Below are 57,671 nucleotides of genomic sequence, written 5' to 3'. Positions count from 1 at the left end.
GCCCTTGGCCGTAGAGTTGATATTTGCCGAGCAGAGCTCGCATGGTCTCATGCAGCTCCGGGTCTGCTAGGGTTGGAATGGTTCCCTCCGAATGATCGGAAATCGGGAGCACCAGGTTGTAGCCTAAGCCCCGAATCGTCCTGATCTCCAGCCCGTGGATAGGCTTTAGCTTCTTGCGAAGCCGATAGATATGGTCGTCCACCGTACGCTCGACCGGGTATTCCAGCGGCCACACCTTGTCCAGCAACTGTTCTCGGCTGAATGTCCGACCGGCGTTGCGGTGCAAGAACTGAAACAGCGCGAACTCCTTCGGCAACAACTCAACCGTAAGGCCCTCTGCGGTAACTTTGTATCGTTCGCTGTTGATTTCCATATGCATCGGTGTTCCTTCCTTCCTTCCCCGCAAATGTTCCCCATATTATAACATCTACGCGCAAAAAAAGACTCCGGACAAACGCCAGGCATCGCTGCCTGGCACCCGTCTGGAGTAATTTCCTCGCTTTTCGTTTCTGTTAAGCCAACTCCGCTTCGATCCGCCGCACGGTACCGTTGCGGATCTCTTCGGCCAGCAAACCCTCGATAGCGGAGCCGTCGACGACTTGCTCCGTCCCATCCTGCTTCTGCACCGCCAACCGACGGATTACCGCCGCATCAGAACCGAAGGTGTCTTTCTTCTGCGGATTCCGATATACGACCTCCGTCGTACCCAAGAAGCGGAATGACACTTCACCCCGCTCGTCAAAGAGCCATCCCGGCAGGAGGGGTTGGAGCGTAAGCCGAAGCTTGCCTTCGTGCATGCGGAAGACTCGTTTCCCGGCCATCATCATCATCCACATGCTGAGGAACTCGGCGGTGGATCCGCTGAGCCGAGCGACATAACCGCGACCATGGGTATCCGGATCCGGGTTCACGCTCGTGGCGATAAAGGACGAGTTCTCCAATGTACTGCGGCCATATACGGCCGGATCGAGGAACGGAATCAACGAGGCGCGAAGCTCCGCGAAGAACTCCTCCGTCAAGCCGCTCTTGAGCAGCGCCAGCAAATACTTGTAGCTCATATGCAGGAAGACTGATTCCCGCTCCAGCCACCCCGCTGTAAAGGCGCGAATCCGTCCGATTTCATGGGTTTCCGCATCCAGACTAACCGAGGTTTTGTACATTTGAAGCCGGGTGTCGAACAGGTCGCTGCGGCGGATTTGCTCGTACGTCCGCTTAGCTTCGCCCTGATCCTCTACTGTCTTCAACCAACGGGCTGGACCTTCCAGGAAATGCGGCAGCGGCCGAACGGTAAATTTCTTCACCACCGCCTTGGGCAGGCCGTAACTGCTGATGACCGGCGCGCCTTGAGCATCCGTCACCGGCTCAAATTCCACCGCTTCGAAGGCGAAATACGTTGGCGTCACGCCATCGCCCAGCCGGATGGCTTCCTGAATGCCGCGCTCGATTTGCTCCAACATCCGAGACGCCAGGCTTCCGATCGCACTTAACGGTAGACGGACTTCCGTCCCGCTGATCCCGAAACGAATGGCTTCCCGGTACTTCTCGCGGGCAGCGGCCACCCGGTCCCAATAACCAAATGGCTCCAAACTCCCCGCCAAACGGACTTCCAGCAGGTCGCTCACTTCACCAAGCAAAGCGGCGAGCTCTTCCGGCACAGACACTTCATGGCCATCGTCGCCAGCTTCGGCACAAGCCTCCTGAACGAACCGCAGAAGCCGCTTCAACTCGAACGTCTCACTCATTCCCGAGCCAAACAGTCCAGGCAGTCCATTCATTGCATCGTTCCAGCCTGGTTTATTCGCCTCCATCTCTACGCCCATTCCGAAGGGATCCAGCGTGGCGAACTTGATCAATCCCAGAGACAACAGCTTTACGAACAAGGTGGTGCGATAAATTTCTCCGTTGCCATACCCCGTTTTGAGCCAGTTGGTGCTCTTCAGCGTCAGCCCTTGCTTCGCCATCTTCTCTTCATCATGGACCAACGAGCCGTATTGGCGAACGTGACCGCCGCTCAGTACGTACTTCTCACTGCGCGGCAATACCCGGGCCGGACTGTCGAAGAACGTGTATTCCTGCTCCCCGAACAACAACCGCTCTTTACGATCCGGGAAAATATTCAGATAACTGTCGATCAGGTCCATATTGTAGGTCCAGTGATCCGACCAATAACCTTCGCCGAAGGAAGCTTCGATTTGCTGCTCGGCGAGAGATAACACGCCGGTCAACAGCTCATTTTCCCCAACAAGAAGCTGAGCACCGCGGTTGATGATCAGCGAGATCACCTTTCCCGGGGTAAAAGAACCCAGACAAAGCGCCGCGAGTTCATCCCGGTGATCAACTACCGCCTTCTGCAGGAAGGCAGACAGCTCGTTGGCCCGCTCCGCAGGGACCCGGAACGTCGTCCCTTCAACGCCAAGCGGATTGTAACCATCGGCTTGAATCAGGCTGAAAAACGTGCGGATATTAAACGTCCCCACCCGCGGATTGAAATAGACATCGCTTCGCCGGTTTTGGTTGGCGTCACGGAAGTTGCCGTTGCCCTGTGAATAATATTCCGGGGCGATGGAGAAGAAATTGTAGTCCCGCTCCAGATCTCCGTGTTTACGGGAATACAGATGAACCACAAACCCTTCCCGGCCGTTCTCGAAGATAAACGGATATCCGCCGCGCAGGAAATTGTCCAGATAGCTTTGTCGGCAATAAGCGTCAAACAGCGGCAGGGCTGTCTTCGTAGCGATGTCAGCGGTGAGCTCGTCGGTCAGTTGACCGGCTTCCGCATTTTTACGGGCGATGTAGTCTGGGCTGGCGATGTCAGCGGCTTTGGTATTCAGCCGTTCGACGCTGTCGATATGCCCGATCAAGGTATAGATGTGCCGGCTTTCTCCTGGGGCCAACTCGGCGGTCAAGGCCGAAAAACCACAAGGGACCTTGTTGGTGCAATACTGCGGCTCTGCGGTTAACGTGGACAGCGGCTGCTCGGCAAAGCGGTCCGGATAAGCCAGCGAAGTATTGTCGCCAAAAATGACGGCAAAGTCGGCGATCGTCTTCAGCAGTTTGCCGTCCTCGCCGAAGGTCAAGCAAAAATGGCCGCTTTGTACCTCGCTCACTTCAGCCTCATCATGCGTGCTGGATCGGACCCGGTAAAACGGAATCCCCTTCTCCAGATTGTCGACCTCCATCCAGCTGCGCAGAAGATTGCCGATCTCCTTATAACCGGCGTTCTCTACCCCGTACGGCAGAATCTCCGGCATGCCATCCAACATTTCCAGTTGCAGCGGTGCCCCGGAAATATTCGTGATCTCCACTTGGCGCACCAAGGCTGCATAATCGTCGTTAGGCATTTGAAAATATCGAACCTTCACCCGAAGCCCCTGTGCTTCGTTGGTTTCCTCAATCGTCAACTCATTCGCTAGAATATGCATGCGGCGAACGGCGGAAGGGTCGGGGAAGGCGCTTTGGAAGGGCTCGTAGATCCCCGTTTTTCCAGCGGCCTTGATGAACGTCCGGAAGCCCTTCATCGCTACCGATTGGTACGTAATGCTCGCCGGGGAGAATTCCATGATCGGGCTGTTTTTATCCCGGATCCCGAAACTGCAAACCGCCTGTCCCCGGTTGACGTAAAATGTCCACATCGGAATCCCCTTCAGGCCGGCAAGTCCGGGGAGGAAGCTCGAGAACGGCTTCGCCCGGTCAAATTGTTCAATGACGAACGCATTTTCCTCAAAAGCATATTTAGGCATAGGGCGTATCCCTCCGTTAAGTAAAATTAGGTTTAAGCTTGGATGATGTACGTTGCGATCGAATGGGCCGGCAGCGTTTCGCTGGCGGCTTCGCCGCCCAGTTCTAAAGCAAACGGCTGCGCTTCATCGCTTTCGTTCTGCACAACCACCGCGAAGCTGCCGTCCGGATTGCGGAACGCCGTAGCCAGCAGGGATGGAATTTCAGTATCCATTCCGATGCGAACAGCCCCAGGTTGGATATATTTACTGAAATGGCCAATGTAGTAATAAGAACTGTTGTAATGAACCGTATCGGCCTTCGTATCGGCGATAATCGGCGCGTCGCATAGGTTGCCCACATGGTTCGGGCCTCCCGTTTCGTCAAGCACTAGGTTCCAATCCAGGAAGCCTTCGTTCCAATTGTTTAGGTCACCGATGATATTGCGGCCATAACGTTCGCCGGTAAACCATGCGCCAAGCTTCACGCCGCCTTCCTGACAGCCTTCCGTAAACAGGAGGTGCTTGTCGGGGAACAGTTCATGCACTTTGCCAACGTTCTCGAACGCTTCGCTGACATACCAGTGAAAGCCGGTTCCCCAAACGTATTGGGCCGCCTCGGGATCGCTCAGGACGGCGGAGGCGCGCTCGATCATAATATCCCGGTTGTGGTCCCAGATCAGGATGTTGACGTCTGCCAGCCCTTCCTGATGCATCGTCGGCCCCAGGTGATCGCGAACGAAATCGCGCTCTTCCTCGCCGCTGTAAATACAGGAATCCCAGGTTTGCACCGCCGCCGGTTCATTCTGTACCGAGATCCCCCAGATGGGAATTCCCGCTTCGCGGTAAGCTTTAATGAACTTCGTATAGTATTTCGACCAAGCCTCGCGGTATTCCGGCTTTAGCTGGCCGCCGTGGTTCATGTCCCCGTTCGTCTTCATCCAGGCCGGCGGGCTCCAAGGAGAGGCTAGCATGGTGATGTCCTTCCCAGCCGTTTTCGCCGCATCATGAATCAGCGGAATCACCCACTTGTGATCACGGGAGATATCGAACGTCTTCAGCTCAACATCGCCGTCTTCGATGTACGTGTAGTTTTCGAGTGCGAAGTCGCAGCTATGGATGTGCACGCGACCTAAGGTATACCCCAGCCCCTCTTGCGGATCGAAATACCGGCGGATGACTTCATCTCGTTTCTGCGGACTGATCCGGGATAACGTATAAGCGGTCGCTTCCGTAAAAGCTCCGCCGAAACCCATCACCGTTTGGAAGGTTTGCTCCGGCAGGACCTTCAACCTCTGCCCCGCTCCGACACCCGCACCGGATTGAACCTCCAGTTCCCCTTGGGGCTGCAGACGGTCAGCAGAATCGCGTGAAGTGAGTACCTTTAACCATTTTGCCATCGTGAATCCTCTCCTTGAGTTTCAAAATTAGCGTCCCTGAAATCGATTACATTTCATAAAGGAACAGTGTCGGCGGAATGAGCTGAGCCATCAACTTTCGAAGTATGACGGGCATCGAAACCGGTTTCGATATCTTGTAAAAAAATAGAGGCAAGCCAGCTACAGCGATCGGCAAGACTCTCGAACGACCAGCTCCACCGGGATAACGCCCTTTTGCACGTCTTCCCCGCCTTCTATCGAATAGATTAACATGTCAGCCGCCCTGCTGCCAAGTACATATGTATTTTGTCGTACCGTCGTTAAGGCCGGCGTTAAAAATTTCGCCATTTCAATGTCGTCGAAGCCGACCAACGAGATGTCCTCAGGAACGCGTAGTCCATGCCGTTTCATCGCCATCATGGCCCCGACCGCTAAATTATCGCCGGCCGCAAATACAGCCGTTGGCCGTTCGTCCGCTTTCAAGAGTTCTTCCATCGCTCTGCTGCCGCTCTCTATGGTGTAATCGTAGCTCCCTTGCACGACATGCTGCGGGTTGATCGTGAGTCCTAGCTCCTCCATCGCCTGTATATAGCCGTTTAACCGCTGTTCTCCGGCGAACGTTGGACCGCCGCCGATATGTGCGATTTTCCGGTGGCCGATGGAATGCAAATAGGATACAGCCTTCCGCACACCTTCCGCATTATCCGAGTACACGGTACTCTTGACGGTAGACTTCTGATCTAGCAGTACGCATGGGATTTTAGACTCCAGCAGCTCTTGGAAATAGGGATCGGATGCATCCGGCAAGACCACCACCACACCGTCGATGCCACGGATCTTGCAATGCTCCAGATAGCCACTTCGCTTGCCGCCGATATCCTTGGAAATAAACATCAAGTCATAACCCTTGGAGGTGGCAACTTGCTTGAAGCCCTCGATGACGCCGCCGAAATAGGGATGCAGGATACCCGCGCCGGAAGGCTCGATAAACAGCACGCCAATCATCCAAGACCGTTTGGTTGTCAGCGAACGCGCGTGAGCATTCGGCACATAACCAAGTTCATCGGCTGCGTCCAGGATTTTACGGCGCGTCTTCTCACTGACGTCGGAGTATCCGTTAAACACCTTGGATACCGTGGTCGGCGAAAAGCCGGTAAATTGCGCGATATCGTAGATCGTAATCAACATCTCATCTCCTCTGCCCCGGTCCAAGCAAGCGGCTCGTACCAGGATTCACAGGCCATTGTAGCCGCTGGTTTACCGGAAGTCAACCGGATTCTGCAAAGCGCTTGAATAACCGACCCGATGCTTGCGTCAAAAAAATCGCAAGGCCCGGGTGATTTCCCTGAACCTTGCGATTGGAGGTTGCGTTTACAGTGTGCCAACAATCAACTGAACATTTTTATCTTCGCTAAAGGGATACGGATCCAACCCATCGGCCGGAGGATAAACCCAGCTTAACCCGATCTCATACGTTCCAGGTTCGGCTGCATAGGGCTCCCATGCCAGCGTTAAATCACTGCCCGCTGCCAACAGTGCGGCTAAAACGCCTGCTTCACCTGTCAGGTAAGCCGTTCCATTCCCGTCAACGATCCCCGAGGCAACCGGCGCACCGTTATGATAAAGTGTGACCGGTACGTCAGCATACGGAGCTTCACCGTATATGGTAGCCTTCAACGCCAGTCGATACGATGGTTGGATATTCTCACCTTTGGCGCTAAACGCATAAGTCAGTTGTTCCTCTGGAGCCAGATTTACCGATGACTCTCCGCCCGTAAAGCCGATCGTCGGCTTTTCGGACACCTTAAACTGGAACGATTGTTTGCCTAATGAAACCAGAGTATCCCCCTCACTTTGGAAAGCCTCTGCGGTAACGGTATAATTGCCGATTTGCCCCCAGTTAGCCGATATAACGGCCGGCCAACCGTCGCCTAAGGCTCCAATGCCGTAACCCGCATCCTCCTCGGAAGGAAGCCACGCCTCTCCACAGCTCGCCGCCGTCGACGTTCCGCATGCCTCTAGGTTCAGCTCGGTCGGCGGCAACGAATCATATTCGAAGTCGTAACCGATCGCGGCATATACCGCCTCCGGCACATTCGAGCTAAGCGTTACTTTGACCTTAAGCTTGTCCGACTTCGGCTCCACTCCCTCTTTTAGCGTCAGGCCGAAAGCCAAGGTGTGCTGTACACCCAACGGTACGGACGTTTCATCGGCGTACCGCCAGTTCAAAGTAAACGATGCCGGGGGTTCCGGATTTGGATTTGGATTCGGATTTGGATTTGGATTCGATGGCGCTGAAGTCCCGCCGCTCGGCGCCGTCGGTACTGCAGGCGCCGGAGACGGAGGAGTGGAACCCCCTCGCTGGATCTTTTCTTGCTCCAGCTTCCGCTTATCGGCCAAGAATTGTTCCCGATCCTGCGGTGGGAGTTGATTCGTGAATTGCTCCTGTGCCCTGGCACGGGCTTCCTCTTGTGCCTTCCGGTTCTCCTCCTGCAGCTTTGCTTGTTGCTCTAGAATGCGTTGAATCAGTGCCTGGTGCGCATTCTTTAGCTCCAGTTGCTGTCGATTCAATTCCTCCTGCTTTTCCTTGAGCAGTTGTTCCATTTTCGCGAGTTCTGGATTTACCCCAGCCGTTGGATCCAGCGGTTGAACCTTGTCCAAATCGATTTTCCCGTTCCCTCCCAGGGAGCGGTTGGCCTCGTCAATCAACTGCTGCACTTGCCCGGAAGACAGCTTTTGTTGTTTTACGGCTTCTTGCGCCAGGTTCCCGACCAGGTTGGACAAATTCTGGCTTATCTTGTTGAGATCAGCTAACTGCTGCGCGAGATTCGGGTTTGCAGGCTGCTTAGGCGTATTCGCCTGTTCTTCAAAACTCTTTTTCGTTTGCTCGTTTTCCTGCTGAATTTTCTCAGCGTTTTTGAGCAGGCTTTCGATGACTCCGGGCGGCGCGTTTTGGATCAGGCGGGTCGGATCGACCACACTGGGTCCGCCGGGTTCACTGCCCCCAAGATAGATTTGCTGCGCTGGATAGATGATGATTGGAGGCTGCTGGTTAAGAGATCCCCCAGAAGCAGGTCTTGAACTACCTGTGCTCACCGCCCCCGCAACCACGCTTAAGCTGCTCGCTCCCGTGACCGGGTCCGTTACAACCAGAAAGTGAGTTCCTTTTACGTCCAAGGTATGATTCCCGTTCACCACCTGGAACGTATCCGGCTTCCCGTGCAAGTCGGTCACGGCAAAATAGGCCATACCGGAAAGCATCGTCAGCTTTGTTGTTTTCCCCTGCGGTCCGCCGGCCAGGCGGCTGATGTCCAGCAAGCTATACTCCCCAAGATTCACTTCATCTCCGGTATCTTTGATCCGCAGCTGCGCGCCGCCTTGACCGACGATGAGCCGATCCCCTTGCTGCAGGGTCATCCCCTCAAACGCATCATACTGTAAGCTTGATCCAGCGGGCTGAACCTTGGCCTCCCCCTGTAAGGCTACAATGACGGCGGTTCGCACGCTGATCTCTGACGCTGCAACCATAGCTGATTGGCCAATGGCCATCCAGATCAGTAACGCAGCGATCCCCCCGCATAGGTTTCTTATCCATTTGTTCATGTCCTTCACCTCCTATTTATCCCTCATGATGGCCAGTCGAGCTTCCGACAGCCAAGTGATTTCCTTATTCAACAAGGCACCGGCATCCCGCAATGGGATATACACTTTGCCGCCGCTGACATAAGGAGCGGCAGCCAAAGTGAACTGTGATACCTCTCCCGTCGAGCTGTCGGTAACCGTCACTTCAGAATTTCCGGTACTTAAAGATAAGGATCGCCCCTCTCCTTGGATGACAATGCCCCCCGCTGAATTTAAGGCGATAGTGTAACCTGCGGCCTCCGCGAGAAGACGAAGGGGAACATCCAATCGACCTTGCTTGAGAATGAGTTGCTCCTCCCTTGCCAACCAGCGTTGCTCGAACAATAATGCCGGTCCCTTAAAGTCCACAGCTGAATCTGGTAACCGATAGGGATGCAGCATACGGACTTGCCGATTCATCGCGTCAGCTACCCAAACTTCACCGGTATCCCCATCAACCACAACATCCACCGGCAATGAAAGGTGCGCGTTAGCCTCCGTATGCCCCGTGTTGCCCGGCGCTCCATCCCGGTTGCCGACCAGCGTCGAGACTGTCTGATGTTGAAGCAACCGGATCGCATGATTCAAGGAGTCGGCGATCAGCAACCCTTCTTTCGTCCAGGCGAGACCGGCTGGCCCATTAAACCGCGCTGCCGCCGCATCGCCATCCTGATAACCACCAGCTGCCAGCAGAGCCTGCTCCGATGCCGAATTCATTGATTCGGGCACTTTACCGGCCACCGTCGTTACCGTCTTCGTTGTAAAATCGATATAGCGAATGAGATGATTCCCGCGATCGCTGACATACAGATTCCCTTGATCATCTAGGGCCAATCCGGACGGTTCGTTAAACCGTGCCTGCGTCAAACGGCCGTCAAGGTAATCCCCTGCAAGAACGACGAGTCCCGGATACACCTCGACGACGCGTTCCGAAGTTGCGTTCAGCGTGGTGACCTCACCGTCCGGGGTGATTCTGCGTATGGCATGATTCAGCGTATCCGCCACGTAAACCGTCCCGTCTCCGGTGACCGCGATATCCTGAGGCGAGTGAAACCGGGCTTTATCCCCTTTGCCGTCTCGAAACCCTAAGATACCGTCACCGACCAGGGTATGCACCTGCCCGTCCGAGGTGATCTTTCGAATGGCATGATTGCCCGCATCTGCAACATAGATATTCCCGGATGCGTCCATTGCCAGCCCTGATGGAGCCCGGAACGCAGATTCCCCTAATGGACCGTCAAGGAATCCGCCGATCGGTTCATTCCATTCATCCAGCTTTGCCGGGAAAGGAAGACCCGCAAAAGTGCTCACGACCCCGTCTTTGATTTGCCGGATCACCTGATTGGCCGTATCGGCCACCAATAAACTTCCGTCAGGTAATCGCAGAAGACCTCCGGGAGTTCGAAAATCAGCCTCCCCCAATGCTCCTTCCGTCCACCCTGCTTGTCCTGTCCCGGCATAAACGTCCACCTGCAGCAAAGGTCTGCCGGCATCGTTGACAAGTCCGCCGGACCAAGCCGCCGAAGCTGGCGTTTGTACAGCGACAACACCACTCAACCCGAGAAGGGCTGCCAGCAGCAACCTCCCTTTAAGTTTCATGTACCTTTTATTTTGCAATCGACTCTCCCCTTATCCTTTAGTTCCTGAACAGCCCGACAAATTCTCCAACAACCAACTATGATATTTATCACACAGTTATAATATCGGAAATTTCTTCCTCTGTATAATCTTTTTCAGTCGAATTCCGAGGTTTTTTTTGGGGCACACTTTTGGAGATTCGCAATTTCCAGGAAAGGAGACCGTTCGTCATGGACGTATTAGATGACAGAACCTCTGCCGACTTCGAATATGAGCGGTACGAGCTGCTTAAGGAGTATCGCCCCGAGAACGACATCCCCAGCGATGATCTGCTGCCTCACGATACACGGGTCGCTCAAGGAATCAGTGAGGAAGAGACCGCGGCAGTAGGACAAGAGGCTCCGCTTCCCGATGTGCCGGATGCGGACGCGATCCAGAAAGACAGCCCCATTGATCCTGTCGCTCCCGATCCGGATGTCATGCACGGTACCGATTTGCTCAACGGTTTTGACGGTGACGAAACCGAATAGATCCTTACGAAAAAAAGAAGCCTCCCGCGCCCGATTGCGCGGAAGGCTTTTCAAATTGAAAACCATTAGTCCTTATACACTTTAAACTTACCAACCAGGGTTTGCAGTTGCTCAGCCAGCCGGCTTAAATCGGCCGAGGACGAAGCGATCTCTTCCACGGAAGCAAGCTGTTCCTCCGCTGCGGCCGATATCGTTTGCGTGTTGCCGGCCGTCTCCTCGGAGAGCTGGCGAATTCGTTCGATCGCCTCTCGTGCCGTTCCGGTTTCTTCCGTCACTTCCTGCATGGTCCCGGCAGCCGTTTCAATCGCACCCGCCGCTTCCACGACCGAACGGCTAATGGCAACAAACGATTGACCGGATAAATCAACGGCCTCCCTACCTTCCGACACTTTGGACTGAACGTCTTCCATCGTGGTCGCCGCCCGATTCATTTCTCCCCGGATCTGAGCGATTAAATCGCGGATTTGGTCTGCGGATTGCCCAGAGCCCTCGGCCAGCTTCCGAATCTCGCCGGCAACTACCGCGAATCCGCGCCCTTCCTCGCCGGCTCGGGACGCCTCGATCGCCGCGTTCAACGACAACATGTTCGTCTTCTGAGCGACCCCTGCCATCAATGCGGCAATGCCGCCGATTTGCTCTGCACGCTGATGCAGCGAACGGATCACGGATGCCAACTCCGCAACCGTCTCTTCGACACCGCGGATCTTCTCTTCAGCGCCAGCCACCAGCTCTGTACCTTGCTGGGCGGAGTCCGCCGTCCCCGACATCGTCCGGGTAATGAGCTGCATGTTGCCGGAAACGTATTCCACTTGCCGGGCCATCGCATCCACGCTGGCTGCACCGCTTTCCACACTGTTCAGCTGCTGCTCGCTACCGACAGCAACATCCTGGATGGCCACCGTCACGTGTTCGATCGCTTTCGTCGTCTGTTCGGATCCGGCGGATAGCTGCTCGGCCGATGCCGAGACATTCTCGGTCATTTCTCGAACCCCTTCGATCATCACTCGCAAATTATCGACCATCAGCTGGAAATTAGCGGCCAGTTCGCCGATTTCATCGCGCTTGAAGCCATCCAGCTTCTCCGTTAGATCGCCTTGACCGAGGATCGCGGTAGCTCGCTTTAATCTGCGGATCGGAACGAGGATCGAACGGATATTAAAGATGATTAGAATGGCTCCTCCAGCTATCGACAGCAATACAACAAAGATCGCGGTATTGCGGATTTTCACCGTTTCGCGCGACACCTCGCTTTGACTCATCGTCCCACCGATCCGCCAACCGGTTAATTCATTCTTGTGGATCGCCATCTTATATTTCTGGCCGTTCATGTCGTAGTCAAACGTTCCTCCGTCCTCCGCAAACATCTGGGACACGTAACTGTCTTTCGCCTCTTCGCCGACGCCGCCTGCCGGATTTACGACCGTCTTCTTGGTATTGTCGAGAATCAGGATATATCCCTCTTCTCCCACTTTCATGTTCGTCATTTTCGAAATGCCGGATAAGTTCAAGTCGAGGGCAATGACTCCCTTTCCATCCTTAAGTATCTTAGAAATGGAAACGACCGGACTTCCGTCAACGGACAAATAAACCGGGGAAACGACCGCATTGGGGGTCTTCAGCGCCTGCACATACCAATCCCGTACTCTCGGGTCGAAGTCAGGCGGCAGTTCCTGGTCCACCCCAAGCAATGTTCCCCCTTTACTTGTGCCGACATAAATATTTAACACATCCTTATGTAAGGCCAGGTATTGATTCAGTCGGTTTTTCACCGCCGTTCCCCCCGACGCTAACTCCGCATCGACTGTAGGCGTGTCCAATTGGCCGGCAAAATAATCCAGATCGGACGTCATGTTCTCAAAATTGCTTGTAATCACCGTATCTGCGGTGTCCACACTCTCTTGCGCACTGGACATCAGTTCCGCTTCAATCCCGTTGCTCGCCGTCAAATAGGTCGTACCGGCGATAATCAGGCTGGGAATCAGCAAAACAGCGGCAAACGAAAAAATAAGCTTTTGACGAATGGAAAATGAAAATTTACGAAGCATGATAGTCCTCCCCAATAATGTTTACCCTCACGGAAAACGGTAGATGCCTTTTTGAATCGTCTCTTCATAAAACAGGTCTGCGGCACGATACACTCGGTTTCGGCCCGCTTCCTTCGCTTGATAGAGCGCCTGATCCGCCTTGACGATCAGCTCCTCCTCATGTTCGTTGGGGTACGTCGCACTCCCCGCCGAAATGGTCAGCCTAAGCTCGCCTCCATCCGGTAGAAGGAAAACGTGGTTCTCCACGTTACTGCGCAAGCGCTCGGCAATCATCTTGATCTGTTCGGCATCGCAACGATCGACCAGGATCACGAACTCCTCTCCGCCCTTACGAGCAATGTGATCGCCTGGCCGGAACGTTTCCCTCATGACATCGGCGATCTGCAGCAGGACCGCGTCACCTGCCAGGTGGCCGTACCTATCGTTAACCTGCTTGAAATGGTCGATGTCGACGAAGAGCAAAGTGAACGGAATTTTGTCGCGCTGAGCGGCGGCGATCTTATGCTCCATTTTCACTTCGAACGCGCGAGAATTGTATAGACTGGTCAAAAAATCGCGGTTCGCCGCTTCCCTCATCATGCGTATGGAATCGTCCTTATTGCGCAAATAACGAAGCATGGAAAACGTAAACATCCCAGCAAGTATGAACAGAGGAAAATAGAGCCCAATCGCCTTGAATGGAAGTCCATTGCTTAGAATCGAAATTACGATCACGGTACTCGAAGCGCTTAGAGCTAAAGTGAGGATCAGGCGCTCCATCGTCGTTTTCCGCCCGCGCAGGAACATGAGTCCGATCAGAAACGTCACGGGCGCATTGATCGCGGCAATCACGGAATGCATCCCGAAACCATACAGGAACAGCAAACGGTAGATCGCGATAAATAAGGTGGTGATGACGCCCGAAATCCCCCCTCCCATGTAGACAGAAATCAAGATTGGCAGTTGTCTGAAATCGGCCACGGCATGCCCGGAGATAGGGAAGTTGTAATACATCAGCACCACGCCCAGCAATCCCAGCGAGCTGCCCAGAAGAATTCGAATACACAGCGCCGTCTCCAGGCGGTCGGGCATTTTGTTCTTGATCATATATCCAAAAAAGATCACCGTCGTTAGCAGCGTAAAATTGTTGAATAAGCTTTGCAGCATCGAATGTCCCTCTCTGATGTATGGTGCAATGGTAAGTAGTGCTAGCATAACATATTAGAAGGGCAAAAATAAGATATTTTTGCTAATTTTCGATTATATTCGACATATTGTGACATCTTATGTCGAACGTCCTGTCGAATCGATTTCTCTACCCTTCCCAACGTGATATAATGGCGTCAGATTCATGAAAGGGTGACGGTGATGGACAGCGCGGCTGCGTTCCAAGGAGAGGAGCCTGTACGGGTATGCCTATTGGCGGGAAAAATCATGCTGCAAAGCGGTGCGGAAACGTACCGTGTGGAAGATACGATGACCCGAATGGCCGATGCGCTGGGGCTCTCCGGCTCGCATAGTTATGTGACGCCGACGGGGATCGTCTTTCAATCGGGCGAGGCGGAATCAGCCAAGTTGATCCGTATCGTGGAGCGGACAACCGATCTGCAGAAGGTATCCGCGGTGAACGATATTTCCCGGAAGCTGGGCAGCGGAAATTTGACGACCGCCGAGGCGTATGCCTTGCTGCTCGGGATCGAGACGGTGAAGCACGCTTATCCGATGCCGCTGCAAATCGCGGCTGCAGCCTTGTCGAGCGGCTGCTTCACGCTGATGTTCCGCGGGTCATTAACCGATTTTTTGCCCGGCTTGATGTGCGGCGGCTTGGGGTTTGCCGCATACTTGCTTTTCCACCGGCTGGTGAAGGTGAAATTCTTCGCTGAATTTACTGCGGCGCTGCTGATCGGGCTGCTCGCTTTAGGTTTCGTGCAAATCAGCTTGGGCCGGGAGCTGGATAAGATCATTATCGGTTCCGTGATGCCCCTGGTGCCGGGTCTTCTGATTACGAATGCGGTCAGGGACTTGATGGCAGGTCATCTCGTATCCGGGTTGTCGCGCGGGGCGGAAGCCTTTCTCACCGCCTTTGCCATCGGAGCCGGGATCGCCGTCGTATTTACCGTGATATAACTAGAGCCAGAAGGAGACGAAGCGATCCCATGTATCTATTCGTTCATCTGCTTGCCAGCTTCATTGCTTCAGGAGCCTTTGGCATCCTCTTTAATGCCCCGAAACGTACGTTGCTTCAATGCGGCCTGTCCGGTATGGTCGGCTGGATGGTCTACATCCTGCTGGAGTCGCAGATGGGAGGCGTATTTGCGACCGTTGCTGCGACTTTTCTGGTTGGTGCCCTAAGCCAGCTGTTTGCCCGGATCTACAAGAAACCCGTCATTATCTTTAGTGTGGCCGGCATCATTCCATTGGTCCCCGGCGGTCTGGCGTATGACGCCATGCGTCGATTCGTGGAGAACCAATACGACTTAGCTGTCGAGCTCGCCGCTAAAGCTTTTCTTCTATCCGGTTCGATCGCAATCGGTCTCGTTTTGTCCGAAGTGCTGGGCCAGCTCCTGATTCGTCGTGTTCCGCGGCGGCGTCTACGCAGGCGGGCGGACAAATAAGAAATCGGCGCCGACCGCTTAATGCGGCAGCGCCGATTTCATCCAGAACGAGTTCATATATACAAGCTCAAATCCGCATTTCAACATGTTCCCATGGCTGGCCGTAGCAAACTCGACATCGGTATAAACCCGATTCAGTCCTCGTTCCGACGCCATTCGCAGCCGGTGATGGATCAATGCCGTTTGCACGCCTCTGCTCCGATGATCCGGGAAGGTAAAGTCGTTGACTAAATACCCGGTATCGCCGCGAATAAATAAAGATCCCATCCCTGCAGGCTCTCCGCCGACGCAGGCGACGAAATTCTGAAAATCGTCTCGGTAAAAATAGCGACTTTTCGACTGTACCCTTACCTCATCCAGCTCGGTACCATCACCGCCACGCGACAGCTCAATCAATCGGATAAAAGAAACAGCCTCGTGCTCGTCAGAGACGCGGGAGATTTCGATTTCTGCGCGGGAGGGCGGCCTTCCCGTTTGACCTACCTCCAAGTCTTCCCCAAAGCGTTCATGCTTGAGAAAAGCGAGCTGCAGCCTCGGTATGAACCCCTGCATTGCCAAAGCCTCCGCCACCTCGCTGGTTTGCCGGTCCGGGCTCATATCAAAGCATGGGTCGATGCCTGCTGCCGCATAATGTTCGAGGATTGCGGATAGCCGCTCCAAATCCGACGGTCCAAAGCCGATCACCCGATTATAATAGCTCGACTGCGGGGACAGCTCGTCCGTCAGCAGCGTCGTCTCACCGGTTTGTGTTACCGTCAGGCGGGATTCCGCCAAATACAAGGAACGCTCATGATTGAATTGAGTCAGTTCCCTCTCCAGGTTAATCATCCGCTCCACATCCCCAAGGACGAGATGATCTTGCTTTGAGGTTTTTTTCATGGCTTTCGCTCCTTTTCTGTACTTCATTCAATGATTGTATCTTCACGAGTCTCGCTTCATCCTGTTATGCATTGTAACACACCTGGTTGCTTCGGCATTTTGCGTCTTCAATGCTTCGGCGGACGTGATATAATAACAAGCGACTGCCTGCCTGCGGGTATCCATATATGCGAATGAGAAAGAAGTGAACAACAAGAGATGATCGGCGATATTATTTTGGACGTCGTTTTGCCCATTTTTGTTTTGATTGGACTAGGCGCACTCATGCAGCGCGCCTTTAAGCTTGATTTGTACACACTGGCCAAGATCAATTTCTACTTCGTGACGCCCGCGGTCGTATTCGTCAGCATGTACGAATCGGAAATGTCGGCGGAACTGCTGGGCAGCGTTACGGGATTTTACGTTTTGTACGTCCTGCTGCTCTATGGGGTCAGCTTGTTCGTCAGCCGGCGCCTGAAGTTTGGACCGGGCATGCGGGCCGCCTTCACCAACAGTCTGATCCTCGACAACTCCGGCAATTATGGACTGCCGATCAATCAATTAGCCTTTAAGGGAGATCCGTTGGCCGCCTCGGTTCAAGCGCTGGTCATGACCTTTCAGAGCTTAGTCACGTTCACTTACGGAGTGATGTCCGTTTCGCGGGCTAAATCCGGCGGCACGCTGAAAGCTGCCCTGATCGGATTTCTGAAGATGCCCGTGCCTTACGCCTTGGTGTTAGGGATGGCGCTGCACATGCTCAAGTGGCCGCTTCCTTATTTCGTAGCAAAACCGCTAGGTTATATCGCCGACTCGATGGTCGCCATCGCTTTGCTGACGCTAGGCGCTCAAATCATCAAATATCCACTGCGTCTCGACCGAATCGATGTTTACGTCAGCGTAGCCCTGCGCCTGCTGATCGGACCGGCCATCGGGTTCGCGTTGGTCTGGGCGCTTGGCCTTAAGGGAATCCCAGCTCAAGCCCTGCTGATCGCTTCCGGCATGCCTACCGGCGTGAACAGCACGATTCTTGCTGAAGAATACGACAATGAACCGGATTTCGCCTCGCAAACCGTACTGATCTCCACGCTGCTAAACATTATCACGATGACAGCCCTGATCTCCATATCCCAATACGTTGGATAACACCAAAGAACCTTCCGCGAAATGAAGCGGAAGGTTCTTGTTTTGCGACGCGATTAATCGCCTTGCTGCAGCGCGGCTTCGTGCTCTTTCACGAATTGTTCCGGTGTCACCGCTTTGCCGAACAGGGCCTGAATCATGTTCAGGTGTGTTTGCGCCGCGTTCCATTTCATTTGCACGTCGGCAAACAGCGTCAGGTTGCTGGCGTGGTTCAACTCATCCAGTAAATCGATGTAGAGCTGCGGCAAGTCCGAGGACGACGTGTCCACCTTCGTCGCCGGAATAACCCCTGCCGTGCTAACCGACTCGGCACCCCACTTGCTGATGAAATACTCCACGAATTGCTTCGCTTCGTCTTTGACTTTAGAGTTTTCTGCGACGAATAGGCCAACGCCAGGCCCGCCTACCCAGCTATTAATGTCGCCTTTGCCGCCAGCGAAGGTCGGGAATTTAAAGAAGCCGACTTTGTCTTTGAACTCCTGGGGCACGTCCGGGTTGCTCGTGAAGTTAGGAACCTCCCAAGTGCCCGCCAGGAACATGGCCGCTTGTTCACGCATAAACACGGATTTGCCTTCTTCATTGGACAAACCGTTAAAACCTTTGTTAAACGCGTTCATATCCACCAGCCTTTGAATTTCGGCAGCCGCTTGAATCAACGCCGGATCCTCGAAGGTGCCGGAACGGTCGATCGCTTTCTTCAACGTTTCCGGTCCGCCGAGGCGGTCAGCCAGGTACATATACCAAATCGATCCCGTCCAGCGGTCTCTGTTCCCCAGTGCGACGGGGGTTACTCCTTTGCTGTTCAGCGTACGGACCACGTTCAAAAATTGATCGTAGGTTTGCGGCACTTCCAAATGGTATTCTTTAAAAATGGCTTTATTATAATATATCGGCGAAATGTTCAGCTCGATCGGCAAGCCGTAGGTTCTCCCTTGTACAGCGTAAGCGTCGGTTGCGCCCGGAACGAATTGATCCTTTAAACCACGGTCCAGCAAATCGTCCAGCGGAGCGAACAGGTCGCCTTTCACGTAAGGATCCATGAAGCCGGCAGCCCAAGTGACACCTACGTCGGGAAGCTCGTTCGCGGCGGACAAAATTTTCAATTTATTCTTATATTGCTCGTTCTCCATCACTTCCTGTTGAATCGTTACATTCGGATGTTCGGAATGATACTGGTCGATGATTTCATTCACCAGCTTATTTTGCTGCGGAGAAGCGCCCACTGGCCACAGATGCATAAATTGAATCGTCACCTGCTCGCCCGCTGCCGATGCCGCTTGGCCTTCCGTCGTGCCGCCGCCCGCTGTCTTATCCCCTGTGCAGCCTGCGAGTCCTAACAGCAGGAGCAGCGAAATCAACACAATGGACGTAGTTTTATGATTGGACATGCCTTTATCCCCCTAGATATCACGGTTCTTCTTGTAACCGTTTCATCCTAAGTTTATCACGTTGATGATTCCGCTTCCATCTCCCGTGGATGGCGGGAACCCGTTCACGGCAGACCTGGTCGAAACCGCCCTACGCGTTCTCCTCCGTCTCTTTCGTCTGGCTGCGGTATTTACTGGGACTCATCCCTTCGTAGCCTTTGAATACCTTGATGAAGTATTTATCGCTCTGATAGCCCACGCGTTCCGCGATCTCCCCAACGGACAGCGTGGTCCGCAGCAGCAGTTCTTTGGCGCGGAGCACCCGCAGTCGGCTGATATATTCGCTGAAGGTCAGTTCCGTCTGCTCTTTGAACAACACGCTGAAGTAGCTGGGATTCAAATGCAGCCGATCGGCAACTTGCCGCATCGTGATGGGCTCATGCAAATGTTCGTCCAGGAAGCTAAGCGCCTCACGCACCTGCGGTGTGTACTGGGTATCCGTCTCTTTCGTCTCCAACAGCCGAGGATCGACCAGCTTCTCCATCGTTTCGATCCGGTGTCGGTCGTCCTCCACTAGAAGCGCCTGCTCCACGGCTTGGACCAGCTTATGCTTGTCCACCGGCTTCAGCAAATAATTGACGACTCCCAGTTGCATCGCCTTTTGCGCATATTCGAACTCCGCGTATCCCGATATGATGATGGCGACCGGCTTGAATTGTTTGTGGCGCTGCTGCATTTCAATCAGTTCCAGACCGCTAATGCCGGGCATGCGGATATCCGTAATCAGCAGATGTGCGACATGATCCTCGAGCCATGCCAGCGCAGCTTGCCCGCTATCCGCCCATTCGATTTTGTATCGTCCGGCAGACCAGGCTTCCAGCGTTTTCGTAAAACCTTGTCTCGTTCTTGGTTCATCCTCAACCACAAGAATCGTTTTTGTCTGCTTCATACCGTTCCCCCGTATTCACTAGGTATATCAAAGCTTACGGACGTTCCTTCACCCGGATGGCTCGTCACTTGAAGCCCGTGTTTATCTCCATGTTCTCCGTCAAAATATAATCTCAGCCGTCGCTGCACATTGACAATCCCGACCCCCATACCTTTGGAGGAAATGGAGGGTCCTCCTTCCATTGCCCGCAACAAGCCGAGCAGCGTCTCCTCGTCCATCCCGGGACCGTTATCGCGCACGGTAATTTTCACATACCCCTCCCGCTCCGATGGCTCGACGCTTACGCTGACTTTGCCCTGACCCATTTGCTTTTCAACCCCGTGCAAAATCGCATTTTCCACCAACGGCTGAATCAGCAACTTCGGAATTTTGACATGACGGAATTCACCGGCGTCGATAGACCAGGTTAACCGTTCCGCAAGGCGGATATCCATCAACTGCAGATAACGCTCCACATGCTCAAGCTCGTCCTCCATCGTCACCCATTCGTCCTGATTCGGGCTGCTGATGATGTACCGGAACAAGCTGGACATACCTACGACCAGATTCGCTAACTCTTCTTCGCCTTTCTCCTCCAGCGACCAATAGAAGGCCTCCAGCGTATTAAACAGGAAATGCGGGTTGATTTGCGCTTGAAGCGCCTTTAGCTCGGTTCGGCTTTGCAGGAGCTCTTTCTCGTAAACGACGCGGATCAATTCGTTCATATTGTCGACCATTTGGTTGTACGAATTGTTCAACTCGTTGATTTCCAAGGTCTTCGAGAACATCGGATTGCGCTGCAGTACCCCAAACCTCGCGCCGCGCATCGCTTTGATCAGCCGGAAGATCGGTCGGGTGATCATCGTGGACAGCGACAGCGACATAATCAGGAATAAGAGGATCCCAATCGCTCCCGAGGCCACAACCGCCGTTCGCAGCGCAGAAATCCCGCTAGTCACATAGTTGATCGGCGTGAAGAAGACGAGCGTCCAGCCGGTTGCCTTGGAGGCTTGCTTGACCTCAATAAAATCTTGACCGCCGATCGTGATATTTTTCCCCACGTTGCCGAGCAGTTCCTTCAGGTTTAAATCCTCTGCGGGAAAGCTGAAATTCGTCGCGACCGGCCGTTGATTTCCATCGACCAGAAGAATGTATTCCCCGCCATCCCCGCCGATCTGTTCATGAATTTGAAAATAAGTTCGATCGATCCGCACCATTAAATATCCCCCGGACGAAAACCAACGGTCAAGCAAACTGACCCGTCGCAACGCCAGTACGGTAGAGGGGTCGCGCGGATCAACGCCGATCCATACGAGCGCCCCCTTCCCCCAATTCGCCGCATTAATCCATTGCGAGTCAATCGTGTCGATCAATTGGGTTTCATTCAGCGGAAACAAACGGCGGTAATCATTCGTGTATAACTCCAGGGATTTAATACCGGTTACATAGGCTTGATAATCACTAAACAAAGGCAACAGCGATTGACGCGAACTAAACGGCGTCTCCTGTCCTTGCACTTCGGCCAGCAACAGCTGCTGTACGTATTCATCGGTGGCGACCTGAGTCGTCAGCGTGTTGATTTGGGCGATCAGCGCATCCAGGCGCCCGTTGGCCTGCAGGGCGGTTTGGCTGATATGCTTCTCGGCATTGGTCTCCAGCAGCGCGGACACCCGAGAATACGTCAATACGCTGGCGATCCCCAGAACAAAAATCATCAGCAGCATAAAACTGATGAAAATTTGATTTCTTAAAGTAAACCATCGCTTCGGTTTTTTCACGTCCGGTCCTAACCTTTCCGTCCAAAGTGTACAACCTTATCCCATCATATAACGAATCGGCCGGATGAAACTATGTATTTTTCGAACCTGTCACGTATAATGAGAAGGCAGCGGTACCCGCAGCAAGTAACAATACATAAGCATTTTAAAGGAAAAGACCGAGGTTTTCTACTTCGGTGCCTAGAGGGAGAAGAAGATCAACACAATGAGGCCAATTACAGCAAACCACGCGGTTTTTTTCGACGTCGACGATACGTTATACGACCATCTGCAGCCTTTTCGCGAAGCGCTGGAAGAGACACTAGACACTGGGCAGGACTTCCCGTATGAACCTGCCTATCACCGGATGCGCTACTACAGCGACTATCTTTCTGCCGAGGCCGGCGGCACGCCAACGCACGGTCAGGTGCTCGCATCGATGCGGACCGAGCGCTTCATACGTTCGCTGGGGGAGTTCGACCTCGCGCTCACAGCCGAGCAAGCCGAAGCGGTCCAGGCCGCTTACCTGAATCGTCAATTTGATATTCGCCCGTTCCCCGGCGCGTTCGATCTGATCGGCAAGCTGCAGGAGTTAGGTGTCGTCGTCGGGGTGATTACAAACGGGCCGCCGGATCACCAATGGCGAAAAATTCGAGCGCTGGGAGTAGATCGGCTGATCCCCGCTGAGCTGGTGTTCATTTCAGGTGCGGTAGACTTGACCAAACCGGACGTACGACTGTTTGAACTTATCGCCGGGAAGCTGGGCAAGACTGCGGAACAGTGTTGTTACATCGGAGATTCCTGGCGCAACGACGTCGTTGGAGCCGCCGGTGCTGGCTGGCGCGCGATATGGTTTAACCATCGCGGCGTCCGGCCGGAGGAAGACTCGCACCTCCCTCATACCCCGGTAACGAACTATGGCGAGCTTGCCCGGTTGCTGCTGGACGAATCCAAATAAAATGAATTCAATGAATGCTGCCTTTCTTGCAGCATTCATTTTTTTAAATCCGTTTCCTGGCTCTCCCCCCCTGCATAGTTCTTCCAATGCTACGCACAATAGAAAAAAATACCTCAGCTGGAGGAGTTACGCCTTGTTCTCCCGATTGATGAAATCCATACTGACGATGGCCAGACAAAAACCACAGCAGCAAACGTCCCATGTTTCCGAACCCCAGGCTCCCGGCCCGTTGTCGCTAAATCGCGTGCTGGATGAGTTCCAAGGGTGCTCCGATCTTTCGCATCGAAATTATCCGATGATCCAAGCCGATATCCTCTTCTTCGATCACCTGGTTGACAAACAGAAGTTCATCAACAATGTGATCATTCCGCTGGAAAACATTCGCCGGGAAGAACTGGGCGGGCTTCTGCATCAATCCCAATTCAAGCTTGAGGACGAAACTACGAAGGTCGTGCGCGGCATTTTGGATGGGGATGCCGCCTTGTTCGTGCCGCAAGGGGTTTACTTGATTTCCGTTTACGGTCCCGAAAAGCGGGCCATTGAATCTTCGCAGACGGAATCCACGATTGTCGGCCCGCATGACTCCTTTAACGAATCACTCGATACCAACCTGTCTATCATCCGCCGGAGGGTGAAGAGCAGTCGGTTAAAAGCCAAACAATTCGAGGTAGGAGAAATTTTCAAGACCAAGGTGTCTTTGCTGTACCTCGATGAAATCGCCAATATGGACTTCGTCAACCGAATGTCGGACCGGATTCAGGCCATCGAATACAGCGCGGTCTTCGACGGCAGCATGTTGTTGCAATTGATCGAGGATTTCCCATCCACGATCTTCCCGCTGTTCCTGACCTCGGAGCGTCCCGATGTCGCCGTTTCCAAGCTGAACGAAGGCCGGGTGGTTGTCATTATGGATCAAAGCCCATCGGTGATCGTGGGACCTACGACGGTATTTGAATTCTTCACCTCGCCCGACGATTATTACAGCCGCTGGGCGGTTGGGACGTTTCTTCGGCTCCTCCGGTATATTGCCTTTGTGCTTACGTTGACGTTGACTTCGATGTACGTTTCCATCACGACGTACCATTACGAGATGATCCCGATAAATTTGCTGGCTTCGATGTCTGAATCGCGCAGCCGCGTGCCTTTCCCTCCGGTTCTGGAAGCCTTGTTAATGGAAACCACGCTGGAATTGCTGCGAGAAGCCGGCGCTCGCCTACCGTCCAAAATCGGGCAAACCATCGGGATCGTTGGCGGGATTGTCATCGGCACCGCTGCGGTGGATGCCGGGTTTACCAGTAACATCCTGATTATCGCCGTAGCGATGTCCGCCATCGCTTCCTTTGTCATTCCCAGCTATACGATGAGCGGTTCGATTCGGCTCATTCGGTTTGCTCTCATCATCTTGTCGGGGATGCTCGGAAACTTTGGCTTCATCTTCGGGTTAGGCCTGGTGATCATCCATCTGTCCAAACTGACCAGCCTCGGAGCGCCGTACACCCTCCCGCTCGCACCGATCAAACCAAGCGACTGGAAGGATACTTTTATCCGGGGGCCTTTCTGGATGTTCTCCAAGCGACCAAAGCAATCCCGCAGCCCTAACGAAACCACCAACAAAATGAAGAAATAGGTGACCCCATGGATCGGGAAAAACTGAATCGCTTCCACATCGCTCTTATGGTGTTCAACACCCAAAGCGGGATTATCCTGTTCACTTTGCCGCGGATCACGGCACATTACATGGGTACCAATGGATGGCTCATGCTCATCCCGATGTTCCTGCTCGTGACGTTAAACATCATGTTGATATCCGCCGTGTACCGAATGGGCGGGGGGAAATCCGTCTTTGAGATTCTTGGTGCTTCGCTGCCGCGGTTCATTTTGGTTCCGCTGTATTTGCTGCTATGGGGATTGTTCAGCATGATCGGCTGCCTAGTCGTCAAACAATATGCATTGATCTATCAAATGCTCATATTTCCGTCGACCTCGGACATGGTTCTCAAAATCTACGTGGATGTGCTGCTGTTCCTCTACGTCACCAAGGGGATCTACACCATGTCTAAGGCGAATGTCATCTTCTCGTTGCTGTTGCTGCTGCAAGTTCCGCTCGCCTTTTTCTTCGTCAAGGACTTCGATCTGTCGCGGTTGACTTCCTTTCTGTTTCGGGAGGGAGCGGATATGAAAGAAGGCTTGCTCCGGATATATGGCGCGTATTTGGGGTACGAGTTAAGCCTGTTTCTGTTTCCCTATGCGGAAAACAACAAAAGATGGCTAAAATACGTTCATCTCGGAAACGGAATCACCATGTTCGTTTACTTGCTGGTCACGTTCTTGGCTTACGGCTTCTTTAGCCATAGAGCGCTTCTCCATTCTTCCTTTCCGATCCTCGACATGTATGCCTATTTACGGTTCCCGTTTGTCGAGCGGATCCAGAATTTCCTATTCAGCCTGTTCATGTTCTCGATCGTGCATACGGCGGGCATGTACTATTGGTCAAGCCAAGCGGTGATGTCCCAGATCTTTCGCCGAATCCCCTGGAAAGTGATCGTGTTTTTGTCTATGGTTGCGACGATCTCCGTTGGGATGATTCCTAAGTCCTTAATCAAGGTAGAGTCCTGGTTCCGTTATTTAACGATGGCACAGCTGGGCTTCTCCTTCGGGTTCCCCTTGCTGCTGATCCTACTGCTCTTGCTGCAAAGGAGGTTCAAGAAACATGCATAGACGCCTATTTCTGGCCGCGACTCTTTGCCTTATTCTCGCGGGCTGCAATCAGGATCAGCGCATCCTGGAACGGATCGGCTACATTGAAACCGCCGCTTTTGACGCTGCCCCTCAGGACAAGATCAAAGCCACGATCAGTATGCCGCTGGTCACGCAATTTGCCAGAGACGGGAAAACGACAGATGAATTGCTGGAGACGATCTCCACCAGCCCCAAGGATGCCAAAGCGGCGTTGTCCTTGCGAACAAGCCGAATCATCGTCAGCGGGCAGATCCGTACGTTTATGTACGGCGAAGCATTGGCCCGTCAAGGCATTTGGAAGGATATGGATACATTTCTCCGCGATCCGAGCATCTCGTTTCGAACCGCCATGGCCGTCGTCGAAGGCGAAGCGGGAGCCATTATCAGCCAGGAATATCCTCGCCATACCAAAACGGCCAACTACATCAACAAGCTGCTGCAAAAAGAATTTAACAAGCAATCGGTGCCCCGGACCGCCTTGTATCAATTTACCCGCGATTATTACGACGACGGGATGGATCCGATCGCCATCATGGTCAAGGAACAGAAGAAGGACATCACCATCAGCGGCATCGCCACATTCCGGGACGACAAGATGATCGACAAGCTGCCCTGGAAGGATGTTTACCTGTTTTCGCTCCTGTACCAAGATCTGTCGCAAGGCGAATTCAGCCTAACGTCGGAGGATCCCAACTTGAAGGCCATCTCCTTCCGGGCCGTCCGAAGCAAACGCCGGATCAAGGTCTCGAAAGGCCCGTCCGGCGAATACGAAGCGGATATTTACCTGAAGGTTGAAGGGGGAGTGGAAGAATACTTTGGTCAAGCAAAATTAAGTACTGACGAACGGGCCAAGGTTGAAAAGCTGGTTAGTGAGCACATCGTCATGGAATCACTGCGGATCATTAAGACATTGCAGCAGAATCGCACGGACAGCTTGGGGCTGGGAAAATACGTGCGAAACAAAATGAGCTATGAGGAATGGAAAAGGACCGACTGGCATGAACAATTCAGCCAAATGCCGATTCGCGTCCATTGTTCCTTCTACATGAAGAACTTCGGAACTTATTTTGACTAAGGCGTATGGCATGTCGGCTTAGCCTTGCAGCGCTTTCCGCACGCTGAGGATATACTTTGCCTGGTCCAGTGGATTAACGCCCCTCCGGGTCCGTTCGGCCTGAACGTCCGGCGGGCACGGTTCATAGCCGGCGAAGGAGGAAGCAAACGTACTCCGTCCCTTCGTATATGAGCTCAGTTCAATCGGGTAATGAAGCGACGTCGAGAGCGGTACATGACCTTCGATTAACACTCGCTCCCCCTGTAGCTGCGGCGGCTCAAAACGACCGCGCATCTGCACGAGATCGTTCATCACCCGGCCGGCGTTCTCTTCGGGAACGACTAACCGGACATGCAAGATCGGCTCCAGCAGCATCGTGCCGACGTTGGCCAGCCCGTCCATCATTCCCATTGGCGTAGCGACGGCAAAATCAAGGGGATGGGTATGCCAAACATGATGCTGACCATAGGTCAGCGTAACTTTCAGATCGGTAACCTCCCAGCCATATAGCCCTTGTTGCAGAGCCTCGGGAACGCGGCGAGCGACCTCATTCTGATATTGCGGCAGCAAATCTTCGTCCCGCACGTATGCTTCATAGGTCAGACCGCTCCCCCGTGGGCCAGGTTCGATCTTAAACCGCAGGATCGCCCAGCAAGGCTTCGGCATCGTGTAAGTGATATAGCCCTCACCCGCCTGCTTAGGTGTTTCTTTGTAAATAACCGACGGCTTGCCGAAGGTCACCTTCAGTCCGTAACGCGTTTCCATTACGCTGCTTAGGACCTCCAGCTGGATCGGGCCCATCACCTTCACGTGCAGCTCCCGCTCCTCCTGCAGCCATTGCAAGTCCAGCAGCGGATCTTCGTCGGACAGTTCCTGCAAGGCATCTGCCACGGCCCGGTATTCCGCCTCGTTGGCCGGATGCGCCCGCACGGTGAGCAGCGGGACCGCCAGCTTGGCTTCGGCCGGGACCGCCTCCGGCCGCCCTAGCACGTCGCCGATGCGGACATGGGACAAGCCGCAGACGGCAGCGATGTCCCCCGCTTGCAGCACGCCGATATCCTCGGACCGGGTACCGTCGATTTTACGAATCTGCGTCACCTTCTCGCTCAGGTTCTGCGTGTGGTTCAACACGGCATCGCGATTGTGGAGGCTGCCTTCATAAAGTCGCACATACGCCATCCGTCCCATCGTCTTGTCGCGTTCAATCTTGAAGACGACGCCGGACAACGGGGCCTCTGGATCACCTCCAGCCGGAGGGAAATAGCGAAGCATCGCATCCAGCAGCGGAGCGATACCGATTCCCTTGGCCGCCGCCCCGTACACCAGCGGGTACATCCGGGCAGACCGGGCCAACTCCTCCGCACATCGCGCCCAACGTTCCTCCGCAACGTTCTCTCCGCTAACGTACGACTCGAGCAGCGCATCATCGCGCTCGGCTAAGAACTCGATCAAACGACTCCGGGCCGATGCGTATGCTTCCAGGCCGCCTGCCTCGGCAGCGGCTTCCTCCAAATCGGTCTGCCACAAATCCACTGCTCCGCTGTAATCCTGCCAAGCCCCAAGCGGATGTTGGACAGGAACGATGTCCGGAGACAGATAATTGCGTGCCTGAGCGAGCACCGCATCGGGATCCGCGCCAACGCGGTCCATCTTGTTGATGAACAAGAGCGTGGGAATCTGCAGCTTCTTAAGCGCGTTCCAAATCATTTCCGTCTGCGCCTGAACGCCTTCTACCGCGGAGAGAACCAGCACCGCGCAATCCAGCACGCGCAGCGACCGCTCCACTTCGGACAGAAAATCGACATGGCCCGGCGTATCGATCAAATTGACCTGCGTGCCCTTCCAGGTGAACGTCGTCATGGCCGCGCGCACAGAAATGCCGCGCTGACGCTCCACTTCCAGCGAATCGGTAAGCGCCGTGCCGTCATCCACGCTGCCCAGCATGCGAATCCGTCCGCTTTCGTACAAAATATGCTCTGTCGTCGTTGTCTTTCCGGCGTCGACATGGGCGAAAATCCCCACGTTCAGACGAGCCGGTTCGATACTCTCCATTATCCCGCTCATCGTTCACCTAAATACCACGCTAAGAACGCATCGGCAACCACCTTGCCAGCCGCTCCATTCGGATGAGGGTCGTCCGCCGAGCTCATGAACTCTCGGCACAGGCGATGCTCGAGCGGTGCGGGCTGGGACAGCAAAGCCGCCATATCAAACACGCGGTCTACGCCCGGAAGCGAGGCAGAGCGGATTTGTTCGTTAACGTAACGCCATATCTGCTCCCGCTCCTCGCTGAAGTTAAAGGGCGGCACGGTGAACAGGATGATTTCCGCGGAGGGATCGTTTTGACGTAATACGGTGATGATGGTGTTCAGATCGGCTAACAACTGCTCGGAAGTGCGTGCTCCGATGTCGATATCGTTCACCCCAAGCGCCAAAACGATCTGCGTACCCGTTCCCGGAACTTGGCCGAGCTTTACCTTGCTCAACCAAGCGCCCTCCGCCGCGGCATCGTAGGCTCTCGCCCAGCCGGAACCCAGATTCCACGCGGCATAATCACTCCCCAGTCCATCGGCAATCCGCGCCGCCCAATACTCGTAACCGTCCCTGCGGGTTCTCACGCCTTGCGTAATCGAATCGCCTAGGAATACCAAACGTTGCCGCACCGGTTTGGCGCTGGCGATTAACGCAGGCATCACCAGCAAATTTTCCGAAAGGGAAAAGCCTTCGGCATCTGACGCATCAGCGCGTACGCCCGGCGCGTCATAAGCCGTGACCAGCATCTGCTCGGTATTGTACGGCACCGTTTTGCCACCCGCATCGGTAGAAATCGTCCAAGTAAACGCCAGCAAATGCCCTTCTGGCAGGTCCAGCTTGACCGGATCGCTCCAGAACTTCTCCCCGGGGGCAACGGATCGGGCCCCGCTACCTCCGTCAAACGTGACGCGAACCTGCGAGTTAGGCTCGACGGAACCGTCCGGCGCCGTGCCTCCGTCCGCAACGTAAGCGGCTTCGATCCGCCACTGTCCACCGAGGGCTCCGCCGCGGGCAACCAACCCGGTATCCCAGGTAGAGTCAATCGCGTTACTATGCCAGAATCGGAGCTCTAGCTTTCCATGTTCTCTTAACTTCACATAGGTCCGATAAGTATGCGTGAACTTGTCCGGACGCTCCATAATATAGTTGCATGCCGCCGATACGACGGTGGCAGAAGCGTACTGATTCATCATCTGTTTATCCTCCATCCTGCCTGATGTAAACGACTTCTTTTTTGATTCTACCATGGGGAGTCCCTCCGAAAACAGAAACTTTTGCGACTGTGGAAGCGTCTAGTTGCTATAGAACTTATTGGGATTTGTCATGGAAGGGAGCGTTTCGATTTGAAAAAGAAATTCATCCTGCTGCTTTTGACGGCCTGCCTTGGGCTAGGAACAGCCGGAGTTCATGCCGCGGAGGCGGCTGACCCCGTAGGAAACGGCAGCCAATCGCTGGAGGAAGCGTTCAGCGAGCTGGCGATCATTCCTTTTGATTATCAAGGAAAAGCGTACATTCAAGGCCGCAAGACGGATGTTGGTGGGGATTACGAAGTCGTTCAACGAAACGGACGTGTCCTCGTGCCCATTCGTTTGATGGGATATCTGGCCGAGCATACGACTCATGCGAATCAAGGGTATTGGGATGTCGTCTGGAACGCGAAGACGCCAAACGATGTGCTTCTTCAGAACCTCCCGCTAAAGAGAACGGTAAAGTTCAAGGTCAACAGCACGACAATGCTCATTAACGGCAAATCGGTGAAGCTCGATGTTCCGCCGCAAAAGATCGGCGGCCGGGTCATGCTGCCCCTAAGGGACGCCGCAACGGCGCTTGGCAAACAGATCGATTGGCTGGATGGGCTGATTCTGATCGGAGATGCGGCACTTGACCTGAAACACCCGCAAACGCTGGCGACCAAAGATTCCATCCGAACGCAGCTGACTGATCGGCGCAAACGGATCGATTACGAGAACGTATCTACCCCACTGACCCAATTCGGAACCGATGTGTATTACCTAAAAACGGTTTACCGGAACAACGGCGCTTCCTTGGATGAACAGCTTTTCCGGCAAACGGAAGGGAACAAGGCAACTCGGATTCAAGTTCCCGGTAAGCCGGTGTTTCATTCGGGCAAACGGATTGGCGATGTTTTCTATTACGTGTCCACGGTAAACAATCAAGCTTACCTTTACGCCTATGACCTGGGAAAACAACAGCCGCAGCAAATCGCCGCGCTGGGAGACTGGCGGCCCGAGGACGGATGGCTGACGGATGTACGTAAGTTGGATAACGATTTATTCGTTAACCTCCATGTTGGGGATTTGACGATGGGGCGTGACACGCTATATCAGGTGAAGAATGGGACATTGCAGGAGATATTGTCGGCCAAGGACCTGGTTGGCCTCGCTAGTGACCAAGGGGCTTTGTATTATACGGATTTCCGTTTTATGAGCGGATTTGCGGACAATTTGAACCGACTCGACCTAAACACTGGGGAGGAGTCGTTGCTCGGAGAGCCCGGATATGCCTATGGCGTGGTCCGATCCGTCGAGGATAACGGCGGAATCGGGTTTAAGTCCGATCCCACGCTGCCGCTGAAGGACGGTGCGCTCTTCGCGATTGGCTTCAATGATAGCGATTCGAAGGATCCTAACGCCTTATACCGGATTGACATAACCGGCCGGACGCACAACAAGCTGGCCACGGACGTAAGTCGATTCTGGCTGATCGGCGAAGGAATTTATTATCTGGATGATCGCTCGGGTCGCTTGATGCATACAGGGTTGGATGGCGGAGAGAGCGCTGTCGCCGTGTCGTCCCGGAAAATTGCCCAAATCCGTATGTACGGGAACGTATTCTATTATACGACCGCCAATGGCAAAGGGATGGATTTATACCGGTTTGATCCGGCCGCAGGGCAGGAGAAGAAGCTGGCCTCTCTAGCGGCCGGAGCGTCGTCTGAAACAACCTTTGAAATCAACAAGTCCGGCGCCTATTACGTATCCTACGGCTACGAGCCCGGTATCTATCACATCGCTGCCGATGGCAAGCAACGCCGTTTAACCAAAGACGACGTTGACCAGACCTTATTAACCGACACTGGCATGCTCTATACGCTGGTTTACAAAACAGGGGTTTACTCGGTGAAATAAATATCAGTAACAGCAGAAAACGGCGGCAGTCCCAGAACTTCACCAACGAAGTCTGAGGCTGCCGCCGCTTTGAATTTATACGTTACAGTACCCGCTGCAAAAAAGACCGGGTCCGCTCATGCTGCGGAGCTCCAAACAACTGCTCCGGACGACCTGACTCGATAATCTCGCCGTCCGCCATAAACATCACGCGGTCGGCCACCTCCCGCGCAAAGCCCATCTCATGCGTGACGACGATCATCGTCATCCGCTCTTCGGCGAGCTGCTTCATGACCTGCAGCACCTCGCCCGTCAGTTCGGGATCGAGCGCCGAGGTTGGCTCGTCGAACAGCAGGATCTCCGGACTCATCATCAACGCCCGGGCGATGGCGACCCGCTGTTTTTGCCCGCCGGACAGGTTGGAGGGATAAACATCGGCTTTGTCCGATAGCCCCACCTTCTCCAGCAGCTCCGAGGCATTGGCACGGATGTCCGTGGCTGGCAATCCCTTGACCAGCTTGGGAGCGAGCTCCAGGTTGCCTCGTACCGTAAGGTGCGGAAACAGGTTGAAATGCTGGAACACCATGCCCATGCGGACAGTGATTCCCTTGAGCTTGGCGCTGCCGGCATACCGTCCGTCCTTCGCCAGCGTCTCGCCGCCGATGCGGATGCTGCCCCCGTCGATTTCCTCAAGATGAGCCAATGCGCGCAGCATCGTGCTTTTGCCAGACCCGGACGGTCCGATTACCGCCAGCACCTCACTAGCAGCGACGGAAAAGGTGACGTCCTTCAACACCTCCAGGTCGTCAAACGATTTTCGTAAATGCTCGACTTCTACGATTGCTTGATCCATAACTCCAGCCCTCTACTCGAATTTGAACTTCCGCTCCAGTGCCTTGAACAGCACGGTAAGCACCAACGTCATCAACAGATACAGCACGCCCGCAAGCACGAACGGCATGATCGTAAAATCCCGGTTGACCGCCGTTTGCGCAAAATGCAGCAGTTCGGGTACGGCGACCGCATAAAGCAGCGCTGTATCCTTGACCAACGTGATCGACTCGTTGGAGACGGCAGGCAGCGCGATTCGCAGCATTTGCGGCAGCACGATCCGCGTCGTCGTCTGCCAGCGGCTGAGGCCCAGCACTTTCGCCGCCTCGTATTGGCCTTTGTCTATCGCCAGCAGACCGCCGCGGAAGATCTCCGCGAAGTAGGCTGCGTAATTCAGCGTAAAAGCCAAGCAGGCGGCCGCGAATCGGTCCATGACGAGATACTCGCCAATGACCGGAATCACCGGCAGCCCGAAGCAGACGAACAGCATTTGCAGCAACAGCGGCGTGCCGCGCATGACATAAATGTACGCGCCGGCAAACCAAGCGACCGGTTTGATTCGGCTGCGAACCATAAAGGTAAAGGCAAATCCCAGCGGAATCGACGTCACAATCGCCAGCACAAACAGCAGAATCGTGGTTTCCATCCCTTCCAGCATCGGCCCCAGGATACTCAATAAATACTCCATACTCATGGTCGTTCTCCTCGATTTATACTTGTACGATGCCCCGCGGGCTAGCCGCAGCCAGCAAAAAACCGGATTCCGAAGCAATCCGGTTTGAGCGGGTTCGTTTCTACTTCAGCACTTTATCTTCGCCGAACCATTTCTGCGAAATTTCGGACGCGGTACCGTCCTGGTTCAGTTCATCAAGCGCCTGCTGCAACTTGTTGAGCAGCTCTTCGTTGCCTTTCTTCACGCCGATGCCGTATTCTTCAGGCGCCAGCGATTCGTCCAGCAGCTTAAACGTCCCTTCTTCTTTGGACATATAATATCTCGCCACGACCTCGTCGATGACAACCGCGTCAAGACGCTTCGTCTTGAGATCGCTGAGCGCCAGCACGTTGTCTGGAAATTCGGAAATGGTTTTGATCTCGCTCTTGATCGGTGCCGCGTTAAGCGCGTCCGCCGCGGAAGACAATGACTGCAGTCCCACCGCTTTGCCAGCCAGATCGCTTAATTGGGCGATTTCCGAATCGGCTAGCGTGACAACCACCTGGCTATTTTTCAAGTAAGGCTTCGTGAACAATACCTTACCTTGACGTTCTTCCGTAATCGTATATCCGTTCCAGATCAAATCGATCCGACCGCTATTCAGTTCGGATTCCTTAGCCGACCAGTCGATGGGCTGGAAGGTGGCCTCCTTTCCCATTTTCTCCGCTGCCGCTTTGGCATAATCAATGTCGAAGCCCACAATTTCGTTCTTTTCGTCGCGGAAGCCCATCGGTGCGAATTTATCGTCAATCCCGATCACCAGCTTGTTGTCATCTTTCCCGGCTCCCGAGCCCGAACAACCGGCCAGCATCGTCAATACCAGAGCCATCACAAGACCCATCATGATCATTTTTTGGTTCGTTTTCATCTGTCTCTCTCCCCCTGAAGTTGACCTCTGTGTACGCTTCATTTGTGCTCTTTCCTGTGTTTGCTTCGACAGAAGGTCTTACGCTTTAGTTCGCTAATACGTTATCAGACTATCATGATACCATACTACCAAAAAAGAGTCGATAGGATCCCTGTCGTTTGTCAGAATCTCCCGGTTATTGTGACAGATCTCCGAACGATCCGATAACGATAAAATTATAACGATCGATCATTAAATTTCGAGTCTTGTTATTCGAATCGGAACATGCAAGGATAGAAGAGTGAGCTAGAGGTAGGGTTAGTAATTCGCGAAACGAAGAAATGCCTATTTTTGAAAACGTTTACTTTAACGATCGAAAAGAGGGATACGCATGAACCAAACATCCAACACCCCTGTACCACTGCGTCGAAGCATCTCTGTCAATCAGCTCGGCTACCCGGCCGAAGCCGCTAAATCCTTTGTTTACGCCGGCTCGGGCGGTGAATTCGAAATGATCGATACCGTCTCAGGAGAAGTGGTTTACCGGAGCGCAACCGGTCCTGCACAGCAGGATGAAGCATCGGGGACAACGGTCTGCCGGGGCGATTTCGGGGAACTAAGAACACCGGGAACATACCGGGTTAGCCTGAACGGCGAAAGCTCGGCAGCGTTTGTGATCGCCGGCAATCCCTATGCCGACTTGCAACAGGGCTTGCTGAAGGCATTTTATTATTTACGTTGCGGCATGGAGCTGGAGGAGAGCATCGCCGGCCCCTGGAAGCATCACGCTTGCCATACTTCCGAGGGCATCGTGTACGATGATCCTTCCCTCCGCCTGGACAGCCGAGGCGGTTGGCACGATGCCGGCGATTATGGGAAATACACCGGCCCGGGAGCCAAAGCGGTTACCGACTTGCTGTTAGCTTACGAGGGGAACCCCAAGGCGTTTCAACGGCCGATTCCGTTGCCGGAAAGCGATGATCGGATACCGGATGTGTTACACGAATGCCGGTACGAGCTAGAATGGTTGTTTAAAATGCAGGACCCACGCTCGGGCGGCGCCTTTCACAAGTTGACGACGAAGCAATTCCCTCCGCTCGACATCATGCCTGAAGATGACAGGGACGACCTTTACTTTCTGCCCGTCTCCGCCACCGCTACCGCCTGTCTAGCCGGCGTGATGGCGATGGCAGCGCGGGTCTATCGACCGTTTGACGAAGCTTTTGCTACGCGCTGCCTGCAAACGGCCGAACGCGCTTGGGCTTGGCTGGACCAAACGCCGCCTCATCCGGACGGTCCCGGCTTCAAGAATCCGGCCGATGTCGGCACGGGTGAATACGGGGATGCAAGCGACTTGGACGAACGGTATTGGGCCGCAGCCGAACTCTTCCGTACGACCGGCGAAGGGAAATATCACGAAGCATTCCGTGGGCTAGCTGCCCTCCCCTTCGCCAAATACGAGCTGGGCTGGACCAATATGAGTGGCTATGGGACAATCGCATACCTGTTCGGCGCAGAGGCAGGTGCCGATACAGATCCCGCATTGCGCACCGCGTTACAGGAAGGGCTGCTCGCGGAAGCCAAACGATTAGCCGACCGTTGTGCAGAAGACGGTTATCTCACCTCCCTGCGCCCGGAGGATTATATCTGGGGCAGCAACATGGTGCTGATGAATAACGCGATGCTCCTCCTGATCGCCAATCGCCTTGGCGGTGAGGAACGTTACCGGGAGCTGGCGCTCGAGCATATTCACTATCTCCTGGGCCGCAACGTACTGGATCTCAGCTACGTGTCCGGCTTTGGCGACCGCTCGGTCAACCATCTGCATTATCGCCCGTCTGTAGCGGACGACGTGGAAGCGTCCGTTCCCGGCCTCGTGTCCGGGGGACCGAACCGCAACCTGAACGACGACTATATGCAGGAGCATCTGCAAGGACTGCCTCCGGCACAATGCTTCGTCGACCATGAGCTAAGCTATGCCGGCAATGAAGTGACGATCTATTGGAACTCGCCGGCCGTGTTCGCCGTATCGCAGTTTGTAAAGTAACTTTTCTCGGATCAAAGGACGCCGCGGGGAATGCGCCTGCGTGCGTCCTTTTTCAGTGGCTCAACCAGTTGTGGTCGGTACCGTTGCCCCTCCATCCGTCCTCGTTCGCGTCCTGGAGTAGCGTGGGCGTCGGCGAGAGTATGCGCGAACTTGGGGGTATTAGGTTAGGACGTTCGTTCATTGGGATTATATATGAAATTTCGAATATAATTGCCGGATTCACGCTCAAATAGGGAGTTATATATGAAATTTCATACAGATTGGCTGTTGGAGAGCCGAATGCGGAGATTATATATGATATTTCGAACATAACTGCTCATTCCATCATCAAACCTCGCATTCTATATGAAATTTCATATAGAATGTCCTGTTAAAAGGTTAGCTGCAGCAGCGAACTGTTATGTAGATCTAAGTTTTGCGCAAAAAAGACCGGGGTGCGATCCAGCTAACCCATCCAGGCGTACGTGAGAAGCCACTAATTCCCCCCAACGTGCAGCGCAAACGAAATACTAGATACATGCTGGAAATGGTGTGTTGCAAATCATGAGTTACTAGTTACCCGTTCGCAAATTTCGAGATCCGGGTTGTGATTTGTGAGTTGTGCCCCTCTTCCTCATCCGTACTTCCCCACCGCTTAACGCAACGAACCACCGTCCAAATCGCATCAGACGGTGGTTCACGGTTGTTATCGGCTGTGGTTCGCAGCCGCTGTGAGGACAAACTCCACGATGGGCGTGACGTCGGGCAAGCTGTGCGGGTGATGCCCGCCACCCGGCTTGAGGATCGCCGTCACCGCGACGCCATGGGCTTGGTAGACGCGCTCCAGCACCGCGCCGTTCTCCTCGAACGGCACGTCGAGGTCGGCGTCGCCGGAGACGAGCAGCACCGGCACGCCGGCGCGGGCCGGCGCGACCAGCACCGCCAGCAGGCGCTCCGTCTCCTCGCCGGCAAGCCGGGCGACGTCCGCCGGAGAAGACGCGGCTTGGGCGATGCCGTACGCCGCCAAGCAGTCGCGCCACTCCTCCGGCGCGCCCCGACCCGCCCCCTGGCCCCCCGGCCAGCTGCGGATGTCCACCACCGGCGCGTCGAGGTACAACGCCGCGACGCGATCCGGGTACAGCGCGGCGTACCGCAGCGCGTACAGGCCGCCCCGGCTGAAGCCGAACAACACCGGCTTCGGGGCGAGTCCGTATTTCGCGGCCACCTCGGCGCGAAAGGCTTCCATCTGCCCGGCAGCGTACGGGCAGCCGTAAAGATGGCTCAGCCGGCAATAGGCGAGATGCCAGCCTTGCTTGAGCAGGGCGAGGTCGGCGTCCGCGAACGCGCCGAAGAACTCGCTCCGCCACACCCACGGCCGACCAGGCGCGGCATCCTGAGGAGCGACCACCACGCATTCGCGGCCGCCGAAGTAAAAGTCGGTGCGCGCAAAGCCCATCCATTCGCTCACCTCAGCACTCTCCGCGCCGCCCTCCTCCAAGGCGGCCCGCTTGATCGCCGGCAGCAACGCCTCAGCCTGCAGCAACGCCTCAGCGAGCGGCGGCGTCTCCATCTTGTTCGGGTTCGTATGCCCGACATGCTCCCGCCATGCCGCATTCAGCACGGCTCGGCGCTCGCCGACGAGCCGGATGAACGCGCTGTCTCCGCCATCCGCCCAATCTGGCATCCGCTCCAGCTCCAGATGGAACACACGGCTCAGAATCGTCCGAGCGATCACCCAATGCCCGTCTTCGTTCGGGTGGATGCCATCGCCGTAGCGATAGCCGGGGTCCGCCTCCCGCCGAGCGCGAATCAATTCGCCAAGCGAACCGCGGAGATCCACGACCGTCAGCCCTTCGGCCTCGCCGTACTCGCGCACCCAGTCCCCATAACGGTCCAAGACGGCGTTATAATCGATGAAAGGACGCTCAAACGAGTAGTCGTCCATTCCTCCCGGCAATGCCTCCCCGCCGGCTGAAGCAACGTCAAACGGCGGCGGCGTCATCAGGATGACGCGGGCTCCCTCGCCGCGCACCCGGTCCACGGCCCGGCGCACTCCGTCGCGATAAGCTTCAAAACGCTGCTCTCCAAGCGGATGGTAGATGCCGTCGTTCATTCCGTAGCAAATAAACGCCCAATCCGGCTGCACTTCCGCCAAGGCGCGCTCCAAACGCTCGTGCACGCAGGGACGGGGAAACGGATGATCCGCTTCGCTGGTTCCTGCCGCGGTTTCACTGCTGACCCCCAGATTGATCCACTCCAGCCGGTGTTCCGGCAGATGCTTCAAGAAAAATGCCTCTAAATTACGGATGTACGTTCCGTTCTCCGTAATGCTGTCGCCAAAAAAGACGATCCGCTTACGGAGCGGCAACGCCAATAAGTCAGCGCTTTCAACTGTCACTGCAGCCAACCCCTTTCATAATAAGAGTTAAATGTGAAACCTAGCTCGAAACTTGCCAGGCGATTCCCCGGTCCAGCGCTTAAACTGCCGGCTGAAATGCGCGATATCCTTGTAACCGAGACGCATGGAGACGGCTTCCACCGAGAGTTCCGGCTCCATCAACAGGAGCTTGGCCTTCTTCAGCTTTAGCGCCGATAAGTACTGACGCGGCGACATCCCGTAGACGCTGCGGAAAATCCGGTTGCAGGAGGACGCGCTATAGCCGAGTCCGGCGGTAACCGCCGCAACGGTTTCGCGTGTCCGATCCCCATCGACCTCGTCGCCATCGCCGTCGCCGCCGATACCCTCGCCCGTTATCGCGTTTACAGCCTCCGACTCGTCAACGCTGCGTTCCAAGCCGGCGGCAATCTCTGCCGCGATCCGGTTCATCCGGCTGCCCGGAGCGCCGACTTCCCGTTCTGCCAGCCCTTCGCTCAGGCCGGCGAACAGCTCGAACACCGCGGACAAAGCCCGCATCTTGTCCGCCAGCTTAGCGCCCGCCCCGTGCGAGGTCAACGCGATCAGCTTATCCAGGCTTGGCCGGATGATCTCGGCCAGCGGGCTGTCCGCCGCATGCAAGAGCTCCTCGCCGCGGCACAGCAGCTCGCGAAGCACGGGTTCGTCGACATTAAAATGCAGACAATAATACGTCATCGACTCCGTCCCCAGCGTCCGGCTTTCGTGCACGTCCTCGGGGCGCAGCAGTAGGAAATCGCCGGGCTGCTGTACGTACCGTTTGCCGCCCACGATCATCTCCTGACTGCCCGCCAGCAGCAGGTTCACTTCGAACAGCGGATGGCTGTGCCGCGGGTACGACCACGCGCTCGTCACCGTCCGCAGATGCGCGGCAAAGAGCTTAAACGTCGAATCCATATCCGGCAGCATATATTCCGTAACCTGATGCTCTCTAACCACCCTCGTCCCTCCGTTTCGCTGCTTTTGGTCCCCTCCTCGCCGTCTTTGAACGTTTTGGATAAATCAATCGACGGTTTGGATATGGGCGTTCCCCCAAAGCCTTGATATAATCAAACTAGCACAACCGCAACCAATTGAACAGGAGGTAATCAACTTGGGTAAAAATATATTTTTTAACGCGCATCACTCCCCGATGGGAGCCTTCGCCAGCTTTACGTTAGGACATCCCGGCCAAAGCGGCGGATTCGACCTCGAACTGGGCAGCCCGCCTAAGCAGAACATTTACATCGGCTTGCAGGACGACGGGCAAGACCATTACCGGGCCCTGCCGTTCTTCGGCGAAGGTCTGGATGAGCGGGACCGTTATACGACGGAAGAGAGCGGCGACGAGTCCAGCGAGCAGCATTCCGTTCAGAAAAAAGAAAGCGGTCTCATCGAACCGTTCGGCCGCAGCGAGATTGTCCGCCGATTCGGTGCGGCGATCGACGAATGGCAAGCCGGCGATTTGACGTTCCGCCTGATCTCGCCGTTTGAAGGCGTGCCCGACCCTGAGACGGCGACCGAAGATCAGCTGCGCTTCGCGCTCATGCCGGCCGTGCTGGCCGAAATCACGGTCGACAACACGCGGGGAACCTCGGCCCGGAAAGCCTTCTTCGGTTTGCAGAACATCGATCCGTTCAGCGCGATCCGACGCTTGGAGGATGTGACCGACGGCCAGATCTGCGGCGTCGGCCAGGGCCGCCATACCGCGATTGCAGCGAACGACCCGCGGATTACAAGCGCCGGATTCTTCAAGATGGAATCCATCCTGAAGCCAAAGGTTCCGGAGAACCTCCGTTTTGGTCTCGGGCCAGTGGGCGCGCTGCTCATGGATACCCCCGCCGGCGAGAAAGCTACCTACCGCTTTGCGCTCTGTTTCTATCGCGCCGGTTACGTCACCACCGGGATGGACGCGTCCTACTATTACACGCGGTATTTCGCCAATATCGAGGACGTAGCCGATTATGCGCTGGCTGAGTTCGACCGTAAGCTGGAGGTTGCGCAGAAAGCCGAGACGCTTGTCTACGACTCGAAGTTGACCGAGGACCAGAAGTTTATGCTCGCGCACGCGATCCGTAGCTATTACGGTTCCACCGAGCTGCTGGAGCAGGACGGCAAGCCGCTTTGGGTCGTGAACGAAGGCGAATACCGGATGATGAATACGTTCGATTTGCTGGTCGACCAGTTGTTTTTTGAGCTGAAAATGAATCCGTGGACGGTCAAAAACGAGCTGGATCTCTACACCAGCCGCTACAGTTATCGGGACACGGTACGTCTTCCCGGAGATGCGACCGAATATCCCGGCGGCATCAGCTTCACGCACGACATGGGCGTTGCCAACACGTTCTCCCGACCGGGCTATTCGGTTTACGAGCTGCATGCGATTGACGATTGCTTCTCCCATATGACCCATGAGCAGCTCGTCAACTGGGTATTGAGCGCCACGGTTTACGTCCAGCAAACGAATGACCGCGAATGGCTGGATCGCAACCTGCCGATCCTGGAGCAATGTCTGGAAAGTATGGTGAATCGCGATCATCCGGACCCAGCTAAACGGACCGGCGTCATGGGCCTTGACAGCTCCCGCACGATGGGCGGTGCCGAAATCACCACTTACGACAGCTTGGATGTCTCGCTGGGTCAAGCGCGGAACAACATTTATTTGGCTGGCAAGAGCTGGGCAGCTTACGTCGCGATGGAAAAGCTACTGCGAGCAAACGGACGCGAGGCGGCGGCCGAACTGGCCGGACGGCAAGCAGAGCGGTGTGCCGGGACGATCACCGCGCATCTGCTGCCAGGCGGCTACATTCCGGCGGTCATCCAGGAAAATAACGACTCCAAGATTATCCCGGCGATCGAGGGTCTGATCTTCCCGCTGTACACTGGATGCGAAGAAGCGCTGGATCCGAACGGCCGGTTCGGCGAATATATTCGGGCATTGTCCACGCACCTGAACACGGTGTTGCAACCCGGAATCTGCCTGTTCGAAGACGGTGGGTGGAAGCTGTCCTCGACGAGCAACAATTCCTGGCTCAGCAAAATTTATCTGTGTCAATTCATCGCCCGCCGGATCCTAGGCCTGGCCTGGGATGAACGGGGCCAAGCGGCCGACGCCGCGCATGTCGCCTGGCTGACCTCCGAGAAGAACGCCTTCTGGAGCTGGAGCGATCAGATGATGGCCGGCGTAATCTGCGGCAGCCGGTATTATCCGCGCGGCGTGACGGCGATTTTGTGGCTGGACGAGAACTAAACGATCACGGCCAAGCGAGCTGAATAAAGCGAAAAAAAGCGAGGTTTCCGAACCCAGTTAAGGGCGGAAACCTCGCTTCTTTTTATAAGCGAAAGGTTATTGCTTGGCTCCCTGGCGGGAGATCAGGAACAACGTGCCCCAAATCAGAACGAATCCGCACACCTGGGCGGGTGTAATCATCTGCTGGAAGGCAATCCAGTTGATTAGAACCCCGACCATCGGGAAGCTGAGTTCGGCTAATGTGGCGACCGAAGCCTTCGTTGTCGTCAGCCCCTTGTAGTATACAAGCAGGCTGAGCAGTCCCGGCAGCAGCGCTTGTCCCAGCATGTTGAGCGAAAGCGCGGCAATTTGTGAGGTACCGGCAGGCAGGTTCCAGGCGGCCCCTTCGTTCCAGGTGATGGCCAGCAGCAGCGGCAGCGCCAATACAAACCGCAGCGACGTCACCGTCTCATACTTCATATGCCCAACCATCATCCGGCCCATCACGGTGGATCCGCCCCACAACGCGGCCGCGCCCAGCGACAGCAAGCTGCCCACCTGCACAAAGTCGCTCCAATGCCCGATTGGCATCGTAAATCCGAAGGTCAGCAAATACGTTCCGAGCAGCGCAATGACCAAGAAGCCGAAGAAGAACCGAGGCAGCTTCTCCTTGAGCAGCAATCCGGCCAACAGGATGGCAAACAGCGGTTGCATCTTCTGCAGCAGCAGCACAGCGTTCAGATCGCCGTTCGACAGCGCCATCGTAAACAGAATCGTGGCGATGGCGGAACCGCCCCAGGAAATGAAGAGCAGCGCGCCCCCTTGCTTCCAGCCCAGCCCTTTCAGCTCGGTGCGGTTGTTCCATAAGACAGGTATGGCAATGAGCGCGATAATAAGGTGCTCAATGAGTACAATTTGAGCCGACGTCAGCGACTCCAGCAAGATGACTCGAAATAACGGGTCAACGCCCCACAGCGCCGCCCCCAAAACAACGAGCCAAAACCCGCTTCGCGATTTGCGTGCCTCTGCCTTCGCAGACGATTGCTGAACCTGGCCGGATGTCCCCGTAAGCGCCCCCGCGCCCGCCCCAGCCTGAATCCCGAGTCCGCCGCTAACATTTGCTTTTTCCATGGTGTTTGTCCCCTTCTTGAATAGAGGGTCTAAGTAGAAAACCCCCGCATCGACCTTCGTAAAGGTTTGCGGGGGCTGACCAAATAAGCCTGTCAGGAACCGTACCGGTCCCTGGATCAAACTATAGCTTTATTGATCTTCTCCCATCCGGACTTTACCGTCGGCCTTGGAATTACACCAAGTCAGTCGCGTGCGGCCGAAGCCACAAGCGAGTCGCGGGCTGCAGTTTCTGCAATCAGAAACCTCACCGCCGGTTAGGAATTTCACCTTACCCCGAAGATCTCTATTCATTTAAATTTTGATTACTTAACTTGTTTATATCATAACGCAGGATTTTCGGGAACTCTGTTACAAAAATCACAAAGTCCTCTCGCGTCCGAAAAATTAGGTTCTACCCTCTTTTGACCACATCGAAGTTGTTCTCGATCAGCAGCCAATTTTGCGGAAAACTTAAGCCCAGCTTCCAATAACTCATCCCGCGCAGCCCCAGCTCCTTGATCAAATTAAACTTGGCTTGGATTGAGCGGGCATCCTCAAACCATACTTCATGTTCCCGTCCTTCCCCATCCCAATAATGATAAAACGGAGCCTGATCCCGGTCGCTGTATTGAATCGCGACGCCGTGGCGCGCCGCAATTTGGATCGCTTGCTGGGGACTAACCGCCCGCGCGACGCTTCCTTGCACGAAAGGCAGCGTCCAATCGTAGCCATACAGATTTTGCCCCATCATGATTTTGGAGCCGGGCATTTCGGTCAACGCGTATTCGATCACACGACGGACCGGACCGATCGGGGATACCGCCTGGGCTGGTCCCCCGCTGTAGCCCCACTCATAGGTCATGATCACAACGAAGTCGGCGATTTCCCCGTGCGCCCGATAATCATGCGCTTCATACCACAGCCCCTGTTGGCCGGCGCTTGTCTTGGGCGCCAGAGCAGTGGACATCAGCCAACCCTGTTGCGCAAAACGCGCTTTGGCTTTTCGCAGAAAAGCGTTGTAGGCTTCCCGGTCGGCCGGCCGCAAGAACTCGAAATCGAAATGGATATCCCGAAAACCGTAATTGCTTGCCGTCGTAACGATATTGTCCAGAAAACGGTCCTGGATCGGGATATCGTTCAGCAAAATCCGGCCTAACTCATCGCTAAATTGATCGTTCTCCTGATTCGTGATCACCATCATCAGCACGACCCGGTTCGCCCGGGCGATTTCCGGAAACTGATTGAGCGGCGGCTCCTTGAGCGAACCATCCCGCTGCGCCTGAAAGCTAAATGGAGCCAGGTACGTCAGGTGCTGCGCCACTTCGCGCGCGCTTCGCTCCAGCGCTGGAGCAACCGTCCCCCCGCGCGGCTCAACGTAGGCGTTAAACTCGGCGCTTCTACGCGGGCGCGGCGGGATATATAACCGAAATCCGATCGACAGGGGTTGATCCGCGGCAATGGCGTTGACACGAGCCAGCTCTTGATAACTTAACCCAAATCGCTGCGCGATCGACCATAGGCTGTCCCCGGACCGAACCCAGTAATAGCTGCCGACAATCGGGATAACCAAGGTTTGTCCAACCACAAGCTGTTCCGGGTTCGGCAGTTCGTTGGCTTCGACGATATCCTCATAAGGTACGCCATAAGCATCCGCGATGCTGTACGTCGTTTGGCCCGGCTGGACAGGATGAATCTGCATCTGCTCCCCTCCTTCATATGGATCATGTTATCACCATCCTATGAAGGAGCCAGTTTGACCTATTCCCCGTCAGAACGCCGGAAGGGCAATCTCGTTGTAATTGTCTTCAAGGAATTTTTTGACTTCCGGACTGGAAATCGCCTTCGCCAGCTTCTGGATCGGTTCCGAATCCTGATTGTCCTGGCGGGCGACCAAGGTGATCGCAAAAGCCGATTCCACGGTTTCTGTCAGCAAAGCGTCTTTCTTCGGCGTAAGACCCAGCGGGCTGGCATAAGCCGGAGTCATCAGCACCAAATCGGCGTCATCCAGCATCCGCGCCAGCATCAGTAGATCAACTTCTTCGAATTTGTAGTTGTGGCTATTTTCTACGATATCACCCACGGTAGCATGGATGCCCACGCCTTCCTTCAGTTTGATCACGCCGGCCTTATCCAGCATATCTAGCGATCGTCCCCCGTTCGTCGCGTCGTTTGCGATCACGATGGTCGCGCCGTCCGGCAATTCTTCCATCGATTTATAGCGTTTGGAGTAAGCTCCGTACACGGCATGATAAACCGGCTGAACCGGGACGAGGTTGGCGTTTTTATTCTTATTGTATTCTTCCATCCAAGGCACGTGCTGGAAGAAGTTCGCATCGACTTCTTTGTTCGCTAGCGCGTCGTTAGGCTGAATATTGTCGGACAACACGACGATCTCCAAGTTGATGCCTTCCTCTTTGAGCTGCGGTTTAATGAGTTCAAGGATGTCGGTCATCGGCGGAATCAAAGACGCAACCTTTAACGTTGTCATTTCCGTCGTCTCGGACTCGGCCGCGGCCGGTGCGCCTACGCCTGTCTCCGCATTCCCGGTGTTTGAAGCGTTCGAAGCGTTGCCATTATTGCCGCATGCGCTTAATACCAACATCAGCAGGACCAGCGTCATCATCCATTTACCTGTCTTTATCATGATTTCTCCCTCCGTTATTAGCGTTTATCCAACCAACGGGACAACGCATTTCCTATAAATTGAATTCCTTGCACCAGAACAATCATCAGCAGGATCACCGCGGCCATCAGCTCGGTTTCGAACCGCTGATAACCGTAGCGGATGGCAAAATCACCTACGCCGCCGCCGCCAACCACGCCCATCACCGTGGAATAAGAAATAAAGCTGATCGTCGAGGAAGTCAGACCCAACACCAGGCCGGACCGGGCTTCCACATATAGAAACTTCGCCACAATCTGAAGCTTCGACGCCCCCATGGACCGCGCCGATTCGATTACGCCTCGCGGCACCTCGAGTAGCGATTGCTCGACAAACCGCGCATAAATCGCAATCGCAACGACCGCAAGCGGGATGGAGGCCGCCAGCGTCCCGATCGCCGTACCGACGATGAGACGGGTGAGCGGAATCATAAACACCACCAGCAGCAGGAACGGAAAGGAACGAATGACATTAACCGCTCCGTTCAACAGGCCATACCCCAGGCGGTGTTCATAAAGCTGGCCTTTGCCGGTTAGATACAAGGCGGTTCCCGTAGGCAAACCGAGGAGAACGGCAGCGAGCAGCGCGATCCCAACCATGGCGAACGTCTCGCCGACCGCTTCGCCAATTTGGCTGCGATACTGGATGAAGTTGTCCCACATCAAGGTCATATCAAACACCCTCACACCTCCGTCCCGCCAAGCAACAATTCCCTGTAAGAAGCGCTGTAGCCTGCGATACCGGAGGTTCCGGCCCCCGCTTCGTTTCGTTCGAGCGTAAACGCATCGATCAACCGGCCTTCCTCCATCACCGAAACCCCTTGACAGATGCTGCGGACCACGTCCATCTCATGCGTGACGATCACGATCGTCACTCCCAGCGTCCGATGGATATGCAGCAGCACTTCCAGAATCTCCGCAGTCGTCTTCGGGTCCAGCGAGGAGGTCGGCTCGTCGCAGAGCAGGATGTCCGGCCGACTGGCCAACGCCCTGGCGATGGCCACTCGCTGCTTCTGCCCACCGCTGAGGGAAGCCGGGTATTGGCCGGCCTTGTCCTCCAGACCGACAAAACGCAGGCATTCCCGTACACGGTTAAGGCGCTCCCTCCGGTGCAAACCGGCAAGTTCCAACGGCACGGAAACATTGCCGCTGACCGTGCGATTATTCAGCAGATGAAACTGCTGAAAGATCATGCCGATCGAACGCCGCACTTCACGCCGCGCGGTCTCAGGGAGCGCGGTAAGCTCCTGACCCAGGACCGTTACTTCCCCTTGATCCGGCAACTCCAGAGCGTTCATCATGCGCAGCAGCGTCGATTTCCCTGCCCCGCTGGGGCCGATGATGCCGTGGATCGTGCCCTGGGGAATCCGCAAGGATACGTCGCGTACCGCCTCGAATTGCCCGTTTTGCACGCTGTACGATTTGCTGACACGCTCCAAAGCGATGATAAGCGTCTCCCCTTTCGGGTTGCTTCTGTATTACTTATTTTAAAGATCTGTTTCATCAAGCTTTCACCAGTTGATTATAGACTATTAATTACGCTGTGTCACTAATTCTAATTAATTATTATAAATCCAAGCGCAATCCTTCCAACCGCAATCTTCGTAAACGTGCTTGGGGGAGAAAACAAACCTATGGGCGGGAAAATCAATCCATTGTTTGCCGGGAGATGCCGAAGGGAAATCGGAGAGGGCATGTCCTAGCTTGGTATAGAAGTTAGTGATTACAAATAGTAGGAAAGTGTTTTCAGAGGGTTGGGGGGGGGCTTCCATTCCTTGAGGTTTAGGCAAAAACCGCTTTCTGCGCATAGAGGTCAATCGTCCAAACTTTCTGCCGAATAGACAATACACTAAGGTTGAATCAACTTTATTGGAGGTGTGATGACTTAGATGGAAATGAACGAAAGCAAGCATTGCAAACCACGTAAACATCGTAAGCTTCGGAAACTGCACAAAGGCCATAAAATCCACAAACGCCGCGTGCACTGTGTAAAAGCAAAAAAGATCATCAAAATCAAGGTAAAGCCAAACATTAACGTGCAAGCTCCGCAAGGGCCGATGGGGATTCAAGGCGTCTCCGGCCAACAAGGCATTCCAGGCCCTCAAGGAGTCCCAGGTCCTGCCGGACCCGTCGGACCGGTAGGGCCCGCAGGGCCGGTCGGACCCCAGGGATTGCGAGGTCTAACCGGCGAAACCGGACCGGCTGGACCGCAGGGAATACCTGGACCGCAAGGACCCGCAGGGCCGGCAGGACCCGCTGGAGGGCCTCCTGGACCTCCAGGACCCCAAGGACCGGCTGGGCCGGCAGGGCCAGCAGGGCCAGCAGGAGCAGTAGGACCCGCAGGGCCAACAGGACCCGCGGGACCCGCGGGAGGCATCTCCGACTTTTTAAGCATTTACCGTGTTGATCCCGGTACCGGAACCGATACGGTGCCAGGCAATACCGCCATTACGTTCAACGGACTCTTGGCAAACTCCGGCGGAGCGTTTATCTTCACGCCCCCATCCTCTACAGTAACCATCACGGAAGCAGGAGCGTATTTGGTCAACTTTACGGTTCACAATCAGGGAAATGCGGCTTTCAACCTGACCATTAATGGTGCTCCGATCACGCCGGCCCCATTTACCGGAAATGGCGGCGGCCCCACCTCGGCAGAGGTCATCGTTAGCATCCCGACCGTGCCGGCAACCCTTCAAATCGTAAATGCCAGTGCCACGCCTGTTCAGCTGCATAATCTGTTAAACTCGACCTTAACGATTTTGAAATTGGCATAATAACATTCGGTCTATCGATTATATCGGCCTGCCCTGGATTTGGCAGGTCTTTTTTCTATTATCGTATTCTGACCTCTTGCTGAATGTGCAGGGATATCAGTCCTCTCAGCTATTGGACTACGAGACAGAGTTCCCCTATTGATAGGTAGGATGGGTTCCAGGCCTATGAAACGCTCGGGCCCCCTGAGAAATGAAATCCCCAAACCTCCCGTAGGACGGAGCGAAACAATTCATCCATCCTGTCGTGCAGCGCAGCGTCCTTGCTCCGGTTTGGGGATTCCAGCGCCGGAGCAAGCCGCTCAAAATAAGCCAGGCGATCGGCCAAATATTCATCCAACCGAAGAAGGCGGGGCTCCGGTTCCGATTTGGCCCCGCTTTTCTTACGCGACAGCAGCAGGCCGATCTCCTCCCGGAGCCCGCCGCTGCTTACGTCCGGCAGTGCCGCCTCGACGAGCGTCTCGATGTCCATCGGCGGCGGCGTTCCGCGGCGCTCGATCCAAGCACAGGCCAGCAGGGGCCGGAGGACGTAAAGGTAGGCCTTGGGCGCGGCCTTCTCGCCTCTCAGCTCCGTCCGCAGGTTGCGCTTCGCCATATGCAAATAATGGTGGATCGCCGCCTTGGAGGAGAAGGCGTGCGGCGTCAGGGCCTGCAGCCGTTTCGGAAACCGAAAGGCTTCGGCGTAGACGATCGGCGAAGCCAGCCACTCGAATAAGGCCGGATTGCCTTTGCCGAGCAGCGACAACGCCTTGCGCAGATCCCAACCGGCCAGGTCAAGACCGCCGGCGTTCCCCGGCTGAGCCGGCACGGAACCCTCCTCTCCAGAGTGGGCAACCTCCGTGCCGATGCCGATTAGGCGCTCGATGACGTCTCTTTTGTCCTTGATCGACAAATACCACTCCACCGGCCGCACGTAAATGAACCTCACGTCGTAATCGCTGGCGGCTGACGCGTACGCCCAGGCTCGGCTGCCCGCTTCGCAAGCGTATAAAATCCGCACCCGTTCCGTTTTCTCCACCTGCCGCAATTGGCTCAAGATCAACGATGGATTGTCTTCCGTATGCTCCATCCGCGCTATCTCCTTTCTCGCCCGACCTAGCCGGATCCCTCGCCTAGATCGCCGGCATCACATTGCCGCCGCTGACCGGGAGGTAAGCCCCCGTGATAAATCCGGCCAACTCCGAAGCCAGGAACGCAACCGCATTGGCGATATCCTGGTCTTCGCCTCGGCGTTTCAAAGGAACCCCTGCGATATAGGCCGCATCATTTCGATCCGCAAGTTCGCGGTCACGGTCGCTGATCGTCCAGCCTGGAGCTACCTGATTGACGGTGATCCCGTGTTCTCCTACCTCCTTAGCCAGGACGCGGTATACGCCGTCCATGCCTCTTTTTCCCGCCGTATAGGCCGATTGGTTAGGAAAATTCTGCATGGCGCATTCGGTATTGATCCCGATGAACCGCCCCGATCCTTTGCCGATCATCGCCGGAATAAACGCCTTGGCTAGAAACACGCTCTGCAGCACGCAAGATTCGAACTGGCTCACGTAATCCTCCGCCGGTTGTTCCAGAACCGAGGTCCAGTTATATTGCACAACCGCATTGGCTACCACGATATCCGGATCGCCTAGCTCCGCCGCCACCTTCGCTTGCATGGCTCTAATCTCCGCTTCCTTCGTAATGTCGCCCCGCACGGTGATGGCCGTTCCGCCGGCCGCGGTAATCTCCCGCTGTAATTCCTGCGCTTTGGCCTCATTATGGACATAGTGAATGGCCACCTTCGCTCCGCAAGCCGACAACGTCCTTGTCATGACTCGGCCCAATTGGCCGGTCGCCCCGGTAATGAGCGCGATTTTCCCCAATAGATCAATATTTAGCATAGTTACGTTACCTCCTTGAATTAGGTGTTCGCCGCACGGACCCTCATCGGGCATTACTCCCATTCTACCTTCCGGCTATCGGAAAAGCGAACCGCAAAAAGGCCCGGCCAAGGAGAAACATCTCCTTGGCCAGGCCCTTTGCAATAGTGAATGTAGGCTAACGACAGATTACTGTGATTTGGCCGCAATCGAGAACACGACGGTCTTGGCGTTGTTATCAACCAGCACGCTCACCGAGAAATCCCCGACCGTTGCCTGCTTGTCGGCTAGCGGACGGCCGGCTTCCACTTCAGCGCAAATCGCGTCAAACCAGCGGCGAAACGCGATAGCGTCGTAGGAAAACAGTTGATTGGCAAACAACTCGATCGATTCCGTGTTACGAGCTAAGGTTCCTTCCCGAAGCCGAACGGTGATGCCATAGGTGTTGTACGTCGGATCGAGCCAAATCGCCGCTTCCTCCGCCGCCGTCCCGCTGGAGGAGCCGCCCCCTCCTGCCGCCGTCGCCTGCTGCACTGCCGCCTTCTCCTTCTCGTCCTTGAACAGGCGCAGCGTTGTATCAAACAAATCGTAGTTGGTACCGCGCAGCTGACCGGCCTTCCGTAAGGTATCATAGGCATCCCACATCCGTTTGTCGGGGAAAGCGACGATTCTTTGCCCCCCACTGGCGGTTGGGACGAGCCGTTGCAGCTTTCCTTCCTCCGGTTGAATCGGGATTCGCTTGGTTTTGTCGGTCAAACGGTTAAGCAAGACCAGCGCCTCGGCCCGCGATACAGTTCGTCCGACACCGAAATTTCCGTCCGGGTATCCCTGCATGATCCCCTTGATCAACGATTCGGCGATAAACTTCTGCTGGCGGTCGCTTGCGCTGGTCAAATCCCCATAGGACGTAGCCACCGTCCTGCCAAACTGTTCATCCTCCAAAAATTCAGTTTCCTGCAGCGTGTAATAGATCACTTCCGCCACATTTTCCCGGGTCATCCCGGTTTGGAAATCGTTGTAACGGCTCTTGTTCAAAAAATTCAAATCGCTCGCCACATCGATATACGGCTTGGCCCAATAGCCCGTCATCGCCGGTTTGAAGTCATAGTAACGATAATCCTGCTTCAGGATCGTTCGATTCTCTTCGCTCAGGGATTCGAGGAAAGACGCACGCCAAGTGCGTTCCAGGTTCGGATGCTGCTCGCTGTAGGACAAGATCAGCATCTTGATGAACTGATCCACCTGCACAGGTTCGTTAGGTCGGAAGGTCCCGTCCGGGTAACCGTTCAGAATTCCCTGTGTAACCATTGACTCGATTTCCTTCTGCGCCCAATGTCCGCGAATATCTTTAAAACCAGCGGGATCTCCGAATACAGCAGCTGCCCCCGCTGTAGACGGACCTATGAGTACATCCGCCGGCCCGTATCCCCCGGCTAAGCCGAATAACAAGACAGTCAGCAAGCAAAACGCCGCCCCTTGACGCCGTCTCCGTTTGAAGATGCGCTTCCAAATCTTTCTGATCATTACTACAGCCTCCCAAGTCTTGACACATGATGCGTTATGTACAGCACACGCAAATACGCTGCCACTACTCAGAAAACCATAATTCAGGCCGGATGTGAATAGGCCGAACGACAGCCGGAATTTCGGCATGGCCGCGCGGCTTCGCCTGCGCCAAACGAACCGGCAATAAGGCCCGGAGCAGGGCTCCGGGCCCGGGTAAACCTTAGATCCTCATTACTCGGATATGGTGCTTTTATCCTTCTCGCCGGATTTCTCGTAAGCCTGGAGGATCGAATCAAGCAAACCCGGAAAGCGGTATTCCAAATCTTCCTCCCGCACCGACATAAACCGCTGCGTGCCTTGGATGCGGGTAAACACGACACCGGCTTCCCGCAGCGCCCGGACATGATGCGACAACGTCGATTTGGCGATCGGAACCTCGAAATAGTTGCACGGCCGTTCGCCGCTGCGGCGCATTTCAGCCACGACACTGAGCCGAATGGGATCACTCAAAGCGTACAGCACAGAAGACAACTGAATGTCGTCCCGGTCAGGATGATACAGAACTTTCATTAGGAAAACTCCTTTATAATAAAAATTCGTGGTGAATTTATATTTCCCTAATTGCATCATAAGCCAAGGCATGCTATATTTCAATTGTTCGATAATATTCGAACATTAAAGCAAAGAAAGAGTGGGTGAAATCAATACCATGCGTACCGCCTCCACCGAAACCATCCATCCCGTGACGCCGGCGAATCCGCCTTCCGCGATTAGAGAGGGATTGATAACGGCGTTGCTCTCCATTGCCGTCGTGTTAGTTATCATGAATACGGCGATGTTTAACCTGGCGTTGCCGGACGTCACCGAAGACTTCCGCTTGTCGGCTGCCGTCACATCCCTGATCGTCACCGGCTACTCGATCATGTTCGCCATCTCTTCCATCACGTTCAGCCGGCTTTCCGATTTCCTGCCGATTCGGCGCTTGCTGGCGATTGGACTTACGACGCTGGGAATCGCCGCCATAGCCGGGTTGTTTAGCCCGAGCTTCTGGGTTCTTCTTGCGGTCCGTGTCGTTCAGGCCTCTGGAGCTGGAGCGGTGGTCTCTCTATCCTTGGTTACCTTATCCCGTTACGTGCCCATCGAGCGGCGCGGCAAAGCGATGGCTTTGATTATGTCGGCCGTATCGTTGGGTCTTGGCCTTGGCCCTGTCGCCGGCGGCGCGATTGTCGAATACTTCGGCTGGAGATACTTGTTTGTCGTCACGGCGTTAACCTTGTTGCTGGTGCCGCTCTTTCTACGGCACATTCCAAGAGAACAACCGGTTCGCGGCGCATTCGACACCCTCGGCGCGATATTCGTAGCCGTCGGCACGACCGGGTTGCTGCTATTTTTGACGGAGCATTCCTGGGTGGCGCTGGCGTTTGGCGTTGCTGCGCTGGCCCTGTTCGTCTGGCGGATTCGCACCGCCTCCGATCCGTTCGTCTCGCCTGCGTTGTTTCGCAACGGGTCGTACCTGGCTTTGTCGATCGTCGGCATCGCTTCGTATTTGTGCAGCTTCGCCACATTGTTCCTACTGCCGCAAATCTTGGTGCACCGCTTCGGATTAACCGCTAGCCATGCCGGGCTAATCATCTTCCCGGGCTCGATCTTGGCGATGGTAGCTTCTCGCAAAGTCGGCTCCGTCATCGACCGTCACGGCAACGGCGCGATCTTGCGGTATGTTCCGCTGCTCGTGCTGAGCTCCATGGTCCTATTCGCCTTGTTCAGCGGGCAATCCTGGCTAGCCATCCTATTCATTTATATGCTGATTAGCTTAGGTTTTACAATGCTCTCGAGCAGCGTATCGAACGAAATTTCCCGTATTCTGCCGGCATCCCAGGTGGGTTCAGGGATGGGGCTCTTCCAGTTGCTGCAGTTTTTCAGCGGGGCGTTTAGCGTCGCTATGGCCTCCAGCGCTATGGAATGGCAGCACGGTCTATCGTTATCCGCCGCTTACTCCAACATTTTCTGGGGTCTGATGGTGATGGCGTTGCTCGCTCTCGGTTCGTCATTCGTCTATTTGCGTAGCGTTGCTGTACAAGGAAGCCCACGGCAAGGTCCCTCTGTTGAACTGTAACCCGGTTGAGCATAGCGAAACCCCTGGAGCACGTTCGGAACGTATGGCGTCCGACGCCACCCCAGGGGTCTTGCTGTTCCCGGCCATCCGGGGATTTATTCGGCTTCCCGTAATCTAGCCACAATCGTGGCATGCGACAACCTGCGGTAAGAAGCTAGTGTCACGATCAATGCCATCAAGATGAGCAGTGTAATCAGGCTTGCGATCGGTAAAGGACTCATCCGGAAATCCGTAAACGCCATACCGTCCGCAATCCCTTTGGCAACCAGGTACGTCAAGCCCATCCCTGCCGTGCCCACGATCAAGCTGGTTAGCAATACGCTGTAGAGGCCTTCCAACACAAGCATCGCTCTTAATTGCCTCCGGGTCATGCCAATGCTCTCTAAAATAGCGAATTCGCCTCGTCTTGACCACATGCCTGTGATCACCGTATTGATGTAATTGAGGGTTCCGATCAGGCCAATCACTAAGCTCAAGCTGTAGCCGATCATTTGAAAAATCCGAATAAACCCTTGCATCTCCTTCTTATAATCCTCCCGTGATTTGACGACTAGGCTGGGATGGGATGCCGTAAAGGATTTCACCGCCGATTCGACTTCACCAAGTTTAGCAGGATCGACGTGAAGGGTCACAGACAATAGAATCGGGTCTTTCACTGACTTTACGAACTCATCCGCCGGCCAAAACACCTTAAAACCTCCAACGGTGTAGTATTGGGTTCCCGCCGCATATAGCGCATCCGAACCTAACACCGCCATCACCTTGTAACTCTTGTTCATCCCGTCGAACCGGATGGATTCGCCTGGCTGATAATAACGAGCATATTGATCGGACCCCAGCATCGCTTCCGTTACAAGCACATAATCACCGGTGTCGAACTTGTTCCGGTCAAACGTCCCGGCGACAATATCCTTAGGTTCGATCACCTCGTACCACCCCGGATCGAGTCCATGGAACTGCAGATCGACAGCCTTATTTTCCTTAATCCAGGCAATCGGAGACTCCTCGGGGGTTTCCGTCGTCGATAGAGGCTCAATCACACGCTGAATCTTCTCGTTCAGTGGAAACGAAGCCTTGCGGAAATATACTTTGTCCATGCTAGCGACCCCGTCGATTTGCTTTAACTTCTGCGAGAACTCCTCCGTTAACGCAGCGTCATCCGGAGCAGGAACATCTCCCCGCCCGCCGACGTCTTCCTTAATCACGAAATCCCCCGTAATAAAACTGTTCAAATATTTATTGACGCTGAACGAAGAAATAACGGTGAAGATGACACTGAACAAGATGATGCTCAATGACAAAGAGGCCAGCATGAGCAGCAGTTTCCTTTTGGATCGGAACAAATTGGCGAAGGCCATACGCGAGAGCTTGGCCCCATACGACGAACGTTTCAGCTTTCGGCCCAGACTCCGGTTCTCGTGCCCGGCGATACCGGAAAATTTCACCGCTTCGACCGGGGAAATTCGCGACGCGGTGCGACCTGGTTTGCTGGCAGCGATCCGTACCGTCAGATAGGCAAAGAGCGCCGCCCCGATAAAGATCAAAGGGTTGCCGGAGCTCACCGTCTCCTCCGCCACTTCGCTGGAGAATCCGCTCATCAGCGGCATCAGACCTACACCGATTCCGTACCCCAACGCCAAACCAATGGGAAGGCCCACCAGATAAAGACGATTCGCTTGCATGGAAACGACGCGTTTCAATTGACGTGGTGTTGTTCCGATCGTCTTTAAGAGACCATAAAACTTGATATCCCGTACCACGGAGATATGAAAAATATTGTAAATTAACAGATATCCGCTGATCATAATGATCAGAATGAGCACAAGAAACGGAATGACATTGGCCGGATCTTCCTCTAGGCCAACGCTGCTATACGCCCAATTCACCCCGTACGGGGCATCCACTCCGGTATCTGACAGCACCTTTTGCAGCTTCTTCTCAATGCCGAAGGAATGATCGAACATCACGTCCAGCCGAATCGTATTGACGTAACTGCCCGTTTTCCGGGTCTGCATCGGATCGATCCGGGATAGATGCTGTTGGACGAAAGCCTCCGAGACGAATGCCATCCCCGCCATCGATAAATTCCGGTCGGCCGGAAAAACCCCCGACACCACAAACTCCTCCGTAACCGCTTGCCCGTCTATATCGAGTTCCAGCCGCACCTTGGCTCCCACTTCATGAGGCACTCCGAGCAAATCCAGCACCCAGGTACTTGTTGCAATCCCATTCTCCTCGGTTGGCAAACCGCCTTTCTCGAATCGGACGAAGCTGTGCTTCGCCTCGTTCTCGTCGATTTGATCGATTTCCAGCGCCGTACCGCGAAATACGTCGCTCGTCGCACGGCCAACCAGTACGGATTGGCCATACTCTTTGATCGACGGGTGCTGCCGGATCTTCTCCGCCTCTGCGGGAGTCAAGTATTTAAAGCTGCCGTGATAGTCGCCGCCGGCCGTCTTCATTTTGGTCAACTGCATCGATTCGTTGATACTGAACGCCATCGTAAACACCGAAGTAAGCAGCAGCGTCGTCAGGATGATGGCACTGACGATCATTGCGTTACGCGGCAGATTTGCCTTCAAGCTTCGGTTGACGATGGTTGTGATTCCTGTTCGTTTATTCGTGGTCATTCGACGCCCCCGCCCCTCTTCCGGCACGGTTGGAGCGGCTGACGATTTGGCCGTCCTCGATCCGCACGATTCGATCCGCGGTGAGCGCGATCTCTTCATTGTGCGTAATCATCACGATCGTCTGGTGGAATCGTTCGCTCATCTGCTTCAGCAGAACCATCACTTCCTGGCTTGTTTTACTGTCCAGGTTGCCGGTCGGCTCGTCCGCCAAAACAATGGAAGGCTTGGTGGCCAGCGCCCGGGCAATCGCCACCCGTTGCTGCTGTCCGCCAGACAGATTCGCTGGCAAATGGTACATCTTATCGGACAGCCCAAGCGCACCGATCACCTGCTCCACATGCTCCCGATCTACGCGAGTCCCGTCCAACTCGATGGGCAACACGATATTTTCGTATACATTCAAGATGGGAATCAGATTGTAGCTTTGAAATACAAAGCCGACTGAACGTCGCCGAAAAATCGTCATCTTCTCGTCATTCATGGCATAAATATCGTTTCCGTCCACATGCACCTTGCCTTCGGTGGGACGGTCCAACCCGCCCAGCAGGTGGAGCAGCGTGCTTTTTCCGCTGCCGCTTGTGCCAACGATCGCAACGAATTCGCCTTTATCCACGCTTAGCGTGATCCCATTCAGCGCCTGGACGGCGTTAGACCCTAGGCCATACGTTTTCTTTAACTCTTCAACTTGCAGGATCGGCATACCGGTTTCTACCTCCCAACAAAAAATCCTGTACCTTATTCGTACAGGACTTACTGTAGCAAACGAATCTTTCGTTCGGATGTCCGAAAAATAACAAGATCGACATAATCCATCATTTTCACTTATAGGCTAGGTAAAAATAAAGAGAATACCGAACCCTCGCCTAGCTTGGACGACACCTTAAGGTACCCGCCCTGCGCCGCGATAATCTCCCGGGCCAGATACAGGCCGATTCCGACGCCTTCCTGCTGGGCCGCTTGCTTGCTACGATAGAAACGCTTGAAGATATCGTTCCATTCTTCCTCCGCGATCCCCATGCCCTGATCAGCAACATCGATGCGGACGAACATTTCGCCCGCCAGCGCCGAAATATGCATGCCGCTCCCAGCGGCGCTGTATTTGACTGCATTTTCCAGCAGGTTAAACAACGCTTCGCCCGTCCATTTCGGATCGTGCCTTGCCGAGATAACCGGGTCACAGTTAATTGAGATTGGGATCCCTTTGCGCTCTGCGCTTGCATAAACCTGAGAGACCGCTTGCGTAATCGTTGGAATCAGCGGCGATACGATGGTTTGCAGAGCGATCATCCCCGCCTCGAGCCGGGACATTTTGACCAAGGACCCGATCAGCCAATCCAGCTTGGCAGCCTGCGCCTTGATCTGAGTCGCATACTGGCGGGCCTCTTCGCCCAAATTCGGGACTTCTCCCAGCAGTTCCCCGTATAGCATAATGCCGGATAGCGGCGTTTTCGTTTGATGTGAAATATCGGAGAGAAGCGTCTGAAGATGGCCCCGCTCCGCTTCGACCTCCTCTTCGCGCGCCCGGGCCAGCTCGACATAACGGATCACCTTGTTCTCG

General features: G+C 54.9%; 44 protein-coding genes and 1 riboswitch (2 of these 45 only partly in view). Of the genes, 13 read left to right on the top strand and 31 right to left on the bottom strand.

Translation table 11 applies throughout. The features are described from left to right. The 6 genes from IM700_RS23330 to IM700_RS01405 all read right to left on the bottom strand — a co-directional run. On the bottom strand, positions 1 to 379 hold the 5' end (the start) of the coding sequence (locus tag IM700_RS23330) for a winged helix-turn-helix domain-containing protein (RefSeq protein WP_193415578.1). The gene continues 773 nt to the left of window position 1, outside the view; only the first 379 of its 1,152 coding nucleotides appear in the window; its start codon is at positions 377 to 379; the stop codon falls past the left edge of the window. 133 nt (positions 380 to 512) lie between these two features. Continuing rightward, positions 513 to 3,740 carry a cellobiose phosphorylase gene (locus tag IM700_RS01425; protein WP_193415579.1) on the bottom strand — a complete coding sequence of 1,076 codons (3,228 nt, stop codon included), beginning with the start codon at positions 3,738 to 3,740 and terminating at the stop codon, positions 513 to 515. A gap of 32 nt (positions 3,741 to 3,772) precedes the next feature. Beyond that, positions 3,773 to 5,116 carry a glycoside hydrolase family 30 protein gene (locus tag IM700_RS01420; protein ID WP_193415580.1) on the bottom strand — a complete coding sequence of 448 codons (1,344 nt, stop codon included), beginning with the start codon at positions 5,114 to 5,116 and terminating at the stop codon, positions 3,773 to 3,775. Positions 5,117 to 5,275: 159 nt separating this feature from the next. Beyond that, positions 5,276 to 6,280, bottom strand: a complete 1,005-nt coding sequence (locus tag IM700_RS01415; protein ID WP_193415848.1) for a LacI family DNA-binding transcriptional regulator — start codon at positions 6,278 to 6,280, stop codon at positions 5,276 to 5,278. 186 nt (positions 6,281 to 6,466) lie between these two features. After that, positions 6,467 to 8,698, bottom strand: a complete 2,232-nt coding sequence (locus IM700_RS01410; RefSeq protein WP_193415581.1) for a FecR domain-containing protein — start codon at positions 8,696 to 8,698, stop codon at positions 6,467 to 6,469. A gap of 12 nt (positions 8,699 to 8,710) precedes the next feature. Further along, positions 8,711 to 10,333 carry a stalk domain-containing protein gene (locus IM700_RS01405; protein WP_193415582.1) on the bottom strand — a complete coding sequence of 541 codons (1,623 nt, stop codon included), beginning with the start codon at positions 10,331 to 10,333 and terminating at the stop codon, positions 8,711 to 8,713. Positions 10,334 to 10,524: 191 nt separating this feature from the next. On the opposite strand from IM700_RS01405, the gene IM700_RS01400 reads away from it, so the two are divergent. Next, entirely contained in the window at positions 10,525 to 10,824 is a 300-nt protein-coding gene (locus IM700_RS01400; RefSeq protein ID WP_193415583.1) for a hypothetical protein, read from the top strand. Positions 10,825 to 10,889: 65 nt separating this feature from the next. On the opposite strand, the gene IM700_RS01395 is transcribed toward IM700_RS01400, so the two are convergent. After that, positions 10,890 to 12,869 (bottom strand): methyl-accepting chemotaxis protein, encoded by a 1,980-nt coding sequence (locus IM700_RS01395; RefSeq protein ID WP_193415584.1) that lies wholly within the window; start codon positions 12,867 to 12,869, stop codon positions 10,890 to 10,892. Between the two features lie 27 nt (positions 12,870 to 12,896). Further along, positions 12,897 to 14,015 carry a GGDEF domain-containing protein gene (locus tag IM700_RS01390; RefSeq protein ID WP_193415585.1) on the bottom strand — a complete coding sequence of 373 codons (1,119 nt, stop codon included), beginning with the start codon at positions 14,013 to 14,015 and terminating at the stop codon, positions 12,897 to 12,899. A gap of 201 nt (positions 14,016 to 14,216) precedes the next feature. Between IM700_RS01390 and IM700_RS01385 the strand changes: the two genes are divergently transcribed. Beyond that, positions 14,217 to 14,975: a threonine/serine exporter family protein gene (locus IM700_RS01385; RefSeq protein ID WP_193415586.1), complete on the top strand. Its 759-nt coding sequence runs from the start codon at positions 14,217 to 14,219 to the stop codon at positions 14,973 to 14,975. Continuing rightward, a complete protein-coding gene (locus IM700_RS01380) occupies positions 14,960 to 15,463 on the top strand; it encodes a threonine/serine exporter family protein (RefSeq protein ID WP_244868530.1) in 504 nt (167 codons plus the stop codon). Before IM700_RS01385 ends, IM700_RS01380 begins: the two co-directional genes overlap by 16 nt. An 18-nt stretch (positions 15,464 to 15,481) precedes the next feature. Here the strand turns inward: IM700_RS01380 and IM700_RS01375 are convergent, their stop codons facing one another. Then, on the bottom strand, positions 15,482 to 16,342 hold the full coding sequence (locus IM700_RS01375; RefSeq protein WP_193415587.1) for a GNAT family N-acetyltransferase: 861 nt from the start codon (positions 16,340 to 16,342) through the stop codon (positions 15,482 to 15,484). A gap of 198 nt (positions 16,343 to 16,540) precedes the next feature. Here IM700_RS01375 and IM700_RS01370 point away from each other — a divergent pair, with 198 nt between their 5' ends. Continuing rightward, complete coding sequence (locus IM700_RS01370) at positions 16,541 to 17,464, top strand: AEC family transporter (protein WP_155606395.1); 924 nt, start codon at positions 16,541 to 16,543, stop codon at positions 17,462 to 17,464. 53 nt (positions 17,465 to 17,517) lie between these two features. Here the strand turns inward: IM700_RS01370 and IM700_RS01365 are convergent, their stop codons facing one another. The 3 genes from IM700_RS01365 to IM700_RS01355 all read right to left on the bottom strand — a co-directional run bounded on the left by IM700_RS01365 (position 17,518) and on the right by IM700_RS01355 (position 21,534). Then, on the bottom strand, positions 17,518 to 18,849 hold the full coding sequence (locus IM700_RS01365; protein ID WP_155606394.1) for an extracellular solute-binding protein: 1,332 nt from the start codon (positions 18,847 to 18,849) through the stop codon (positions 17,518 to 17,520). A gap of 130 nt (positions 18,850 to 18,979) precedes the next feature. Continuing rightward, positions 18,980 to 19,777: a response regulator transcription factor gene (locus tag IM700_RS01360; protein ID WP_155606393.1), complete on the bottom strand. Its 798-nt coding sequence runs from the start codon at positions 19,775 to 19,777 to the stop codon at positions 18,980 to 18,982. Continuing rightward, a complete protein-coding gene (locus IM700_RS01355; RefSeq protein ID WP_244868523.1) occupies positions 19,774 to 21,534 on the bottom strand; it encodes a sensor histidine kinase in 1,761 nt (586 codons plus the stop codon). Before IM700_RS01355 ends, IM700_RS01360 begins: the two co-directional genes overlap by 4 nt. 205 nt (positions 21,535 to 21,739) lie before the next feature. Between IM700_RS01355 and IM700_RS01350 the strand changes: the two genes are divergently transcribed. From IM700_RS01350 to IM700_RS01335, 4 genes are all read left to right on the top strand, one after another. Further along, entirely contained in the window at positions 21,740 to 22,471 is a 732-nt protein-coding gene (locus tag IM700_RS01350) for an HAD family hydrolase (RefSeq protein WP_193415588.1), read from the top strand. A gap of 133 nt (positions 22,472 to 22,604) precedes the next feature. After that, complete coding sequence (locus IM700_RS01345; RefSeq protein WP_239483483.1) at positions 22,605 to 24,098, top strand: spore germination protein; 1,494 nt, start codon at positions 22,605 to 22,607, stop codon at positions 24,096 to 24,098. A gap of 8 nt (positions 24,099 to 24,106) precedes the next feature. Further along, the gene (locus IM700_RS01340; RefSeq protein ID WP_193415589.1) at positions 24,107 to 25,189 is read left to right on the top strand and encodes a GerAB/ArcD/ProY family transporter; all 1,083 of its coding nucleotides are present in this window, start codon (positions 24,107 to 24,109) and stop codon (positions 25,187 to 25,189) included. After that, the gene (locus tag IM700_RS01335) at positions 25,182 to 26,285 is read left to right on the top strand and encodes a Ger(x)C family spore germination protein (RefSeq protein WP_193415590.1); all 1,104 of its coding nucleotides are present in this window, start codon (positions 25,182 to 25,184) and stop codon (positions 26,283 to 26,285) included. Before IM700_RS01340 ends, IM700_RS01335 begins: the two co-directional genes overlap by 8 nt. Positions 26,286 to 26,303: 18 nt before the next feature. Here the strand turns inward: IM700_RS01335 and IM700_RS01330 are convergent, their stop codons facing one another. Beyond that, positions 26,304 to 28,316, bottom strand: coding sequence for a GTP-binding protein (locus tag IM700_RS01330; protein WP_193415591.1), 2,013 nt, complete (start codon positions 28,314 to 28,316; stop codon positions 26,304 to 26,306). Positions 28,317 to 28,324: 8 nt separating this feature from the next. Continuing rightward, the gene (locus IM700_RS01325) at positions 28,325 to 29,545 is read right to left on the bottom strand and encodes an SGNH/GDSL hydrolase family protein (protein ID WP_239483481.1); all 1,221 of its coding nucleotides are present in this window, start codon (positions 29,543 to 29,545) and stop codon (positions 28,325 to 28,327) included. 96 nt (positions 29,546 to 29,641) lie between these two features. Between IM700_RS01325 and IM700_RS01320 the strand changes: the two genes are divergently transcribed. Continuing rightward, positions 29,642 to 31,447 carry a DUF5050 domain-containing protein gene (locus IM700_RS01320; RefSeq protein ID WP_193415592.1) on the top strand — a complete coding sequence of 602 codons (1,806 nt, stop codon included), beginning with the start codon at positions 29,642 to 29,644 and terminating at the stop codon, positions 31,445 to 31,447. 82 nt (positions 31,448 to 31,529) lie between these two features. Here the strand turns inward: IM700_RS01320 and IM700_RS01315 are convergent, their stop codons facing one another. From IM700_RS01315 to IM700_RS01305, 3 genes are all read right to left on the bottom strand, one after another. Continuing rightward, positions 31,530 to 32,279, bottom strand: a complete 750-nt coding sequence (locus tag IM700_RS01315) for an amino acid ABC transporter ATP-binding protein (RefSeq protein ID WP_239483480.1) — start codon at positions 32,277 to 32,279, stop codon at positions 31,530 to 31,532. Positions 32,280 to 32,291: 12 nt separating this feature from the next. Continuing rightward, positions 32,292 to 32,951: an amino acid ABC transporter permease gene (locus IM700_RS01310; RefSeq protein WP_155606385.1), complete on the bottom strand. Its 660-nt coding sequence runs from the start codon at positions 32,949 to 32,951 to the stop codon at positions 32,292 to 32,294. 100 nt (positions 32,952 to 33,051) lie between these two features. Then, positions 33,052 to 33,837 (bottom strand): amino acid ABC transporter substrate-binding protein, encoded by a 786-nt coding sequence (locus IM700_RS01305; protein ID WP_193415593.1) that lies wholly within the window; start codon positions 33,835 to 33,837, stop codon positions 33,052 to 33,054. Positions 33,838 to 34,207: 370 nt separating this feature from the next. Here IM700_RS01305 and IM700_RS01300 point away from each other — a divergent pair, with 370 nt between their 5' ends. Continuing rightward, positions 34,208 to 35,863: a glycoside hydrolase family 9 protein gene (locus IM700_RS01300; protein WP_193415594.1), complete on the top strand. Its 1,656-nt coding sequence runs from the start codon at positions 34,208 to 34,210 to the stop codon at positions 35,861 to 35,863. 685 nt (positions 35,864 to 36,548) lie between these two features. On the opposite strand, the gene IM700_RS01295 is transcribed toward IM700_RS01300, so the two are convergent. Both IM700_RS01295 and IM700_RS01290 read right to left on the bottom strand, forming a co-directional pair. After that, entirely contained in the window at positions 36,549 to 38,240 is a 1,692-nt protein-coding gene (locus tag IM700_RS01295; RefSeq protein ID WP_193415595.1) for an alpha/beta fold hydrolase, read from the bottom strand. A 27-nt stretch (positions 38,241 to 38,267) separates the two neighbouring features. After that, positions 38,268 to 39,194, bottom strand: a complete 927-nt coding sequence (locus IM700_RS01290) for an AraC family transcriptional regulator (protein WP_193415596.1) — start codon at positions 39,192 to 39,194, stop codon at positions 38,268 to 38,270. 193 nt (positions 39,195 to 39,387) lie between these two features. On the opposite strand from IM700_RS01290, the gene IM700_RS01285 reads away from it, so the two are divergent. Next, the gene (locus IM700_RS01285; protein WP_418888759.1) at positions 39,388 to 41,484 is read left to right on the top strand and encodes a glycoside hydrolase family 52 protein; all 2,097 of its coding nucleotides are present in this window, start codon (positions 39,388 to 39,390) and stop codon (positions 41,482 to 41,484) included. Positions 41,485 to 41,580: 96 nt separating this feature from the next. Here IM700_RS01285 and IM700_RS01280 read toward each other — a convergent pair whose 3' ends face one another. From IM700_RS01280 to IM700_RS01260, 5 genes are all read right to left on the bottom strand, one after another. Beyond that, positions 41,581 to 42,594 (bottom strand): DMT family transporter, encoded by a 1,014-nt coding sequence (locus tag IM700_RS01280; RefSeq protein WP_155606380.1) that lies wholly within the window; start codon positions 42,592 to 42,594, stop codon positions 41,581 to 41,583. Between the two features lie 131 nt (positions 42,595 to 42,725). Further along, positions 42,726 to 42,879: riboswitch (FMN riboswitch) on the bottom strand. A 106-nt stretch (positions 42,880 to 42,985) separates the two neighbouring features. Continuing rightward, positions 42,986 to 44,272 carry a glycoside hydrolase family 18 protein gene (locus tag IM700_RS01275; RefSeq protein WP_193415598.1) on the bottom strand — a complete coding sequence of 429 codons (1,287 nt, stop codon included), beginning with the start codon at positions 44,270 to 44,272 and terminating at the stop codon, positions 42,986 to 42,988. Positions 44,273 to 44,341: 69 nt separating this feature from the next. Then, entirely contained in the window at positions 44,342 to 45,217 is an 876-nt protein-coding gene (locus IM700_RS01270; protein ID WP_193415599.1) for a MetQ/NlpA family ABC transporter substrate-binding protein, read from the bottom strand. Between the two features lie 17 nt (positions 45,218 to 45,234). Further along, positions 45,235 to 45,906, bottom strand: coding sequence for a methionine ABC transporter permease (locus IM700_RS01265; RefSeq protein ID WP_193415858.1), 672 nt, complete (start codon positions 45,904 to 45,906; stop codon positions 45,235 to 45,237). A gap of 11 nt (positions 45,907 to 45,917) precedes the next feature. Beyond that, complete coding sequence (locus tag IM700_RS01260; protein ID WP_193415860.1) at positions 45,918 to 46,682, bottom strand: ATP-binding cassette domain-containing protein; 765 nt, start codon at positions 46,680 to 46,682, stop codon at positions 45,918 to 45,920. Positions 46,683 to 47,123: 441 nt separating this feature from the next. Here IM700_RS01260 and IM700_RS01255 point away from each other — a divergent pair, with 441 nt between their 5' ends. Next, positions 47,124 to 48,008 carry a collagen-like protein gene (locus tag IM700_RS01255; protein WP_239483478.1) on the top strand — a complete coding sequence of 295 codons (885 nt, stop codon included), beginning with the start codon at positions 47,124 to 47,126 and terminating at the stop codon, positions 48,006 to 48,008. A 163-nt stretch (positions 48,009 to 48,171) separates the two neighbouring features. Here the strand turns inward: IM700_RS01255 and IM700_RS01250 are convergent, their stop codons facing one another. The 4 genes from IM700_RS01250 to IM700_RS01235 all read right to left on the bottom strand — a co-directional run bounded on the left by IM700_RS01250 (position 48,172) and on the right by IM700_RS01235 (position 51,937). Next, positions 48,172 to 49,074 (bottom strand): nucleotidyltransferase domain-containing protein, encoded by a 903-nt coding sequence (locus IM700_RS01250; RefSeq protein WP_193415600.1) that lies wholly within the window; start codon positions 49,072 to 49,074, stop codon positions 48,172 to 48,174. Between the two features lie 43 nt (positions 49,075 to 49,117). After that, a complete protein-coding gene (locus IM700_RS01245) occupies positions 49,118 to 49,882 on the bottom strand; it encodes an SDR family NAD(P)-dependent oxidoreductase (protein WP_193415601.1) in 765 nt (254 codons plus the stop codon). A gap of 168 nt (positions 49,883 to 50,050) precedes the next feature. Then, the gene (locus IM700_RS01240) at positions 50,051 to 51,385 is read right to left on the bottom strand and encodes an S-layer homology domain-containing protein (protein WP_193415602.1); all 1,335 of its coding nucleotides are present in this window, start codon (positions 51,383 to 51,385) and stop codon (positions 50,051 to 50,053) included. A gap of 213 nt (positions 51,386 to 51,598) precedes the next feature. Beyond that, positions 51,599 to 51,937 (bottom strand): ArsR/SmtB family transcription factor, encoded by a 339-nt coding sequence (locus IM700_RS01235; RefSeq protein WP_155606375.1) that lies wholly within the window; start codon positions 51,935 to 51,937, stop codon positions 51,599 to 51,601. 139 nt (positions 51,938 to 52,076) lie between these two features. Between IM700_RS01235 and IM700_RS01230 the strand changes: the two genes are divergently transcribed. Then, a complete protein-coding gene (locus tag IM700_RS01230; protein ID WP_193415603.1) occupies positions 52,077 to 53,483 on the top strand; it encodes an MFS transporter in 1,407 nt (468 codons plus the stop codon). Positions 53,484 to 53,578: 95 nt separating this feature from the next. Here IM700_RS01230 and IM700_RS01225 read toward each other — a convergent pair whose 3' ends face one another. The 3 genes from IM700_RS01225 to IM700_RS01215 all read right to left on the bottom strand — a co-directional run. Beyond that, positions 53,579 to 56,113 (bottom strand): ABC transporter permease, encoded by a 2,535-nt coding sequence (locus tag IM700_RS01225; RefSeq protein WP_193415604.1) that lies wholly within the window; start codon positions 56,111 to 56,113, stop codon positions 53,579 to 53,581. After that, a complete protein-coding gene (locus tag IM700_RS01220) occupies positions 56,100 to 56,813 on the bottom strand; it encodes an ABC transporter ATP-binding protein (protein WP_193415605.1) in 714 nt (237 codons plus the stop codon). The genes IM700_RS01225 and IM700_RS01220 overlap by 14 nt, the downstream gene beginning before the upstream one ends. Before the next feature lie 122 nt (positions 56,814 to 56,935). Next, a protein-coding gene (locus tag IM700_RS01215) for a sensor histidine kinase (RefSeq protein ID WP_193415606.1) crosses the window boundary here: on the bottom strand, positions 56,936 to 57,671 show its 3' portion. 389 nt of this gene lie beyond the right edge of the window; only the last 736 of its 1,125 coding nucleotides appear in the window; its start codon lies off the right edge, out of view — the gene reads right to left on this strand; it ends in the stop codon at positions 56,936 to 56,938.

It is taken from the genome of Paenibacillus rhizolycopersici (genome assembly GCF_014947195.2).
Taxonomy (GTDB): Bacteria; Bacillota; Bacilli; order Paenibacillales; family Paenibacillaceae; genus Fontibacillus; species Fontibacillus rhizolycopersici.
This window is presented reverse-complemented; position numbering and strand designations above follow the sequence as displayed.

Excerpts from the sequence above, each read along its gene's own strand:
- IM700_RS01265 (WP_193415858.1), bottom strand. The coding sequence starts at position 45,906 with ATGACCTTGATGTGGGACAACTTCATCCAGTATCGCAGCCAAATTGGC.
- IM700_RS01235 (WP_155606375.1), bottom strand. The coding sequence starts at position 51,937 with ATGAAAGTTCTGTATCATCCTGACCGGGACGACATTCAGTTGTCTTCT.
- IM700_RS01315 (WP_239483480.1), bottom strand. The coding sequence starts at position 32,279 with ATGGATCAAGCAATCGTAGAAGTCGAGCATTTACGAAAATCGTTTGAC.
- IM700_RS01360 (WP_155606393.1), bottom strand. The coding sequence starts at position 19,777 with ATGAAGCAGACAAAAACGATTCTTGTGGTTGAGGATGAACCAAGAACG.
- IM700_RS01385 (WP_193415586.1), top strand. The coding sequence starts at position 14,217 with ATGGACAGCGCGGCTGCGTTCCAAGGAGAGGAGCCTGTACGGGTATGC.
- IM700_RS01365 (WP_155606394.1), bottom strand. The coding sequence starts at position 18,849 with ATGTCCAATCATAAAACTACGTCCATTGTGTTGATTTCGCTGCTCCTG.
- IM700_RS01245 (WP_193415601.1), bottom strand. The coding sequence starts at position 49,882 with ATGCTAAATATTGATCTATTGGGGAAAATCGCGCTCATTACCGGGGCG.
- IM700_RS01305 (WP_193415593.1), bottom strand. The coding sequence starts at position 33,837 with ATGAAAACGAACCAAAAAATGATCATGATGGGTCTTGTGATGGCTCTG.
- IM700_RS01270 (WP_193415599.1), bottom strand. The coding sequence starts at position 45,217 with ATGATAAAGACAGGTAAATGGATGATGACGCTGGTCCTGCTGATGTTG.
- IM700_RS01370 (WP_155606395.1), top strand. The coding sequence starts at position 16,541 with ATGATCGGCGATATTATTTTGGACGTCGTTTTGCCCATTTTTGTTTTG.
- IM700_RS01400 (WP_193415583.1), top strand. The coding sequence starts at position 10,525 with ATGGACGTATTAGATGACAGAACCTCTGCCGACTTCGAATATGAGCGG.
- IM700_RS01300 (WP_193415594.1), top strand. The coding sequence starts at position 34,208 with ATGAACCAAACATCCAACACCCCTGTACCACTGCGTCGAAGCATCTCT.
- IM700_RS01375 (WP_193415587.1), bottom strand. The coding sequence starts at position 16,342 with ATGAAAAAAACCTCAAAGCAAGATCATCTCGTCCTTGGGGATGTGGAG.
- IM700_RS01340 (WP_193415589.1), top strand. The coding sequence starts at position 24,107 with ATGGATCGGGAAAAACTGAATCGCTTCCACATCGCTCTTATGGTGTTC.
- IM700_RS01240 (WP_193415602.1), bottom strand. The coding sequence starts at position 51,385 with ATGATCAGAAAGATTTGGAAGCGCATCTTCAAACGGAGACGGCGTCAA.
- IM700_RS01310 (WP_155606385.1), bottom strand. The coding sequence starts at position 32,951 with ATGAGTATGGAGTATTTATTGAGTATCCTGGGGCCGATGCTGGAAGGG.
- IM700_RS01325 (WP_239483481.1), bottom strand. The coding sequence starts at position 29,545 with ATGGTAGAATCAAAAAAGAAGTCGTTTACATCAGGCAGGATGGAGGAT.
- IM700_RS01350 (WP_193415588.1), top strand. The coding sequence starts at position 21,740 with ATGAGGCCAATTACAGCAAACCACGCGGTTTTTTTCGACGTCGACGAT.
- IM700_RS01280 (WP_155606380.1), bottom strand. The coding sequence starts at position 42,594 with ATGGAAAAAGCAAATGTTAGCGGCGGACTCGGGATTCAGGCTGGGGCG.
- IM700_RS01285 (WP_418888759.1), top strand. The coding sequence starts at position 39,388 with ATGGGAGCCTTCGCCAGCTTTACGTTAGGACATCCCGGCCAAAGCGGC.
- IM700_RS01335 (WP_193415590.1), top strand. The coding sequence starts at position 25,182 with ATGCATAGACGCCTATTTCTGGCCGCGACTCTTTGCCTTATTCTCGCG.
- IM700_RS01410 (WP_193415581.1), bottom strand. The coding sequence starts at position 8,698 with ATGAACAAATGGATAAGAAACCTATGCGGGGGGATCGCTGCGTTACTG.
- IM700_RS01275 (WP_193415598.1), bottom strand. The coding sequence starts at position 44,272 with ATGCAGATTCATCCTGTCCAGCCGGGCCAAACGACGTACAGCATCGCG.
- IM700_RS01225 (WP_193415604.1), bottom strand. The coding sequence starts at position 56,113 with ATGACCACGAATAAACGAACAGGAATCACAACCATCGTCAACCGAAGC.
- IM700_RS01395 (WP_193415584.1), bottom strand. The coding sequence starts at position 12,869 with ATGCTTCGTAAATTTTCATTTTCCATTCGTCAAAAGCTTATTTTTTCG.
- IM700_RS01425 (WP_193415579.1), bottom strand. The coding sequence starts at position 3,740 with ATGCCTAAATATGCTTTTGAGGAAAATGCGTTCGTCATTGAACAATTT.
- IM700_RS01420 (WP_193415580.1), bottom strand. The coding sequence starts at position 5,116 with ATGGCAAAATGGTTAAAGGTACTCACTTCACGCGATTCTGCTGACCGT.
- IM700_RS01220 (WP_193415605.1), bottom strand. The coding sequence starts at position 56,813 with ATGCCGATCCTGCAAGTTGAAGAGTTAAAGAAAACGTATGGCCTAGGG.
- IM700_RS01330 (WP_193415591.1), bottom strand. The coding sequence starts at position 28,316 with ATGGAGAGTATCGAACCGGCTCGTCTGAACGTGGGGATTTTCGCCCAT.
- IM700_RS01255 (WP_239483478.1), top strand. The coding sequence starts at position 47,124 with ATGGAAATGAACGAAAGCAAGCATTGCAAACCACGTAAACATCGTAAG.
- IM700_RS01250 (WP_193415600.1), bottom strand. The coding sequence starts at position 49,074 with ATGGAGCATACGGAAGACAATCCATCGTTGATCTTGAGCCAATTGCGG.
- IM700_RS01230 (WP_193415603.1), top strand. The coding sequence starts at position 52,077 with ATGCGTACCGCCTCCACCGAAACCATCCATCCCGTGACGCCGGCGAAT.
- IM700_RS01390 (WP_193415585.1), bottom strand. The coding sequence starts at position 14,015 with ATGCTGCAAAGCTTATTCAACAATTTTACGCTGCTAACGACGGTGATC.